51 protein-coding genes and 1 tRNA gene (2 of these 52 cut by a window edge) are annotated in these 56,159 nt (G+C 66.1%); 19 read left to right on the forward strand and 33 right to left on the reverse strand.

The annotated features are described in order from the left end of the window. The 3 genes from coaBC to FIU91_RS15015 all read right to left on the reverse strand — a co-directional run. Nucleotides 1–1,100: the 5' portion of a bifunctional phosphopantothenoylcysteine decarboxylase/phosphopantothenate--cysteine ligase CoaBC gene (gene coaBC / locus FIU91_RS15005; protein WP_152463081.1), read on the reverse strand. It extends 100 nt beyond the left edge of the window; 1,100 of the gene's 1,200 nt are visible here — the first part of the coding sequence; its start codon is at nt 1,098–1,100; its stop codon lies off the left edge, out of view. 64 nt (nt 1,101–1,164) lie between these two features. Next, a complete protein-coding gene (locus FIU91_RS15010; protein ID WP_371418189.1) occupies nt 1,165–1,872 on the reverse strand; it encodes a ChaN family lipoprotein in 708 nt (235 codons plus the stop codon). 74 nt (nt 1,873–1,946) lie between these two features. After that, nucleotides 1,947–2,825 carry an RNA polymerase factor sigma-32 gene (locus FIU91_RS15015; RefSeq protein ID WP_093009646.1) on the reverse strand — a complete coding sequence of 293 codons (879 nt, stop codon included), beginning with the start codon at nt 2,823–2,825 and terminating at the stop codon, nt 1,947–1,949. A 220-nt stretch (nt 2,826–3,045) separates the two neighbouring features. Here FIU91_RS15015 and FIU91_RS15020 point away from each other — a divergent pair, with 220 nt between their 5' ends. Then, nucleotides 3,046–4,560: a YifB family Mg chelatase-like AAA ATPase gene (locus FIU91_RS15020; protein WP_152463083.1), complete on the forward strand. Its 1,515-nt coding sequence runs from the start codon at nt 3,046–3,048 to the stop codon at nt 4,558–4,560. Here the strand turns inward: FIU91_RS15020 and FIU91_RS15025 are convergent. The 4 genes from FIU91_RS15025 to rsmI all read right to left on the reverse strand — a co-directional run bounded on the left by FIU91_RS15025 (nt 4,530) and on the right by rsmI (nt 7,775). Continuing rightward, nucleotides 4,530–5,423, reverse strand: a complete 894-nt coding sequence (locus FIU91_RS15025; protein ID WP_152463084.1) for an alpha/beta hydrolase — start codon at nt 5,421–5,423, stop codon at nt 4,530–4,532. The genes FIU91_RS15020 and FIU91_RS15025 overlap by 31 nt on opposite strands. After that, a complete protein-coding gene (gene gshB / locus FIU91_RS15030) occupies nt 5,420–6,355 on the reverse strand; it encodes a glutathione synthase (protein WP_152463085.1) in 936 nt (311 codons plus the stop codon). Before gshB ends, FIU91_RS15025 begins: the two co-directional genes overlap by 4 nt. 185 nt (nt 6,356–6,540) lie before the next feature. Further along, the gene (locus tag FIU91_RS15035; RefSeq protein ID WP_152463086.1) at nt 6,541–6,912 is read right to left on the reverse strand and encodes a YraN family protein; all 372 of its coding nucleotides are present in this window, start codon (nt 6,910–6,912) and stop codon (nt 6,541–6,543) included. After that, nucleotides 6,909–7,775 (reverse strand): 16S rRNA (cytidine(1402)-2'-O)-methyltransferase, encoded by an 867-nt coding sequence (gene rsmI / locus FIU91_RS15040; RefSeq protein WP_152463087.1) that lies wholly within the window; start codon nt 7,773–7,775, stop codon nt 6,909–6,911. Before rsmI ends, FIU91_RS15035 begins: the two co-directional genes overlap by 4 nt. 103 nt (nt 7,776–7,878) lie before the next feature. On the opposite strand from rsmI, the gene FIU91_RS15045 reads away from it, so the two are divergent. The 3 genes from FIU91_RS15045 (at nt 7,879) to ade (ending at nt 13,637) form a co-directional block, all read left to right on the forward strand. Next, nucleotides 7,879–9,057 (forward strand): penicillin-binding protein activator, encoded by a 1,179-nt coding sequence (locus FIU91_RS15045; protein WP_152463088.1) that lies wholly within the window; start codon nt 7,879–7,881, stop codon nt 9,055–9,057. Then, entirely contained in the window at nt 9,017–11,827 is a 2,811-nt protein-coding gene (locus tag FIU91_RS15050; protein WP_152463089.1) for a [protein-PII] uridylyltransferase, read from the forward strand. The genes FIU91_RS15045 and FIU91_RS15050 overlap by 41 nt, the downstream gene beginning before the upstream one ends. Before the next feature lie 115 nt (nt 11,828–11,942). Then, nucleotides 11,943–13,637: an adenine deaminase gene (gene ade, locus FIU91_RS15055; RefSeq protein WP_152463090.1), complete on the forward strand. Its 1,695-nt coding sequence runs from the start codon at nt 11,943–11,945 to the stop codon at nt 13,635–13,637. A gap of 3 nt (nt 13,638–13,640) precedes the next feature. Here the strand turns inward: ade and FIU91_RS15060 are convergent, their stop codons facing one another. Beyond that, nucleotides 13,641–14,333: a metal-dependent hydrolase gene (locus tag FIU91_RS15060; protein ID WP_152463091.1), complete on the reverse strand. Its 693-nt coding sequence runs from the start codon at nt 14,331–14,333 to the stop codon at nt 13,641–13,643. A gap of 98 nt (nt 14,334–14,431) precedes the next feature. Here FIU91_RS15060 and FIU91_RS15065 point away from each other — a divergent pair, with 98 nt between their 5' ends. From FIU91_RS15065 to FIU91_RS15085, 5 genes are all read left to right on the forward strand, one after another. After that, complete coding sequence (locus FIU91_RS15065; protein WP_152463092.1) at nt 14,432–15,097, forward strand: ceramidase domain-containing protein; 666 nt, start codon at nt 14,432–14,434, stop codon at nt 15,095–15,097. 45 nt (nt 15,098–15,142) lie between these two features. Further along, nucleotides 15,143–15,430: an Asp-tRNA(Asn)/Glu-tRNA(Gln) amidotransferase subunit GatC gene (gene gatC / locus FIU91_RS15070; protein ID WP_152463093.1), complete on the forward strand. Its 288-nt coding sequence runs from the start codon at nt 15,143–15,145 to the stop codon at nt 15,428–15,430. After that, nucleotides 15,427–16,908, forward strand: a complete 1,482-nt coding sequence (gene gatA / locus FIU91_RS15075; protein ID WP_152463094.1) for an Asp-tRNA(Asn)/Glu-tRNA(Gln) amidotransferase subunit GatA — start codon at nt 15,427–15,429, stop codon at nt 16,906–16,908. Before gatC ends, gatA begins: the two co-directional genes overlap by 4 nt. A gap of 36 nt (nt 16,909–16,944) precedes the next feature. Beyond that, nucleotides 16,945–17,658: a hypothetical protein gene (locus tag FIU91_RS15080; protein WP_342741985.1), complete on the forward strand. Its 714-nt coding sequence runs from the start codon at nt 16,945–16,947 to the stop codon at nt 17,656–17,658. Nucleotides 17,659–17,741: 83 nt separating this feature from the next. Then, nucleotides 17,742–18,320, forward strand: a complete 579-nt coding sequence (locus FIU91_RS15085; RefSeq protein WP_254701973.1) for an N-acetylmuramoyl-L-alanine amidase — start codon at nt 17,742–17,744, stop codon at nt 18,318–18,320. Between the two features lie 3 nt (nt 18,321–18,323). Here the strand turns inward: FIU91_RS15085 and rlmB are convergent, their stop codons facing one another. After that, complete coding sequence (rlmB, locus tag FIU91_RS15090) at nt 18,324–19,106, reverse strand: 23S rRNA (guanosine(2251)-2'-O)-methyltransferase RlmB (protein ID WP_152463096.1); 783 nt, start codon at nt 19,104–19,106, stop codon at nt 18,324–18,326. A gap of 128 nt (nt 19,107–19,234) precedes the next feature. On the opposite strand from rlmB, the gene FIU91_RS15095 reads away from it, so the two are divergent. Beyond that, a tRNA-Tyr gene (locus FIU91_RS15095) sits at nt 19,235–19,318 on the forward strand. 25 nt (nt 19,319–19,343) lie between these two features. On the opposite strand, the gene FIU91_RS15100 is transcribed toward FIU91_RS15095, so the two are convergent. From FIU91_RS15100 to FIU91_RS15115, 4 genes are all read right to left on the reverse strand, one after another. Further along, entirely contained in the window at nt 19,344–20,582 is a 1,239-nt protein-coding gene (locus FIU91_RS15100) for an FAD-binding oxidoreductase (protein WP_152463097.1), read from the reverse strand. Nucleotides 20,583–20,585: 3 nt separating this feature from the next. Then, nucleotides 20,586–21,056: a CoA-binding protein gene (locus FIU91_RS15105; RefSeq protein ID WP_152463098.1), complete on the reverse strand. Its 471-nt coding sequence runs from the start codon at nt 21,054–21,056 to the stop codon at nt 20,586–20,588. A 184-nt stretch (nt 21,057–21,240) separates the two neighbouring features. Beyond that, nucleotides 21,241–23,541, reverse strand: a complete 2,301-nt coding sequence (locus tag FIU91_RS15110) for a xanthine dehydrogenase family protein molybdopterin-binding subunit (RefSeq protein WP_152463099.1) — start codon at nt 23,539–23,541, stop codon at nt 21,241–21,243. A 34-nt stretch (nt 23,542–23,575) separates the two neighbouring features. After that, a complete protein-coding gene (locus tag FIU91_RS15115; protein WP_152463100.1) occupies nt 23,576–24,715 on the reverse strand; it encodes a type III PLP-dependent enzyme in 1,140 nt (379 codons plus the stop codon). Nucleotides 24,716–24,825: 110 nt separating this feature from the next. On the opposite strand from FIU91_RS15115, the gene FIU91_RS15120 reads away from it, so the two are divergent. Continuing rightward, entirely contained in the window at nt 24,826–25,254 is a 429-nt protein-coding gene (locus FIU91_RS15120; RefSeq protein WP_093009664.1) for an Lrp/AsnC family transcriptional regulator, read from the forward strand. Here FIU91_RS15120 and FIU91_RS15125 read toward each other — a convergent pair. Both FIU91_RS15125 and FIU91_RS15130 read right to left on the reverse strand, forming a co-directional pair. Then, nucleotides 25,251–25,859 (reverse strand): inner membrane-spanning protein YciB, encoded by a 609-nt coding sequence (locus FIU91_RS15125; protein ID WP_152463101.1) that lies wholly within the window; start codon nt 25,857–25,859, stop codon nt 25,251–25,253. The two genes, FIU91_RS15120 and FIU91_RS15125, sit on opposite strands and share 4 nt — an antisense overlap. Nucleotides 25,860–25,897: 38 nt before the next feature. Continuing rightward, nucleotides 25,898–26,800, reverse strand: a complete 903-nt coding sequence (locus tag FIU91_RS15130; protein WP_152463102.1) for an EamA family transporter — start codon at nt 26,798–26,800, stop codon at nt 25,898–25,900. Nucleotides 26,801–26,911: 111 nt separating this feature from the next. Here FIU91_RS15130 and FIU91_RS15135 point away from each other — a divergent pair, with 111 nt between their 5' ends. After that, nucleotides 26,912–27,406: an MgtC/SapB family protein gene (locus FIU91_RS15135; RefSeq protein ID WP_152463103.1), complete on the forward strand. Its 495-nt coding sequence runs from the start codon at nt 26,912–26,914 to the stop codon at nt 27,404–27,406. 18 nt (nt 27,407–27,424) lie between these two features. On the opposite strand, the gene ftsY is transcribed toward FIU91_RS15135, so the two are convergent. Beyond that, entirely contained in the window at nt 27,425–28,711 is a 1,287-nt protein-coding gene (ftsY, locus tag FIU91_RS15140) for a signal recognition particle-docking protein FtsY (protein WP_152463104.1), read from the reverse strand. Nucleotides 28,712–28,819: 108 nt separating this feature from the next. Between ftsY and FIU91_RS15145 the strand changes: the two genes are divergently transcribed. Further along, nucleotides 28,820–29,716 carry a lytic transglycosylase domain-containing protein gene (locus tag FIU91_RS15145; RefSeq protein ID WP_152463105.1) on the forward strand — a complete coding sequence of 299 codons (897 nt, stop codon included), beginning with the start codon at nt 28,820–28,822 and terminating at the stop codon, nt 29,714–29,716. Between the two features lie 55 nt (nt 29,717–29,771). Here the strand turns inward: FIU91_RS15145 and FIU91_RS15150 are convergent, their stop codons facing one another. Genes FIU91_RS15150 through FIU91_RS15165 form a run of 4 tightly spaced genes read right to left on the reverse strand, consistent with a single transcriptional unit; the run spans nt 29,772 to nt 34,304 of the window. Continuing rightward, complete coding sequence (locus FIU91_RS15150) at nt 29,772–30,473, reverse strand: ABC transporter ATP-binding protein (RefSeq protein ID WP_152463106.1); 702 nt, start codon at nt 30,471–30,473, stop codon at nt 29,772–29,774. Continuing rightward, entirely contained in the window at nt 30,466–31,236 is a 771-nt protein-coding gene (locus FIU91_RS15155; protein WP_152463107.1) for an ABC transporter ATP-binding protein, read from the reverse strand. The genes FIU91_RS15150 and FIU91_RS15155 overlap by 8 nt, the downstream gene beginning before the upstream one ends. Then, complete coding sequence (locus FIU91_RS15160; RefSeq protein ID WP_152463108.1) at nt 31,233–33,071, reverse strand: ABC transporter permease; 1,839 nt, start codon at nt 33,069–33,071, stop codon at nt 31,233–31,235. Before FIU91_RS15160 ends, FIU91_RS15155 begins: the two co-directional genes overlap by 4 nt. Before the next feature lie 27 nt (nt 33,072–33,098). Next, nucleotides 33,099–34,304, reverse strand: coding sequence for an ABC transporter substrate-binding protein (locus FIU91_RS15165; RefSeq protein ID WP_152463109.1), 1,206 nt, complete (start codon nt 34,302–34,304; stop codon nt 33,099–33,101). 120 nt (nt 34,305–34,424) lie between these two features. Between FIU91_RS15165 and FIU91_RS15170 the strand changes: the two genes are divergently transcribed. Further along, nucleotides 34,425–35,111 (forward strand): D-lyxose/D-mannose family sugar isomerase, encoded by a 687-nt coding sequence (locus tag FIU91_RS15170; protein ID WP_152463110.1) that lies wholly within the window; start codon nt 34,425–34,427, stop codon nt 35,109–35,111. After that, nucleotides 35,108–36,034 (forward strand): aldose epimerase family protein, encoded by a 927-nt coding sequence (locus FIU91_RS15175; RefSeq protein WP_152463111.1) that lies wholly within the window; start codon nt 35,108–35,110, stop codon nt 36,032–36,034. The genes FIU91_RS15170 and FIU91_RS15175 overlap by 4 nt, the downstream gene beginning before the upstream one ends. On the opposite strand, the gene FIU91_RS15180 is transcribed toward FIU91_RS15175, so the two are convergent. Continuing rightward, nucleotides 36,031–37,422: an FAD-binding oxidoreductase gene (locus tag FIU91_RS15180; protein ID WP_152463112.1), complete on the reverse strand. Its 1,392-nt coding sequence runs from the start codon at nt 37,420–37,422 to the stop codon at nt 36,031–36,033. The genes FIU91_RS15175 and FIU91_RS15180 overlap by 4 nt on opposite strands. 232 nt (nt 37,423–37,654) lie before the next feature. Between FIU91_RS15180 and FIU91_RS19485 the strand changes: the two genes are divergently transcribed. Further along, the gene (locus FIU91_RS19485) at nt 37,655–40,636 is read left to right on the forward strand and encodes an HlyD family secretion protein (protein ID WP_172975024.1); all 2,982 of its coding nucleotides are present in this window, start codon (nt 37,655–37,657) and stop codon (nt 40,634–40,636) included. A gap of 39 nt (nt 40,637–40,675) precedes the next feature. Here the strand turns inward: FIU91_RS19485 and FIU91_RS15190 are convergent, their stop codons facing one another. The 9 genes from FIU91_RS15190 to FIU91_RS15225 form a co-directional block, all read right to left on the reverse strand. Continuing rightward, nucleotides 40,676–41,527: a PHB depolymerase family esterase gene (locus FIU91_RS15190; protein WP_172975025.1), complete on the reverse strand. Its 852-nt coding sequence runs from the start codon at nt 41,525–41,527 to the stop codon at nt 40,676–40,678. A 55-nt stretch (nt 41,528–41,582) separates the two neighbouring features. Next, entirely contained in the window at nt 41,583–42,806 is a 1,224-nt protein-coding gene (locus tag FIU91_RS19490; protein ID WP_172975026.1) for a sialidase family protein, read from the reverse strand. Between the two features lie 115 nt (nt 42,807–42,921). Continuing rightward, the gene (locus FIU91_RS15195) at nt 42,922–43,215 is read right to left on the reverse strand and encodes an acyl carrier protein (protein ID WP_152463114.1); all 294 of its coding nucleotides are present in this window, start codon (nt 43,213–43,215) and stop codon (nt 42,922–42,924) included. 207 nt (nt 43,216–43,422) lie between these two features. Next, a complete protein-coding gene (locus tag FIU91_RS15200) occupies nt 43,423–44,328 on the reverse strand; it encodes a hypothetical protein (RefSeq protein ID WP_152463115.1) in 906 nt (301 codons plus the stop codon). Beyond that, a complete protein-coding gene (locus tag FIU91_RS15205; protein ID WP_152463116.1) occupies nt 44,309–45,829 on the reverse strand; it encodes a hypothetical protein in 1,521 nt (506 codons plus the stop codon). The genes FIU91_RS15200 and FIU91_RS15205 overlap by 20 nt, the downstream gene beginning before the upstream one ends. Next, the gene (locus FIU91_RS15210) at nt 45,826–46,578 is read right to left on the reverse strand and encodes an SDR family oxidoreductase (RefSeq protein ID WP_152463117.1); all 753 of its coding nucleotides are present in this window, start codon (nt 46,576–46,578) and stop codon (nt 45,826–45,828) included. The genes FIU91_RS15205 and FIU91_RS15210 overlap by 4 nt, the downstream gene beginning before the upstream one ends. A gap of 19 nt (nt 46,579–46,597) precedes the next feature. Beyond that, nucleotides 46,598–47,353: an SDR family oxidoreductase gene (locus FIU91_RS15215; protein WP_152463118.1), complete on the reverse strand. Its 756-nt coding sequence runs from the start codon at nt 47,351–47,353 to the stop codon at nt 46,598–46,600. Further along, nucleotides 47,350–48,354: an alpha/beta fold hydrolase gene (locus tag FIU91_RS15220; protein ID WP_152463119.1), complete on the reverse strand. Its 1,005-nt coding sequence runs from the start codon at nt 48,352–48,354 to the stop codon at nt 47,350–47,352. The genes FIU91_RS15215 and FIU91_RS15220 overlap by 4 nt, the downstream gene beginning before the upstream one ends. A gap of 13 nt (nt 48,355–48,367) precedes the next feature. Then, a complete protein-coding gene (locus FIU91_RS15225; protein ID WP_152463120.1) occupies nt 48,368–49,951 on the reverse strand; it encodes an alkaline phosphatase family protein in 1,584 nt (527 codons plus the stop codon). A gap of 156 nt (nt 49,952–50,107) precedes the next feature. Between FIU91_RS15225 and FIU91_RS15230 the strand changes: the two genes are divergently transcribed. The 3 genes from FIU91_RS15230 to FIU91_RS15240 all read left to right on the forward strand — a co-directional run bounded on the left by FIU91_RS15230 (nt 50,108) and on the right by FIU91_RS15240 (nt 52,744). Next, nucleotides 50,108–50,410, forward strand: a complete 303-nt coding sequence (locus FIU91_RS15230; RefSeq protein WP_152463121.1) for a hypothetical protein — start codon at nt 50,108–50,110, stop codon at nt 50,408–50,410. A gap of 88 nt (nt 50,411–50,498) precedes the next feature. Beyond that, nucleotides 50,499–51,410: a sulfotransferase gene (locus FIU91_RS15235; RefSeq protein WP_172975027.1), complete on the forward strand. Its 912-nt coding sequence runs from the start codon at nt 50,499–50,501 to the stop codon at nt 51,408–51,410. A 5-nt stretch (nt 51,411–51,415) separates the two neighbouring features. Continuing rightward, a complete protein-coding gene (locus FIU91_RS15240) occupies nt 51,416–52,744 on the forward strand; it encodes a hypothetical protein (RefSeq protein WP_152463123.1) in 1,329 nt (442 codons plus the stop codon). Here FIU91_RS15240 and FIU91_RS15245 read toward each other — a convergent pair. From FIU91_RS15245 to FIU91_RS15255, 3 genes are all read right to left on the reverse strand, one after another. After that, nucleotides 52,741–53,598, reverse strand: coding sequence for a hypothetical protein (locus tag FIU91_RS15245; RefSeq protein WP_152463124.1), 858 nt, complete (start codon nt 53,596–53,598; stop codon nt 52,741–52,743). The genes FIU91_RS15240 and FIU91_RS15245 overlap by 4 nt on opposite strands. 5 nt (nt 53,599–53,603) lie before the next feature. After that, complete coding sequence (locus FIU91_RS15250; protein ID WP_152463125.1) at nt 53,604–54,611, reverse strand: PHB depolymerase family esterase; 1,008 nt, start codon at nt 54,609–54,611, stop codon at nt 53,604–53,606. Nucleotides 54,612–54,701: 90 nt separating this feature from the next. Beyond that, nucleotides 54,702–56,159 carry the final stretch of a type I polyketide synthase gene (locus FIU91_RS15255; protein WP_152463126.1) on the reverse strand. Its footprint extends 3,378 nt past the window's final position, so the window shows 1,458 of its 4,836 coding nt (coding positions 3,379–4,836); its start codon lies beyond the right edge, outside the window; it ends in the stop codon at nt 54,702–54,704.

Here is a 56,159-nt window from a genome sequence, read left to right on the forward strand (position 1 = left end):
AGGGTGACCGCGTTCTCGCTTCCGCCCATGATGCCCGTCGCGGGCGAGACATCGTTGGCGAGGATCCAGTCGCAGCCCTTGCGCACACGCTTCGCGGTGGCATGCGCCTCGACATCGTCGGTTTCGGCGGCGAACCCCACGACAAGCGAGGGGCGTCCGTCGCCCATCTGCGAGATCTCCGCGAGAATGTCGGGATTTTCCGAGAACGTCAGGGTCGGCAGCCCGCCCTTCGTCTTCTTGATCTTCGAGGCGCTCTCTTCGGCCACGCGCCAATCGGCAACGGCAGCGGCGGCGATCATCGCATCGGCGGGCAGCGCCGACAGAACGGCCTCGCGCATCTGCCGAGCGGTCTCTACGCGCACCACCTCGACACCTTCGGGCGGCGGGATCGTGGCGGGGCCGGTCACGAAGACGACCTCGGCTCCCTGCCCCGCGAGCGCCCGCGCGATGGCGGCGCCTTGCGCGCCAGAAGAGCGGTTGGCGATGTAGCGCACGGGGTCTATGGGCTCGTGCGTCGGCCCGGAGGTCACGACGATGCGCCGCCCCGCCAGGGGCCCTGCCGCGAGCCGCGCTTCAATGGCGGCGACGATCTCCAGCGGCTCGGCCATCCGTCCCGGCCCGTATTCGCCGCAAGCCATGCCGCCCTCGTTGGGGCCGGTCACGTGCACGCCGTCCGACACGAGTGTCGCGAGGTTGCGCTGCGTTGCGGGGTGATCCCACATCCGCACGTTCATCGCCGGCGCGATCAGCACGGGGGTGTCGGTCGCCAGAAGAAGCGTCGAGGCCAGATCGTCTGCGCGCCCCTGAGCCATTTTCGCCATCAGATCAGCCGTCGCGGGAGCCACGACCACGAGATCCGCGACCCGGCTGAGCTGGATATGACCCATCTCCGCCTCTTGCGTGAGATCGAACAGGTCTTGATGAACATCCGCCCCAGCCAGCGCCGCGACCGATAGAGGCGTGACGAATTCCGCACCAGCGCGCGTCAGAACCGGCGTCACGGCCGCACCGCGCTCGCGCAGGCGGCGGATCAGATCGAGGCTCTTGTAGGCCGCGATGCCCCCGCCGATGACCAGAAGAATTCGTTTTCCCTGAAGCATATCCGCCCCGACAAGCCGTTCTTTTTCAGGTCTAAAGACGCCTGCGCCCCGGCACAAGCGCCGCTCAGCGGAAGGCGGCGCAAGGATCGCCCCGGTCGACCGCAGGCGCGGTTTCGATCCGGTCGAAGCCTTCGGGCAAGGGCGGTGCGCCCTCCTCGGCCTGTCCAAGCGTTGCCATCCGCACATCGGGCGCGGCACGAGCGATGAGCGCGGGCGCCCCCCAATCGGGCCGGGCATGACCGTTCCCGGTGATGACGACGACCGGGCCGCCCTCTGCCTCGAGCGCATCGAGCGCCGCTTCCGCGATCTTCGCATCGCGAAGCCGCTGAATATCAACCATCACCGGCAGCATCTCTTCGGGCAGCGCGTCGCAATGCGCTTCGGCTTGCAGCGCCTGCCGGGCCTCCTGCTCGTCGGCGGGCAGCGGCTCGGGAAGGCCGAAACGGTCAGCGCCCTGACCGAACGCCTCCACCATGCCGATCTCCGACGCCCGTCGCGCATCCTCGCGCGGGACGGCAGCGCCGTAAAACGCAGCCTCGGGCGCGGCGGCGAAGATCGGATAATACATCGTGAAATCCGGCCAGCCGCTTCCGGCCCAATCCAGCGCCTCGCCAAGCGCGGCCTCGTCGGCAACGAGCTCGGGCGTGATGCCGCTCGCTTGGTCCGGCGTGAGCATCTCGAAGACGAGCGCTGTCGGCGCAATCTCCGCCACGAGCTCCGCCTGACGCGCGTGATGTGCCGGATTGTCGTGCTGTTCGCCAAGAAACACCACGTCAGCGGACGCGAAATCGCCCCCGTCGGCAAGTGCGACAGGGGCGAGAGAGATCGCGGCAACCGCCAGTGACGTCAGGCGAGGAATGCTCTGACCTCGCGAGACTGGGTTTCCAGCGTCTTGCGCATCTTCTGGAAGGCGGCGGCTTCAAGCTGGCGGACGCGCTCTTTCGAAAGTCCAAGCTCGTTGCCGAGGCTTTCGAGTGTGCGGGTCTCTTCCTTGAGCTTGCGCTCGCGCACGATAAAGCGCTCCCGGTCGTTGAGCTGCTGCATGGCGATGACGAGCCATTCACGCAGTTGCTCGGTGTCGTGGGTATTTTCGACAAGCTCCGATGCCTGCGTGCTCTCGTCTTCCAGCGCGTCGATCCATTCGCGGCCCTCATCCTCGACGGACTGGGTGGCGTTGAGCGAGTAGTCGGATCCCGAAAGACGCCCTTCCATCATTTCCACGTCGTGCAGCGGAACGCCGATCTCGGTAGAGATCATCTGGCGCAACTGATGGCGGTCGAGGCTCGCGCCGTTGGCCGCCGCTTCACGCTCGATCCGTGCTTGCACACGGCGCATGTTGAAGAAGAGTGACTTCTGCGAGGAGGTCGACCCGGTGCGGACCATCGACCAGTTCCGCATCACGTAATCCTGGATCGAGGCCTTGATCCACCAGACCGCGTAGGTCGAAAAGCGAACACCGCGGTCCGGATCGAACTTGTCGGCGGCCTTCATGAGGCCAAGCCCGGCTTCCTGGATGAGATCGTTCATCGGCGCGCCGTACCGCTTGAATTTGGCTGCCATGGAAATGGCGAGACGCATGTAGGCCGTGATAAGACGGTGAAGCGCCGCTTCATCCCGTTCATCGCGCCACGCATAGGCAAGTTTCAATTCGGTTTCGGCATCCAGCAGCTCGGCCTTCATTGCCCGCCGTGACAAGGTCTGATCGTTGAATGCGTCTAGAGCCATCTTCACTCCCCAGTGAAAAACTACAGGTCATTTTTGAGGGACGTTTAAACCTGCTTACGGGGGCTGAACGCCTCTGGATCGGAATCGGTTTCAAAAAAATTTCGCGCGATACTGGAAATCGGGCAATGATCGCTTAGGCGCACAACGGTATACCTTCTTAATGCTTCGCTAACCTTGTTGGCCGAAGGCTTTCGTTATCGTCAGATGCGGAGCCTCAGGCATGGTCGCCGTCGCCTATACCGTCGCCTTCGAGGGCGTCTCGGCCCGCATGGTCGAGGTGCAATGCGCCGTGTCGCCCGGGATGCCCGCCTTCGCCATCGTGGGCCTGCCCGACAAGGCGGTGTCAGAGGCGCGAGACAGGGTCCGCACGGCGCTCTCGTCCCTGTCGATCGCGCTGCCCTCCAAGCGGATCACGATCAATCTGTCACCCGCGGATCTGCCGAAGGAAGGCTCGCATTTCGACCTGCCGATCGCGATGAGCCTTCTCGCAGCGCTCGATATCGTGCCGCGGGACGCGGTCGCCGGACACGTGGCGCTCGGGGAATTGTCGCTGAACGGAGCACTGGTGCCGGTTGCAGGTGCGCTCCCCGCTGCGCTGGCTGCCGCCGAGGAGGCGCGCGGGCTTGTCTGTCCGGACGGCTGCGGTGCGGAGGCCGCCTGGGTCGATGCATGCCAGGTGATCGGCGCGGAGTCCTTGTTGCAGCTCGTGCAGCATTTCACCGGTCAATCGCCCCTTCCACCTGCAAGACCCGGAGAGGTCACCGCCACGCGCGGCGCGCGGGATCTCAACGAGGTGAAGGGGCAGGAAAAGGCCAAACGCGCGCTCGAAATCGCCGCGGCGGGCCGTCACCATTTGATGCTGATCGGCACTCCGGGATCGGGCAAGTCGATGTTGGCGGCCCGGCTGCCGGGACTCTTGCCGCCGCTCTCGCCGATGGAGGCGCTCGAAACCTCGATGATCCATTCGCTGGCAGGGCTTCTTGATGAAGGCGGCATATCGCGCGAGCGGCCGTTTCGCGCACCGCATCATACCGCCTCGATGCCCGCGCTCGTCGGCGGCGGTCGGCGCGCCCAGCCGGGCGAGATCAGCCTCGCGCATAATGGGGTCTTGTTCATGGACGAATTCCCGGAATTTCCGCGCACCGTGCTCGAAACCTTGCGCCAACCGATCGAAACGGGCGAGGTCATGGTCGCGCGGGCCAATGCCCATGTGACCTATCCGTGCCGGTTCCTGTTGATCGCAGCCGCCAATCCCTGCCGCTGCGGCTACCTGCCCGATGCCGAACGCGCCTGCGCGCGCGCGCCCAATTGCGGGGAAGACTATCTGGGGCGGATATCGGGGCCGCTGATGGACCGGTTCGACCTGCGGATCGAGGTGCCGCCGGTTGCGTTTACCGATCTCGATGCGCCATCCGGCGGCGACAGCTCCTCGGTCGTGGCCGACCGCGTCGCCGCGGCGCGCGCGGTGCAAGCGGCCCGTTTCGGAGAGAAGAGTGCGTGCCGAACCAATGCCGATGCGGAGGGACGCCAACTCGATGAGATCGCGCCGCTCGACAGCGAATGCCGCGGCCTCATCATCTGCGCCGCCGAGCGGTTGAGCCTCTCCGCCCGCGGCTACCACCGGACCTTGCGCGTTGCGCGCACCATCGCGGACCTCGAGGGCAGCGAGGACATCCGCCGCCCGCACCTTGCCGAGGCGCTGAGCTACCGGCTTCTGTCGGCGAAGGAGGCCTGAACGAACTCTGCCGTGCGGACAAGGCTTTCCCGCGCTTCGGGCAGGTAGCCATCGAAGAGCTGCCAGACATGCGGCATCTCAGGGACAACATCCTCGCTCACCACGCCGCCGAAGTCTCGCAGCCGCTCCGCCAGCCGGCGGCTGTCGTCCCGCAGGATCTCGTGCTCGCCATATTGCAGGAAGACCGGCGGGCAGCCGGGATACGTGGCATAAAGCGGAGAGGCGTGCGGATCGCGGGGATCGTGGTCGCCTAGATAAAGCTCGACAACCTCGGCCATCCGCGTCACCGGCAAAACGGGATCGACCTCGGCGTTCAGCTCGAGGCTTTCGCCTGTCAGCGCAAGATCGGTCCAGGGTGAAAAGGCAAAGGCGGCGGCAGGCGGCGTGCCCTCCTCGCACAGCGCCGCAAGCAGCGCCATCGCGAGACCGCCTCCCGCCGAATCGCCCCCGAGAACGATGTCCTGCGGTCTGTAACCGAGATCGGCAAGCCGGTCCCACGCTGCGCGCGCATCCTCGAAGGCAGCGGGAAACCGATGCTCCGGCGCGAGGCGGTAGCTGACGGCGCAGACCTCGACGCCGGTCATCTGCGACAAAAGACCGAGCGGGCCGAGATAGCCCTCGACGCTGCCCGAGATATAGGCGCCGCCGTGAAAATAGAGGATCGCCGCATTCGGCAGGCACGGCCCGGTATTGATCCAGGTCAGCCCGCCTGGGCGGTGCCAGTAACGCAAATAGGGCGGGTGCCGCAGCACGTAAGGCAAAAGGTCGACCTGGGCGGCATGGCGCGGATCGAAGACATGCTTCAGGAACGGCTTCAAGAGGTACCGAAGCGGCCCCGAGATGATCCGCGACTGCCAGCTCATGCGCGGCGGGCTTCGATCGCCTCCCAGATACGGGCGGCGATGTTGACGTTGTCGAAGCGTTCGAGCTCCTGCAGCCCGGTCGGCGAGGTCACGTTGATCTCTGTCAGGTAGTCGCCGATCACGTCGATGCCGACGAAGATCTGGCCCTTCTCGCGCAGGCGCGGGCCAATCGTCGCGCAGATCTCGCGGTCGCGGTCGGTCAGCGCGACCTTTTCGGGCCGGCCGCCTACATGCATGTTCGAGCGCACCTCGCCTTCAGCCGGCACGCGGTTGATCGCGCCCACGGCCTCGCCGTCGACCAGGATGATGCGCTTGTCGCCCTTGGAGACCGCGGGCAGGAATTTCTGCGCGATCAGCGGCTCGCGCGAGAAGCCGGTAAACATCTCGTGCAGCGACGACAGGTTCCGATCCTCGGCACCGAGCTTGAAGATCCCCGCCCCACCATTGCCGTAGAGCGGCTTCAGAATGATGTCGCCATGTCGTTCCCGGAACGCCTTGAGCGTGGCGAGATCCCGCGCGATCGTCGTCGGCGGCGTGAGTTCGGGGAAGTCGAGGACCAGCAGCTTCTCGGGAAAGTTCCGCACCCAGAAGGGATCGTTTACCACGAGCGTCGTCTTCGACAGCCGATCCAGAAGATGCGTCGTGGTGATGTAGTGCATATCGAATGGCGGATCCTGGCGCAGCCAGACCACGTCGAAATCAGCGAGATCCACATGGGTCATCTCGCCAAGGTCGGCATGATTGCCGACGTCGCGCCGCACGGAGAGGGGTCTGCCGCGCCCGGTGATCCGCCCTTCCTCGTAAGCCAGCGCATCGGGCAGGTAGTAGAACAGCGAATGGCCGCGCGCCTGCGCCTCCTCCGCGATGCGAAACGTGGAATCGGCGTTGATGTCGATGGGCCCGATCGGGTCCATCTGGATGGCGACTTTCATGTTGGCACTCCCGGGCGCGGTCGGTCTGTTGCGCCAAGAGATGCGTCAAAGCCGGGGCGGGGGCAATGGCGAGGCTGGATTTCATGCCTCGGGGCGGCGAACCTCCGATCAATACAGGCGAGGCCGCCGTCGCCGCGTAACGGTCGTGGGACGCGTCTGTCTTCGGCCAGACCTTGCGACCCGCCTCAGGCCATCAACGCGTTTTCCAGAATACGAATCTCGCCGAACCCGTTCACCAGCGCGACGTCGACGCGCATCTCGGTCAGAAGACCGTTCGGCTGGCTTCCTGCGAATTCTTCGCCCACGCGGCAGATCCGTGCGGCCTGACGTGGCGAGAGTGCCTCTGCGGCGCGGTCGAAGGAGCGGCTTTTCTTGACCTCGACGAAAACGAGCCCAGCACCATCGGCAAGAACCAGATCTATTTCGCCGCATCTCCCGCGCCAGCGCGTCGCAAGAGGCCGATAGCCGCGAGCGGCATAATCCGCCGCGACCTGCGCCTCGGCCGACAAGCCCGCCTGATAAGCGAGCGCGCCGGTTGCGGGTGATGCAAAGCTCATTCCCTCAGTTCCTTCGCAAGCATCATGGCCTCCTGGTAGACGGGCCGCTTCTTCACACCGAGCATCTGTGCGACATAATCGGCCGCATCGCGCACCGACATCGTCTGCAACGCCTCCTCGAGCGCCCTTGTTACGTCCGATCCGCTAACATTTTCCAAACGCCCGCGGTCGATCAGCACCACGACCTCGCCACGCGCCGCTGAATTTTCGTAAAATTCAGCAAGCTCGCCCAACGACCCGCGCCGCACCTCCTCGAATTTCTTCGTCAGCTCCCGCGCGACCGCCCCCTGCCGCTCCGCCCCGAGCGCCGCTTCGGCATCACGCAGCATCGCCGCCAGGCGCCGGGGCGATTCGTAGAAGACCAAAGTCGCCGGAACCCCGGCGAGCTCTTCGAGCGCGCGCCGCCGTGCGGATTGCTGGTTCGGCAGGAATCCCGCGAAGAGGAACCGGTCCGTCGGCAGCCCCGCCAGCGTCAGCGCCGTCACGACGGCCGCTGCGCCGGGCGCGCTCGTGACAGGATGCCCGGCCTCCGTCGCGGCCCGCGCCAGGTCGAAGCCGGGATCCGAGATCATCGGCGTGCCCGCTTCGGAGGCATAGGCCACCGATTTGCCTTCCGCCATCGCCGCAAGGATCTGCGGACGCATCTTCGCGCCGTTATGCTCGTGATACGCGAGCACCGGACGTCCGCCAAGAGAGATTCCGTGAATTTCCAGAAGCTTGCGTAGCGAGCGCGTGTCCTCAGCCGCGAGCACGTCCGCACTCGACAGCACGTCCAGGGCGCGCAGCGTGATGTCGCGGGCATTGCCTATCGGCGTTGCGACAAGGGTCAGACCCGGCGGAAGGCTGCTCTCATGCTGTTTCATGGTTGGACCCGTTAACCCGCTGTTCTAAGCTCGCGACAAAGCGGCGCAGGCCCGACCGGCGCGCCGACCGAACCACCGATAAGGATCGAGGGAGCCCGATACAATGTTTGCCCTGTTTACCGCCGCTCGCAAGGCGCTTCGCAAAACCGCGCTGGTCGCGGGCCTGACAGCGCTTGCCGCCTGCGACGCCACCTCCATCGGCTCCTTGACGCCTGGCGCTGGCGGCGGACGGATCGACGCATCCGAGCCTGTGCCCGTGGCCCTTTTGCTGCCTCGTTCGGATGCCAATGCCGGGTCGATCCCGCGCGATCTGGAAAACGCGGCCCGCCTCGCCGTCCAGAGCCTCGACGGCGTGTCGGTCGATCTGCGCGTCTACGACACGGCCGGTCAGCCCGCAACCGCCTCCGCCGTTGCACAGCAGGCCGTCGACGAGGGCGCGGTGGTGATTCTCGGCCCGCTCTACGGCGAGGCGGCGAATGCCGCAGCGATCGCGGTCGCCGACGAGGGCGTCAACGTTCTCAGTTTCTCCAACAACCCGACCATCGCGGGCGGCAACCTGTTCATCCTCGGCCAGACATTCCAGAACACCGCGAGCCGGCTTGTCAGCTACGGCGCCCGCCAGGGCCAGACCGACATCGCCGTGCTGTTCCAGGACAACATCGCCGGGCAGATCGGCCGCAACGCGGTGCAATCCGCGGCCTCCGCCAATGGCGCCCGCGTCGTCGCCTCGGAAGGCTACCAGCTCAACACCGAAAGCCTGACCTCCGCGATCGGGCGCATCTCGCCGCTGGTCGATGCCGGGGAGGCCGACACGCTGATGCTGACCGATAGCTGGGAGGGCGGCCTCTCGGTCGTGCTGCAGCTGGCGCCCGAGCAGGGCATCTCGCCCGCCTCTACGCAGTACATGGGACTGACGCGCTGGGATTCGCGTCCCGACGGCTTCCAGCTTCCGGGGATCGAGGGGGCTTGGTTCACCCTGCCCAACCGCTCCGCGCTCTCGGCCTTCGAGGGTCGGTATGCCGCGGCCTATGGGGGCTCTCCGCACCCGCTCGCCCCGCTCGCCTTCGACGGGATCAATGCGATCGGCTCGCTCGTCAGCCGCGGCAGCGGCATCGACCGGGCTGCGCTGACGCAGGGCGCTGGCTTCCAGGGCGCGACGGGTGTATTCCGCTTCCTGGCCAACGGGACCAATGAACGCGGTCTCGCCATTGCCACGGTGCAGAACCAGCAGGTGACGATCATTGACCCCGCCCCCCGCTCCTTCGGCGGTGCCGGTTTCTGAGGAAACCAGCCCGGACACGACCCCCACGCCCGACCTCATCGCGCCTCCGGACGAGATCTTCGACCGGGGGCGCGTTCGCGAGCGGTTGTGGGAAGACCTTGGCGATGCGACCGGCGAGCGCGCCGTACGCGAGATCGTCGTCCGCCATTTGAGCGCGGCGCGGGATGCCGGGCGCGACCGGATCGCCGAGGCTTTCCGGACGTCCCCGTTCAAGTCTCCCGAGGTCACGCGCGCCTATACCTATATCACCGACTGCCTCATCGCGCTGACGTTCGAAGTCGCGACGGAGAAGCTGCACCGGATGCCCAACCCGACCGAGGGCCAGCGCATCGCCGTCATGGCCGTGGGCGGATACGGACGGGGCGAGATGGCCCCCTTCTCGGATGTCGATCTGCTGTTCCTGACGCCCTACAAGATCACCGGCTGGGCCGAGAGCGTCATCGAATCGATGCTCTACGTGCTATGGGATCTGAAGCTCAAGGTCGGTCACGCCTCGCGCACGGTGAAGGATTGCCTGCGCCTCGGCGCCGAGGATTACACGATCCGCACCGCGATGCTCGAATGCCGCTACCTGACGGGCCACCGGGCCCTCGCCCACGAGCTGGAAGAGCGGCTTCGGAGCGATCTCTTCGAAGGCACCGAGGCGGACTTCGTGCAAGCCAAGCTCGAGGAGCGCGAGAGCCGGCACGAAAAGCAAGGCGGCCAGCGCTACGTCGTCGAGCCGAACGTGAAAGAGGGCAAGGGCGGTCTACGGGATCTGCAATCGCTCTACTGGATCCTCAAATACGTCCACCATACCGACAATCCCGAAGAGCTTGTGGCCAAGGGCGTCTTTCGCCCCGAGGAGTACCGCACTTTCCGCGAGGCCCAGGCGTTCCTCTGGGCCGTGCGCTGCCACCTGCATCTTCTTGCGGGCCGCGGGATGGAAAACCTGACCTTCGACATGCAGGTCGAGGTCGCCGAGCGCATGGGCTTTTCCGATCGCGGCGGCCGGCGCGGCGTCGAGATCTTCATGCAGACCTATTTCCGGCACGCGGTGGCGGTGGGCGACCTCACGCGCATCGTCCTGACCTCGCTCGAGGCGGATCAGAAGAAGGAGGCTCCGCTCCTCGTGCGCCTCTTCACCCGCGCGCCCAAGGTCCGCAGCGGATACCAGGTCACGAACGGACGGCTCGCCATCGCCAATGACGCGACCTTCCTGTCGGACAAGATCAACATCCTCAGGATTTACGAGGAGGCGCTCCGCACCGGCCTGTTGATCCACCCCGACGCGATGCGTCTCATCCAGGCCAACCTGCACCTTATCGACGAGGACATGCGTCGTTCGAAGGAGGCGCAACGGATCTTCCTCGACCTGATGCTGAAGCACGGCAACCCCGACCGCGCGCTGAGGCGGATGAACGAGCTCGGCGTCCTGTCGGCGTTCATTCCCGAATTCGAACCCATCGTCGCGATGATGCAATTCAACATGTATCACAGCTACACGGTCGACGAGCATACCATCCAGTGCATCTGGCACCTCTCGGAGATCGAGCAGGAAAACCTTGTCGAGGAGCTGCCTGTCGCCTCCACCATCCTGCGCGAAGGCGTGAACCGCCGGGTCCTCTACGTCGCTCTGCTTCTGCACGATATCGGCAAGGGCCGTGACGAGGATCATTCGGTGCTGGGCGCGAAGATCGCCCGCGTCGTCGCGCCCCGGCTCGGGCTCAACAAGGCCGAATGCGCCACCGTCGAATGGCTGATCCGCCATCATCTTCTGATGTCCGACATGGCGCAGAAGCGCGACATCGCCGATCCGCGCACGGTGCGCGACTTCGCCAAGGCGGTTCAGACGAAAGAGCGGCTCGATCTGCTTTGCGTGCTCACCGTCTGTGACATCCGCGGCGTCGGGCCCAATGTCTGGAACAACTGGAAGGCCGCGCTCCTGCGCGCGCTCTACCGGCAGACGCACCGCGTCCTCGAGGACGGGATGGAAGCGATCACCCGCGAGAATCGCAGCGTCGAGGCCAAGAAGCTCCTGCGCGAGCGGCTGGATCACTGGGACAAGAAAGACCTGCGCGCGGAAACGAGCCGCCACTACGAGACCTATTGGCAGGGCCTGCACGTCACCGCACACGTGGTCTTCGCCGAGCTTCTGAAGGATATCGGCACCGACGAGATCCGAATCGACATCCATCCCGACGAGGATCGCGACGCGACCCGCGTGTGTTTCGCGCTGGTCGACCATCCCGGCATCTTCGCCCGCCTCGCGGGTGCCCTGGCGCTGGTCGGCGCGAACGTGGTGGATGCGCGGACCTATACATCCAAGGACGGGTTCGCGACAGCGGTGTTCTGGGTGCAGGATTCCGAGGGGCATCCCTACGAGGCCGCGCGCCTGCCGCGCCTGCGCTCGATGATCGACAAGACGCTCAAAGGCGAGGTCGTGGCCCGCGAAGCGATCAAGTCGAAGGACAAGATCAAGAAGCGCGAGCGCGCCTTCAAGGTCGCGACCTCAATCACCTTCGACAATGACGGCTCGGAGATCTACACGATCATCGAGGTCGACACCCGCGACCGCCCCGGTCTTCTTTATGACCTCGCGCGCACATTGTCGGAATCGAACATCTACATCGCCAGCGCCGTGATCGCGACATATGGCGAGCAGGTCGTGGACAGCTTCTACGTCAAGGACATGTTCGGGCTGAAATTCTACACGCCGTCCAAGCAGAAGGTGATCGAGCGCCGCTTGCGTCAGGCGATCGAGGACGGTGCCAGGCGGGCTGCCGAATAGGCAAAGTTGACAGACGAAGGCCGTGCCAGCGCGTTGCGACTTGGGCCGCGCGGCGGGCCCGCCTATCCTTGCAGGGCACCCGGCCGCAGACGGCCCCCACGAAAGGATGCCAGCCATGAGCCACACCGAGACCCGGATCGCCGCCGCGCGGGGCGAGCGCCCTGCCGATCTCGTTCTTCGAGGCGGGCGGGTGCTCGACCTGGTGACCGGCGATCTGCTGGAGGGCGATGTCGCCGTTCTCGGCGACCGCATCGTAGGCACCTGCGAGAGCTACGAGGCCGCGCGCGTGATCGACGTCACCGGCCTGACACTGGTGCCCGGCTTCATCGACACGCATCTGCATGTCGAATCCTCGCTCGTCACGCCGTTCGAGTTCGACCGCTGCGTGACGCCGCTGGGCGTGACGACGGCGATCTGCGACCCGCACGAGATCGCAAACGTGATCGGCACGGACGGCATCCGCTACTTCCAGTCGGCCTCTGAGCATCTTCTGATGGACCTGCGCGTGCAGCTTTCGTCCTGCGTGCCCTCGACGGATATGGAGACGTCCGGCGCAACGCTCACCGCCGAGGATCTCGCGCCGCTACGCGGCCATCCTTCGGGGATCGGGCTCGCCGAAGTGATGAACTATCCCGGCGTCATCCATCGCGACCCCGCGATGATGGCCAAGCTCGCGCTCTTCGAGGGTGGGCATATGGACGGGCACTGCCCGCTTCTCTCGGGGCACGATCTCAACGCCTATATCGCCGCGGGCATCAGGACGGAGCATGAGGCGACCTCGGAGAACGAAGCGCGCGAGAAACTGCAGAAGGGGATGCGGGTTCTCATCCGCGAAGGCTCCGTCTCGAAGGATCTGCACGCGCTCGCGCCGCTCCTGACCGAGCGCACCGCGCCGTATATGTGCCTCTGCACCGACGATCGGAATCCGCTCGATATCGGGGAGGAAGGGCATCTCGACCACATGATCCGCACGCTGATCGGGCTCGGTGTGCCGCCGCTTGCGGCTTATCGGGCGGCCTCGCTATCGGCGGCGGAAGCCTTCGGGCTCAAGGATCGCGGGCTGATCGCGCCGGGCTACCGTGCCGATATCGTCGCCCTGCCCGACCTTGCCGAATGCCGAGCGGAGATGGTCATCGCGGGCGGGCGGATCGTGGACGACGCGGCCTTCGCGGCGCGGGGCAGTATCGATCCGGTCGGCCGCAAATCGGTCCATGCGCCGCCGCTGAAGCCGACCTCCTTCCGCTCGCCCGGCAATCGCGCCGAAACGCCCGTGATCGGCATCCGCGAAGGACAGATCCTCACCGATCACCTCACCGAAGAAATCGAGCCTGTGGACGGCGACAAGCGCCCCGACCCGGCCCGTGATCTCGTCCGGATCGCGGTGGTCGAACGGCACGGGCGCAACGGCAATATTTCCACGGGCTTCGTGCGCGGCTTCGGCCTCACGCGCGGGGCCATCGCCTCGACCGTCTGCCACGATCACCACAACATCGCCTGCGTCGGGATCGATTACGAGGACATGGCGCTGGCCGCCTCGCGACTTTCGGAGATCGAGGGGGGATTCGTCGTGGCGGCAGGCGGGGAGATCCTCGCGGAACTCGCGCTGCCCGTCGCAGGCCTCATGTCGCTCGGCACGTTCGAGGAGGTGCGGCGCGATCTCGAAACCTTGCGCCATGCCGCGAAGAGCCTCGGCGTGACGCTGAACGAGCCGTTCCTGCAGCTCGCCTTCCTTGCCCTGCCGGTGATCCCGGCGCTCAAGATCACCGACAGGGGAATGGTGGACGTCACCCGGTTCGAGCTGTTGCCCTGAGGCTCACATTTCGATGGGCGAGAGCACCTCGGCCTCGATCACGTCGACGCCCGACAGTTCCGCCTTCATGACGTCCGCCGATTGCTCGAGCGCGGGGAAGGTCTTGTAATGACACGGGATCACGGTCTTGAAGTCGAAGAACGTCTTGGCCGCGTATGACGCGCGCTTCATGTCCATCGTGAAGTGCCCGCCCGCGCAGAGGATGCCGATATCGGGTTTGTGCAGGTCGTTGAAGATCTTCATGTCGGCCATCACGTCCGTATCGCCCGAGACATAGATCACGTGGCCGTCGCCCTCGATCATGTAGCCGCATTCGGACCCGGCCGATTGCAGGATGTTCTCGCCCGGCATCGTCGAGGAATGGGTCGCGTGGACCATCGTGATCTTCACGCCGTCGAGGTCGACCGTGCCGCCCTTGTTGAAGCCGAGCGTGTCGAGCCCTTCGGTCTCGCCCCAGAAATTCATCAGGTCGAACTGGCCGACGATCTGCACGGAGAGCGACTTGGCCATGTCCACGACCTCCGAGGCATGGTCGAAATGCCCGTGCGTCAGCAGGATATGCGTCGCGCCATCGGTCGCCTCGGCCTTGCGGTCCTCGGGAAAGGACGGGTTCCCGTCGAGCCAGGGGTCGAGCAGGATCACCTTGCCGCCGATTTCGAGGCGGAACGAGGCATGTCCGAGCCATGTGATTTTCATGAGGTCTCTCCTTCGATGCTGTCTTCTTCGGCATAGGCTAGCCTGTCCGGCGCCACTGACGAGGTTATATCTGGCACGCGACGCTTCGGGGGAACGGGATGGACTGGCGAACCTACATCGACGGCTATTGCGAACGGCTGGAACCGGGGCTCTGGGCAGAGCCGATCAACGCGCTCACGAACCTCGCCTTCCTGATCGTCGCGGCGCTTCTCTGGCGACCGAGCCGAGGTGTGCCTATCGCCCGCGCGCTCGTCCTGATCCTCGGTCTGATCGGGATCGGATCGGGGCTCTTCCACACGTTCGCCGAAGCCTGGGCGGGCCTTGCGGACGTTCTGCCCATCGCTGCCTATGTCGCCCTTCACATCTTCGCGGCGAACCGCGACTATCTGGGGTTCGGCACCTGGGCGGCGCTCGGCATCACCGCGCTCGAATTCGCCGCCATCGCGGCGGTCGGCTCAAGCCCGGTCTTTGCCTGGCTCGGCGGATCGGGCGCCTATGCACCGATCCCCTGCCTCATCGCGCTCTACGCTGTGATCCTCGCCCGCAGCGCACCCGCCACCGCGCGGGGCCTTGCCATCGGCGCAGCGCTTCTGGCGCTTTCGATCACGTTCCGCGCGCTCGACGCGCCACTCTGCGGCACGCTGCCTTTCGGCACGCATTTCCTCTGGCATATCCTGAACGCGCTCATGCTCGGGCACATGATCCGGGTCTATCTCGCGCACATCGCAGAGGCCCGGCTTGCGGGCCGCGCGGACGGGCGATAAACGCGACGCGAACGAAAGACGTCAGACCAGAGAGGCCCCGCCCCCATGTCGATTGACGAAAAGACCGCGGCCCATGTCGCCAAGCTCGCCCGGATCCGGGTCCAGGAAGCGCGCCTTCCCGAGCTCGCACAAGAGTTCAACACCATTCTCGGCTTCATCGAGCAGCTCTCGGAAGTCGACGTGGACGGCGTCGAACCCATGGTCTCGGTCACGCCCCAGCGCCTCAAGCGGCGCGAGGATGTCGTGACGGCAGGCGGCGATGCGAAACGCGTCCTGTCGAACGCGCCCGATGCGCGCGAGGGCTTCTTTGCCGTTCCGAAGGTGGTAGAATGAGCGAACTCAGTGCCGTGAAGATCGCCGAGGCCCGCGATGCGCTGGCCAAGGGCGATGTCACAAGCGTAGAGCTTACCGAGGCCTGCCTTGCGGAGATCGAGGGGGCGGATGCGCTCGGCGCCTTCGCGCACAAGACGCCCGAAAAGGCGCTTGAGATGGCCCGCGCGGCGGATGCGCGGATCAAGGCGGGTGATGCGACGGCGATGACGGGCATCCCGCTTGGCATCAAGGATCTCTTCTGCACGCAAGGCGTCGACAGCCAGGCGGCGAGCCGGATTCTCGAAGGCTTCCGCCCCGAATACGAATCCACCGTGACGCGTCAGCTTTTCGAGGCGGGCGCGGTCATGCTGGGCAAGCTCAACATGGACGAGTTCGCGATGGGCTCGTCGAACGAGACCAGCGTCTACGGCAATGCGGTGAACCCCTGGAAGGTCGACGACCGCGCGCTGACGCCCGGCGGCTCCTCGGGCGGTTCGGCAGCGGCGGTCTCGGCCGATCTCTGCCTTGCGGCGACGGGCACGGATACAGGCGGCTCGATCCGCCAGCCCGCGGCCTTCACCGGCATTACCGGCCTCAAGCCCACCTATGGCCGTGTCTCTCGCTGGGGCATCATCGCCTTCGCCTCCTCGCTCGACCAGGCTGGCCCCATGACCAAGGACGTGCGCGACGCGGCGATCATGCTGCAGGCGATGGCCGGGCACGACCCGATGGATTCGACATCGGCCGACCTCGCCGTGCCGGATTTCGAGGCGATGCTGACGGGCGATATCAAGGGCAAGACCATCGGCATTCCGCGCGAATACCGCATGGAGGGCATGCCGCAGGAAATCGAGGATCTCTGGGCCGAGGGGCGCAAGATGCTCGAGGATGCGGGCGCGAAGATCGTCGATATCTCGCTGCCGCACACGAAATACGCGCTGCCCACCTACTACGTGATCGCCCCCGCCGAGGCGTCCTCGAACCTCGCGCGCTATGACGGCGTGCGCTATGGCCGCCGCGCCGAGCTCGGCCAAGGCGACGGCATTGTCGACATGTACGAGAAGACCCGCGCCGAAGGCTTCGGTCCCGAGGTGCAGCGCCGCGTGATGGTCGGCACCTACGTGCTTTCCGCTGGCTTCTACGACGCCTATTACAATCGTGCCCGCAAGGTCCGCACCCTCATCAAGCGGGACTTCGAAGAGGCGTTCGCGCAGGGCGTCGACGCTATCCTGACGCCTGCGACGCCCTCGGCCGCCTTCGGGCTCGGCGAGATGCAGAACGCCGATCCGGTTCAGATGTATCTCAATGATGTGTTCACCGTGACCGTGAACCTCGCGGGCCTTCCGGGTATATCTGTTCCGACCGGCCTCGACAAAAGCGGTCTGCCGCTTGGGCTGCAGCTCATCGGTCGGCCCTGGGAAGAGGGCGATCTGCTGAATACCGCCTATGCGCTCGAGCAGGCGGCAGGCTATGTGGCCAAGCCCGAACGTTGGTGGTAACGCCCGTTCGGCTCAACTGACGTATCGGAGGTGCGCATGATGCGCTTTCACATCCTGACACCTGTCGCGCTTCTTGCGCTGACCGCATGTGCGCCGTCGGTCCCCGACAGTGGCGCGGGCGTCGGTTTCGACAGCTACGATGACAATCGTCGCGCCGCGGTCGACGCGGAGCTTCAGGGCACCGGCACGACCGCCGTGCAGCCGCCTGCCGATGTCTCCTCGCAGCCCTTGGATGGCGCATCCGGCACCGGTGGCGGCGACGATGTTGCCGAGATGGCTGCACGTGCGCTCGACGGTAATTCGGGGCCGGTCGATGCCTCGCCCTCCAACCCGCCGCCGCAATCGGTGACGAATGCCGCCGGCATTTCCGACGAGCAGAATTTCGACTCGGTGTCCGGCGAACGGTCGATCGAGCAGGACGCGGCGCTCATCCAGCAGAACCGGGCTCAGTACCAGGTGATCCAGCCGGGCGCAGTGCCGCAGCGCACCGGCAATGAGGGGCCGAACATCGTGGCCTACGCGCTCCAGACCAACAACCAGGTCGGCCAGCCGCTCTATCGGCGTGGACCCTTCTCCTCAAAGGAGAAGGAAGCTCGGAACTGCCGCAGCTACGCCTCAAGCGATCTGGCGCAGGAGGCGTTTCTCGCCGCGGGCGGGCCCGAGCGCGACCGCGAAGGGCTCGATGCCGATGGCGACGGCTTTGCCTGCAGCTGGGATCCGTCGGTCTTCCGCTCGGTGCGCGGAAGCTGAGGATCGAACGACGCCCCTCGCCCAATTGCGGGCCGCGCCGTGACGGCGCGCGGCCCGACCACGTCATCATCCACTACACCGCCATGCAGACGCCCGAGGCAGCGCTGACACGCCTCTGCACGCCCGAGGCCGAGGTGTCGGCCCATTACCTCATCGCCGAGGATGGCCGGACTTGGCAACTCGTCGACGAGGAGATGCGGGCCTGGCACGCGGGCGCCGGGCAATGGGGCGCGATCACCGACATGAATTCGCGCTCGGTCGGGATCGAGCTTGCCAATGACGGTGCCTCGCCCTTTCCCGAGCCGCAAATGGTGGCTCTCGAAGCGCTCCTGCCGGACATCATGCAGCGCTGGGACATCGCGCCCGAGCGTGTGATCGGGCATTCCGACATGGCCGTCGGGCGCAAGATCGACCCGGGTCCGCGCTTCGATTGGCGGCGCCTGGCGCTGTCGGGGCTCGCGGTCTGGCCGGAAACGGGCAGACCGGGAGAATTCGAGGCCGATGCGCGCCGCGCGGGCTTTGCCTGGGCGGAAGGTCAGGAAGAGGCGCTGCTCAACGCGGTGCGGCTACGGCTGCGGCCCTGGGGCGACGGGCCGCTCTCGGATGCGGATCGCGCGGCGATAGCGGGTCTTGCCGCGCGATATCCAGCGGCGGAGGCTTAGCAGCTACCGCGCCCGCGCCGCGTAAAGCGCCACCGCTGCGGCATTCGACACGTTGAGCGAGCCGAAACCGCCCGCGAAGTCGATCCGCACCAGTGCATCGCAGCTTTCCTTGGTCTTGGGCCGGAGTCCCGGACCCTCCGCCCCCAGAACCAGCGCCACGGCCCGGCTGCCCGCCTCGGCGACAGCCGCCTCGAGAGACCCGTCCGCCTCCCCATCGAGCCCAAGCACCGTGTAGCCCATGTCCTTCAGCGTCTCGATCGTGCGCGACAGGTTGACCTCGCGCAGATAGGGCTGACGCTCGAGTGCGCCTGACGCGGTCTTGGCGAGCGCCCCGGTCTCAGGCGCGGAATGATGTTTCGTGCCGATCACGGCACGCGCGCCGAACACCTCGGCCGAGCGCAGGATCGCACCGACGTTATGCGGATCGGTCACGCGGTCCAGAAGAACGACGCGCGGCGGCCGCTCTCCATCTCCGGCGGCGACGTCGGCAAGCGGGCCCCAATCCAGCGGTTTTACCTCGAGCGCCGCGCCCTGATGCACGGAGCCGGGATCGAGCGGCGCGGAGAACTTCCTCGGATCGTGGATCTCCGCCTCGACGCCCGAAGCCGCCACCGCGTCCTTCAGCTTTTCGCTGGCATTGGGCGTCAGGATCAGCCGAAGCTTCACACGGGCGGGATTCTCCAGAGCATCGCGCACGGCGTGCAGACCAAAGAGCCAGACGGTTTCCGCCGCGCCGGCTTTCTTCGCCTGCTCTTTCTCGACCACCCAACGAGGCTTTTTCGCCATGTCATGCACCTTTGTTCACGGGTCTCCGGCATGTCCGAGAGCGCCCCGTCATGCAAGGGATTTTCCGGTTGACGGGCCATAGGGCCTTCTGTATCCGACGCTCCACGCGAGGGCTGCGAGCCCGCGCAGGGCGACGCGCTGCAAGGTGCGGCAGCGGACTGTAAATCCGCCGGGGAGACCCACGCCTGGTTCGATTCCAGGGTCGCCCACCATTTCCCCCAACGTATCAGAAGACCGTCATCCGTGCCCGAACCGGCGCGCGGCATAAGGCGCGAGATCGACGTTCGGACGCCGCCCCATCAGCGCCTCGGCCAGAAGCCGTCCCGTCTTCGGACCGGCGGTCAGTCCGACATGGTGATGCCCGACAGCGCCCCAGAGGCCGCTCTGCCCGATCTCCCCAAGAAGCGGCAGGGAGTCCGGCAAGGCCGGGCGGTGCCCCATCCATTCGCGGGCTGTCCCGAGCGCGAGGTTCGGGAACGCCTCTGCCGCCTGCCTCCGGAGCAGTCCGAAGGGCGCGCGGGAGGGTCCGGCCTCGGTGCCGCCGAATTCAAGAATTCCGGCAAGCCGCGTGCCGTCCGTCATCGGTGTTGCCACGAATTGCCCGCTGGCGACCATCGTCGGTTGGCGGGGGCCGCCTGCCTTATCGCTGAGCTGCAGATGATACCCGCGCTCCGTCTCGAGCGGCAGATCGAGGCCCGCTTCGGCGAGAAGCGCGCGCGATCCGAGACCTGCGGCCACCACCACACGCTCGTAGGCGCGCGTTTCTCCATCCGCGATCACGCCGTGCACCTGACCGTCCTCGAGGACAAGATGCTGCGCCTTCGCCCGCCAGAGCGTGCCACCTTCGGCTTCGAAGGTCTGTGCCAATGCCGAGACATACGCGCCGGGATCGGCGATGAAACCGTGATCCTTCATCACGGCGAGGCAACCGATGCCGGGACCAAGCGCCGGATCATACTCCTGCACCGCGCGTCCCTCGATCCGCTCATGCGGAAACCCCGCCCGCGCCTTGATCGCGAGCGCCGCCGCATCCGCCGTGTAGGCCCGCATATCCTGGTAGGCATAGACGTAATCGGATCGCCGGAGGAACGCCTCGGCGCGCGTGCCTTTGGCTAGTGCCTCATGCGATTCGACCGCATCGGTCACCAAGGTTTCCAGCGCCGCGCCGATCCGCGCGACCTCGGCTTGCCCGGCATGGCGCGCCGCGCGCAAGAGCCAGGGCAAGACCTTCGGAAGGTAAGCCCAACGCAGGAAAAGCGGCGCATCGCGGTCAAGCAGCATCCCCGGCGCGCGACGGATGGCGGCCGCATCGAGCGAAGGCCGAACCGCCGAGGCGGCAAGCACCCCCGCGTTACCCCAGGACGCGGCCGCGCCCGGATCACCCCTTTCGATCAGCGTCACGTCCGCGCCCAGCCGTCTCAGCCAGATCGCGGACGATACCCCGACGATCCCTGCCCCGATGACCGCGACGCGCATGGCTCAGAGCTTGGACGAGATGACACCCGTCGCGAAGCCGCCCATACGCAGCTCACCGAACAGGCGCTGATATTCGATCTTCGGACAGCGGTTCTGGATCACGTCGACACCGCGCGCCTCGGCTGTCGCCGCCGCCTCCGCGTGTTCGACACCGATCTGCATCCAGACAGTCTTGAGCGTCGGGAAAAGCTCCAGAGCCTCGTCGACGATGGGCGGCACGGCCTCGGAGCGGCGGAAGATGTCGACCATGTCGACCTCGGCGTCGATATCGGCCATCGACCCCACCACCTTGCGCCCGAATAGCACGCTGCCCGCATGTCCGGGATTGACCGGATGCACCTCGAACCCCTTGAGCGACAGATATCGGCCCACATAGTGGCTCGGCCGCACCGGGTTGGGCGACACCCCGATCATGGCGATCACGCGAGTACGTTTCAGAATGTCTCGGATAAGGGCGTCGGAATAGGCTGTCATGCGACCAGACAGCACGAAAAAGGCGCCCGGGCAAGAACCCGAGCGCCAGTCACGGAACGAGGGACAGTGAAGGTCTCGCGAGCGTTCCGAGCCCGCGATCCTGATAAAGAAATGGGCGCGAAAGACACAGTTTAAAGGCCAATCGCAAAAGCGTGAACATTTTCGGTTGCACTTGGGAGTAAAGCTATTCCGCGGCCAGCGGAGATTCGGCGGCGCGTAGCATCTCCCAGACCCGGTGCGGCGTGAAAGGCATGTCGGCTTGCCGCACGCCCCGCTGCCAAAGCGCGTCCTGCACGGCGTTCGAGATAGCGGCGAGCGCGCCAACGGTGCCGGCTTCCCCGCAGCCTTTCATCCCCATCGGGTTCGAGGTGGAGGGCACAGGTTCGGTCTCGAAGCGAAAGAACGGAAGATTGTCGGCGCGCGGCATCGCGTAATCCATCAGGGAGGCGGTCAGAAGCTGACCGGTCTCATCGTAGACGACCCGCTCGAGCAGCGCCTGGCCCGCACCTTGCGCGATCCCGCCGTGAACCTGCCCTTCGACCAGCAAGGGATTGATGAGATTGCCGAAATCGTCAACGATGGCGTAGCGATCGAGGCTCACTTCGCCGGTCTCGGGGTCAACCTCCACCTCCACGACATGACAGCCATTGGGGAAGGACCGAGCGGCGAGCTTTTCATGCGCCTTGAATGACAAAAGCGCGTCCTGCCCTTTCTCGCGCGCCATCTCCGCCACCTCGAGCATGGTCGGCGTCTCGTTCGATCCTTCGATCCGGAACCGCTCGTCGTCGAAGGATACGTCGCCCCGCCCGACGCCGAACTCATCGGCCAGGAAGCCCGAGAACGCGGTCACGATATCGTCCACGGCCTTCAGCGTGACATTGGCCTGCACCGTGACCGACCGCGATCCGCCAGTGCCTCCGCCTTGCGCGATCTTGTCCGAATCGCCCTGAACGACGCGGATCGCCTCCACGGGGATGCCGGTCTGATCGCTGAGAAACTGGGCATAGACCGTCTCGTGCCCCTGCCCGTTTGACTGGGTGCCGACATAGATGGTCGCGCCGCCGTCTTCGAACACGACTTCCACGCCCTCGTCGGGCGCGCCGAGAATGGCCTCGATATAGTAGCAAAGCCCCTGCCCGCGCAGCTTGCCGCGCGCCTCGGTCTCGGCATTGCGCGCGGCAAAGCCTTTCGCGTCGCTTGCGCGTTCGGCATGGGTCAGAACGCGGGCGAATTCGCCGACATCGTAGGTCTCGCCGCCGACGGTGTCGTAGGGAAACCTGTCCGGCGCGATGAAATTGCGACGGCGCAGCTCCCACGGGGTCAAACCCAGCTCGCGCGCCGCACGGTCCATCATCCGCTCCAGAAGGTAGATCGCTTCGGGCCGCCCGGCCCCGCGATAGGCGTCGACCTGGCAGGTATTGGTGAAGAACGCCTCGGATTCGAGATAGGCCGCCTTGATGTCGTAGACGCCTGTCATCACCCGGCTGAAGAGCTGCGTCTGCATGAGCGGGCCGAACTGGCTGGCATAAGCCCCGAGGTTGAAGCGCGTATCGATGCGGTATCCGGTGATCCGGTACTCGGCGTCGAAACCAAGCGTCGCGGTCGACACGAGATCGCGGCCCATATTGTCCGACAGCATCCCCTCGCCGCGCTCGGCTGCCCAGCGGACGGGCCGCCCCAGCATCCGCGCGGCCTGGGCGACGGCGAAATATTCGGGATAGATCATCGTTTTCATGCCGAAGCCGCCGCCGACATCCTGCGTGGTGACATGGACGGCTTCGGGATCGAGGTTGAGAAGCTTCGCGAACTGCGACTTGTGGGTCCAGACGCCTTGGCTCGAAAGGTCGACATGCAGCCGCTCGCCGTCCCAATCGGCGATGCAGACGCGGCCCTCGAGCGAATTGGCGATAACCTTGTTGTCGGACACCGTCATCGTGACCGTGTGCTCTGCCGTCTCCAGCGCCTCGGTCACCTTGTCCTCTTCGCCGATCCCAAAGGTGACGGAGCGGTTGTCCGGGGCCTCGTCGTGCAGCGCCTCGCCGCCCGGCCCGATCTCGAGATGTACCGGGAGATCCTCGATATCGGGCATGATGAGCTCTGCCGCATCCTTGGCCTGATCGAGCGTTTCGGCCACGACCAGCGCCATCGGCTCCCCGACGAAGCGCACCTTGTCCTCGGCGAGGATGGGACGGCGCGGGGCGATGCCGGAGCTGCCGTCGCGGTTCTTGACCATTACGGTAAAGAGCCCGTCGGTCACGCCTTCGGCCCGCAACTCGTCAGCGGTCAGCACCAGATGCACGCCCGGCGCGGCGCGTGCCTCCTCCACGTCCATCCCGGTGATCCGGCCATGCGCGACCGGCGCGCGCAGGAAGACACCGTAGAGCGCGCCATCCGGGGCCACATCGTCGGTATAGCGCCCTTCGCCCTTGAGAAACCTCACGTCCTCGCGGCGGGGAACGGGTTGGCTTTTTCCGAACTTTTCCATGAAAGGTGTCTCCGGCTGAGGGTTTGGCCGGACCTTAAATCTCCGTGACGCGGTGTCCAGTGCCCGAGAGAGTGACGGTCTCCGCCCGGCCGTAACCATTGAAACCGGTAGCGATGGCGCTGCCGTAGGCTCCGAGACCCGGGAAGATCAGGTAATCGCCCTCCGCGATGTCGGCAGGCAACGCCAGCGCCTCCGGCAGCCGGTCGATACTGTCGCAGGTCGGGCCGAAAACGATGCGCGGCTCTGGCTGAGCGTTGCGAGGCCCATCAGGGCCAAGCGTCACGACACCCGCCCCGGCAGCCATGTCGCGCCATTCGGCAAGATGGCCGTAGACCCCGTCATTGAGAAAGATCGCCTCGCCGCTCACCGCCTTGACCTGAAGCGCCAGCGAGAACGCGTCTGCCACAAGCGCGCGGCCCGGCTCGCACAATAGCGCGGGCGGCGTTTCGAAGGCGTCCTGCGCGGCTCGCTCGATGGCCTGGAAGATTGCTCGGAAATTCGGGGACGCGCCGCCGCGCGCCGCGGGAAAGCCGCCGCCGACATTGAGCCGCTCGAGCGTCACCCCGGCGTCGTCCGCGACGCGTGCCGCCGCGTGGATATACGCCACCCACGCCGCCGGTTCGGTGCATTGCGTGCCGGGATGGAAACAGATCGCAGGCCGCGCGCCGCGCGCAGCCGCTGCGGCCAGTAGCGCGGTGGCGGCGGCGGGCTCCGCGCCGAATTTCGCGCCGAAATCGTAGGCCGCGCCAAGGACAGCCAGCTTGAGCCGTACGCTGATCTCCTGGCCTGCCACATCGCCGAGCTTGTCGAGCTCGCTCAACCTGTCGACGGACCATGAGGTAACGCCCGCCTCCCGCGCGAGCGCGATCTCGCCGCGTGCGCGAACCGGGTTGTTGTAGTGCAAGACCGCGCCGGGCAGTACGCGGCGCACCCAGTCGATCTCCTCGGGAGAGGCAACATCGAAAGCGGATATGCCGGAAGCGCTTAGCGCTTCCAGAACATGCCGCGCTGGGTTCGCCTTGACCGCGTATGTCACTTGTCCCGGAAACCCGCGCAGGAAGGTCTCTGCGCGCGCAGCCAGCGCCTCGGGGCGGAAATAGAGAACCGGCGCTTCCGGCATCGCGTGCGCGAGATGCGTCGCCTCGGTCGTGAAAAATCTGTCCTGCCGAACCATGCCTGCCCTCACTGCTCTTGTTTTGAGAAAGTGTGCGGCAGGTTTTCGTCGCTTTCACGCGCCACTTGAGTCAGTCTGAACGAAAATTCCGGCAGATCGCAGGACAAATCATGCAAATCGACGATACCGACCGCCACCTGATCGCACTACTCGCCGAGAACGCCCGCGCGCCGGTCGCCAAGCTGGCGCGCGCGACGGGACTCGCGCGGACCACGGTTCAAGCCCGGCTCGAACGGTTGGAAAGCTCAGGCACCATTGGCGGGTACACGATCCGCAAGGGACCGGGGCTGAAGCCCGTGCTCTCCGCCTCCGTTCTGGTCTCGGTCGAGCCTCGCAGCGAGGCTGCGGTCGTCGCCCGGCTGAAGGCTTTGCCTGGTATCGTCCGCGCGACCACCACCTCGGGGCGCACGGACCTTCTTGTGGAAGTCACGGCGGAGACAACAGAAGCGCTCGACGCGCTCCTGGACAGGATCGGTGAGGCGAAGGGCGTCAGAAGTTCCGAAAGCCTCATTCACCTGACGACGAAGATCGCGCGTTAACCCTGGCTGTCTTCTTCCAGCGCGTAGTCGCGGAAAAGCGCGCCTTGGGCGATGAAGAAGGCAAAGAGCGCTGCCGTCAGACCGAAGGTCTTGAAATAGACCCAGGTTTCGGTCGTCATCGTCCGCCAGACGATCTCGTTGAGCACCGCCAGTGCAAAGAAGAAGGCGCAGAGCCGCTGGGTGAGCTTCATCCAGCCCTCATCCTTGAGCGGCATCAGACCTTCCATCACGAGGCGCAGATAACTTTGCCCGCGCAGGAGCCCGACGCCAAGGACCGCGCCGAAGAGCAGGTAGATCAGCGTTGGCTTCATCTTGAAGAAGCGGTCGTCGTTCAGCCAGACCGACAGACCGCCGAAGACCACGATCAGCACCGCGGTCACGATCTGCATCCGGCTGAGATGCCCGGTGAGGGCCCACAGCGCCGCGGTCGAGGCGAGGATCACCGGAATGAAGCCGGCTGTCACGACGATGAAGCCGTCATATTCCGTCCCGCCGATGGTGAAGACGCGATCCTTGAGCCAGAGATACGCCACGAAAAACAGGATCACCGGACCCAGTTCCAGCCCGCTTTTCACCAGCGGATTGATCTCGCGTTTCTCGCTCATGGTCTCTCCTTCGTTTTGCTCGTGGTGATATGGGGTATTCAGCCGCCCATCTCAACGATGACCGCGCCGGCCGCGATCAGCGTCATCAGCGCGATACGCCGCGGCCCCACCGTTTCCTTGAGCACGAGCCAGCCGATCACCGCTGCGAAGACGGTCGAGGTCTCGCGCAGAACTGCGGCCTCGCCGACCTTGTCGAGCCGCGTTGCCAGCATCACCGACCCGAACGAGAAGAAGGCGACGATGCCGCCCACGATGCCGCGCAGCGCCAGTGGGCCGAGTGTCGGTCGATCCGCCATGCGGCTCCACCGCCAGACCGCATAGGGCGGCATCGCCAGCCCGTCGATGAAGAAGAACCACGCAAGGAAAGTGAAGGGGTTCGCCGTCGCGCGGATTCCATAGGCGTCGTAGGTCGTGTAAAGCGCGACCAGGAGCCCTGTAATGACCGCGAGGATAAGCGCGATCCCGAGCGACTCCCGCTGCGTCTCGAGAAAGATGAAATTGTAGACAGCTAATCCGAAGATCCCCGCGAGCAGCACGCCGACGCCCAGCCATTGCACGCCGGTGAAGACCTCGCCAAAGAGGATCCCCGCTCCGATCACGGTGAAAAGCGGCCCCGTGCCCCGCACCACGGGGTATACGACCGTGTAGGCCCCCTTGGTATAGGCGAGCGCCTGCATGATCTTGTAGCCGGTGTGAATGACGAACGCGCCGGCGAAGATCGGCCACATATGCGGCTCGGGGAACGGCACGAGGAACAGCGCGATCGGCATCGCCATCAGCCCGTAGGAGGCATCTATCGCCCCGCGCGACAGCCACGGATCGTGCCGCCCCTTCTGGAGCGCGCCGAAGACCGCGTGCAGAAAAGCCGCCAGCAGCGCCAGCGCAAGCGCGAGCCGATGCCCCGCCTCGGTCCCTTCGAGCGATATGATCAGGTCGGACATGCGGGCTCCGACAAATAAGATGCATTCTCTGCAAATTTTTTAGCGGCACCCGGAAACATCACACCAAAAGGGGCGTTCGTCACATAAGTGTTACAAACAGGAGCGGCGCACATGCCTTGGCTTGAGCTACTCCGGCAGGAGTTCCTCACCACATTCAGCACCACGCCATTACCGGTCGCGGCGCTGCGGCTGGTCTGCGCGGCGACGCTCGGCGCCGTACTCGGCTGGGAAAGGGAGCGCCGCGACAAGCCTGCGGGCTTACGCACGCACATTCTCATCGCCATCGCGGCTTGCCTCTTCACGCTGATCGCGTTCGACCTGATGGATCTTCCCGAGAACGACCAGGATTCGCTCCGCACAGATCCCATCCGTGTCATCGAGGCGGTCACGCAGGGCGTGGCGTTTCTGGCCGCGGGCTCGATCATCACCCACGGCGCGAAGGTGCAGGGCCTGACCACGGGCGCGGGCATGTGGATGGCCGGCGCGGTGGGGCTCTCCTGCGGCACGGGGAACGTGCCGCTGGCGCTCCTGGCTACCGGCCTCGGCCTTGCTGTCCTCTGGATCATGGCAGCGATCGCCCCTGCCGAACGCGCGAACGACGACTGAGCCGCGCGTCCGCCGATCTCACCGTTCGAGCCCGGTCAGCGCGGCGGCGAATTCCTCGGGATCGAAGGGCGCGAGATCGTCGATCTGCTCGCCGACCCCGATCGCGTGGATCGGCAGGCCGAACCGGTCGGCCAGCGCAACCAGCACCCCGCCTTTCGCGGTTCCGTCCAGCTTGGTCATCACGAGGCCCGAAACGTCGGCGAGCTTCTGAAAGGTCTCGACCTGGTTGAGCGCGTTCTGCCCAGTGGTCGCATCGAGCACGAGCAGCGTATTATGCGGCGCGTCGGGATCTTTCTTGCGGATGACGCGCACGATCTTCTCGAGCTCTGCCATGAGATCGGCGCGGTTCTGGAGCCGCCCCGCCGTGTCGATCATCAGAAGGTCCGCGCCGTCCGACTGCGCCTTGCCCAGCGCATCGAAGGCAAGGCTGGCCGGATCCGAGCCTTCCGGCGCGGTCAGGACCGGCACGCCCGCGCGCTCCCCCCAGACCTGGAGCTGCTCCACGGCGGCGGCGCGGAACGTATCGCCCGCCGCGATCACCACGGACTTCCCGGCGGCACGGAACTGCGATGCGAGCTTGCCGATCGTCGTGGTCTTGCCCGACCCGTTCACGCCGACGACCAGCACGACCTGCGGCTTGGACGGATAAAGCGGCAGCGGCTTGGCGACGGGCTCCATGATCCGCGCGATCTCGGTGGCGAGCAGCTCCTTGATCTCCCGCGTGGAGAGCCTGCGCCCCATCCGCCCCTCGGCCATGTTCGCCGTCACGCGCAACGCCGTCTCGACGCCCATATCGGCGGTGATGAGCAGCTCCTCGAGCTGTTCAAGCATGTCATCGTCAAGCGCGCGCCGCATCTCGGTCGCCTGCCCGCGCTTGCCGAAGAGACGCGAGAAGACGCCGCCGCCCGCTGGTGCCTCCTGCGGTGTCTCGGGCGCAGTCTCCGCAGGCGCCTCGGGGATCTCGATCGGCGTCAACGCCGGGCGCTCGGTCGGCGGCTCGGGCGCGGGATCCTCGGGCATGGGCACGTCCGGCGCGGGCGTCTCCCCCGGCTCAGGCTGCGGATCTTCCGGCTGTGGCGCTTCGCGGGGCGGCTCGGGCGGGGTCTCGGGAACCGGGCGCGGCGCAGGCTCGGGGTCTTGGGGCGGCGTGACGTCCGGTGCCTCGGGCTCGGGTGTCGCGGGGCGCTCGGGCTCCGGCGTCTCGGGCTCGGCGCTGCCGCCCTCCTCGACGATGGCATCGAGCCCCTCCTCGAGCTTCGACGAGGATTTGAAGAGCTTGGATTTGAGCTTGCCGAAAAAGGACATGCCGTGCCTGCCTGGCCTGGAAAAGGATCCCCTTTCACCTATCCCCTCGCCTTCGTGAGGAAAAGGCCCGTTGACCCCGGCGCATGCAGCGGCCTTAGACTTCACCTCATGCTGCGTCTCGCCTTGCTCCTTCTGTGCCTCTTGCCCGCGCCAGCCGCCGTCGCCTTCGAGCCGCGCGCGCCGGGCACGCTATGCTCCTCGGGCAAAACGGCGAATGTGCAATGCATCCGGCCCGCGCACCGCACTCACGACATCTGCCAGGCGATCGGACATTTTGCCGGCGCGAACGGGTTGAACCCGCATTTTTTCGCGCGGCTTCTCTGGCAGGAAAGCCGCTTTGATCCCAACGCGCTCTCGCCCGCCGATGCGCGCGGCATCGCGCAATTCATCGACAGCACGGCGGCGCTCCGTGGCCTGACCGACAGCCTGAACCCGGCGCTCGCCATCGAATATTCCGCCCAATACCTCGCCGAGCTCACGGCCCGTTTTGGCAATGAAGGCCTCGCGGCCGTTGCCTATAACGGTGGCGAGGCGCGCGCCGAGGGGCTGATCGCAAAGACCGGCGGCCTTGCCCGCGAGACCGTCGACTACGTCCAGATCATCACCGGCCTGACCGCCGAGACCTGGCGCGACGATCCACCCGAAGAGCCCGATTTCCGTCTGCAGGGCGATATGCCGTTCGAAGACGCTTGTCTTGAACTCGCGCTCGAAAGCCGTCTCAGCGCCTATCCCGATCCAGAGCCCGCCATCGCCCCCTGGGGCGTGCAGGTCGCCTTCGGCCGCTCCAAAAGCGCCGCGCGCGAGGCATTCACCCGCAAGACACGCGCCTGCCAGAGCGTTGCAAACGCCGCCGACCTCGACCTCGTCTTCGTCAAGAACCGCGTCTCGGGGCGGCAGGGCTTCTACATGGCCCGGCTCGGTGCCGAGAACGGACGCGCGGCGGGTCAGCTATGCGACCGCCTCAGGTCATCGGGCTGCGTCTGCGCGGTCTATCGCAACGACTAGCCGCGCCGCCCCTGCTTTGGCTTGGCAAAAATACCGTATAGATCCCGCTCGCCGCTCAGACCGCCAGATGCCGTTTCGCGATCTCCGGCGCTGCATCGAGCGCGGCAAAATCACCCTCGAAGACGACCCGGCCGTGGTCGATCACAGCCACCCGGTCCGCCACGGCGCGGGCAAAGGGCAAGGCCTGTTCGGACAGGAGCACGCTCAGCCCTTCGCGTTTGAGCCGCAGGATCGCACGGGCCATTTCGGTCACGATCACCGGCGCGATGCCTTCGGATGGCTCGTCGAGCAGAAGGCAGGCCGGGTTGCCCATGAGCGTCCGCGCGATCGACAACATCTGTTGCTCACCGCCCGAAAGCGCCTTGCCCCGCGCCTCGGCGCGTTCGGCAAGGTTCGGGAACAGCTCGAACAAGGCTGCCTCGTCCCATCGCGGCACGCCTTCGCGCGCGGCTTGCCGCCCGGTCTCGAGGTTCTCGCGCACGGTGAGCTGCGTGAAGATGCGCCGGTCCTCGGGCACGTAGCCGAGGCCTGCCCGCGCCACCCGGTAGGGATCGCTTCCCGTGATGTCTTCTCCGCGAAAGCGCACTTGCCCAGCCGCGACAGGCAGCATCTGCATCGCGGCCTTGAGCGTCGTGGTCTTGCCAGCGCCGTTGCGGCCCAGAAGCGCGACAACCTCTCCAGGTCCGACAGATAGCGACAGACCCTGCAGGATCTGCGCCTTGCCGTAGAAGACCTCGAGTCCCTCCAGCTCAAGCATCGGCCAGAGCCTCCGGGTCGAGGCCGCCGCCGAGATAGACCTCCCGCACGCGCGCATCGGCGCGGACCTCTTCGGGCGTGCCTTCCGCGATAAGCGCACCCCGGTCGAGCACCATCACCCGTTCGGCATGGGCGAAGACGACATCCATGTCGTGCTCGGTGAAGAGGATCGTCATGCCGCTCTCGCGGGCGATGCCGGTGACCGTCTCCATCAAGTCGGTGCGTTCCGTCGCGGCCATGCCCGCCGTCGGTTCGTCCATGAGCAGGAGCCGCGGCTCGCCGGCGAGGGCGATGGCAAGCTCGAGCCGCTTGAGATCGCCGTAGGCCAATACCGCCGCGGGCCGGTCCAGCTGGTCGGCAAGACCAACGGTGTCAAGGAGCGCCTCGGCGCGCTCCCGGTGCAGATGCCGTGCGTAGGGTAGAAGCGACAGGGTTCGGCCCTCATGGGCAAGGCAGGCGGTCTGGACGTTCTCCGCGACGCTCATCGAGGCCCAGGTCCCGGTGATCTGGAAGGTCCGTCCGATCCCGCGCCGCACGATCCGCGCAGGGCGCAGGCCGGTGATCCGCGCGCCGCCGAAATAGACCTCACCCGAATTGGGCCGCGTCTCGCCCATCAGCATCTTGAAGAGGGTCGATTTACCCGCGCCGTTCGGTCCGATCAGCGCCCGGATATCCCCTGCCGCAAGCTCAAAGCTCACGCCGTCGACGGCGCGCAGCGCGCCGTAGTGGCGGGAAAGGTCTCGGACGTCCAGAAGCGCGCTCATCGCTGCACCCGCGCCCACAGCGCCCTTGCCGTGCCGACGATGCCTTGCGGCGCGATGGTCACGATGAAGAGCACCACGAGCCCCAGCGTCAGCCGCCAGTATTCGAACCGCGTCAGCCAATCGACACCCGCCTCGAAGACCGCGCCGCCGACCCAACCGCCCGAGAGCGTCTTCACCCCGCCGAGAAAGACCACGATCAGCGCATCGAAACTCCGCGCGATCTCGAGCTCGTTTGGAAAGACCGAGCCCTTGGCGAAGACGAAGAGCCCGCCCGCCAGCCCCGCCATCGCCCCCGCGAAGGTAAACGCCGCCCATTGCAGGCGCCGCACGTCGAGCCCCGAGGCCGCCGCGCGCGGGGCATTGTCCCGCGCGGCGCGCAGCGCGTATCCGAAGGGCGCATGAGCCGCGTGGCGCAACATCAGGATGCCTCCCACGCAGAGCGCGAAGGTCAGAAGATAGAAGATCGCATTGGGATCGGCCCAGCGCGCGGGCCAAATGCCCACAAGCCCGTCAGAGCCGCCGGTGAACGCGCCGCCCTGCCAGACGAGCGACCAGAGAAGCTGCGCGAAGGCGAGCGTCAGCATCGCGAAATATACGCCCGAAGCCCGGAGCGCGACGAACCCGATCCCGAGCGCGAGAAGCCCGGCGCTCAGAGGTGCTAGGAGGAGCGCCAATTCCATCGGCGCGCCGGCATGGCGCACCAGCAGCGCCGCAGCGTAGGCCCCGCCGCCATAGAAGGCCGCATGCCCGAAGCTCACCAGACCGGCTTGCCCCAGAAGAAAATGCAGCGAGGCCGCGAAAAGGCAGAAGATCAGGATATCCGTGGCGAGGATCACCGCGAAGCCCGACCCGTAGAGAGGCAGCGCGGCAAGCACAACGAGCGCCAGCGCGACGCCGACACGGACCGGCCAGCCTGCGGGCCGGATCGGATCTTCGGGCGGGCCGGCCTGCCCCATCTCGCCCGCGACTTCCTCCCGCCCAAATAGGCCGAAAGGCCGCCACATCAGCACCGCGACCATGACGACGAAGGTCAGCGCCAGGGTCGATTGCGGCAGGAAGGTCACTCCGAAAACCCCCACCACCGAGATCAGCACCGAGGCGAGATATGCGCCCGGAAGCGAGCCCATGCCGCCCACCACAACGACAACGAAGACCGATGTGAGGATGGTGAAATCCATGAGCAGGTCCGCCCCGCCCTTGGGTAATTGCAGTGCGCCGCCAAGCCCCGCGAGCGCGCAGCCAAGCGCGAAAGTCCCCGTGAAGAGCCAGCGCTGGTTGACGCCGAGCGCGCCAACCATCTCCCGATCCTGCGTCGCCGCACGCACGAGGATGCCGAACCGCGTGCGGGTGATCAGCGCCCAGAGCGCCAGGGCGACCAGAGGCGTGATCGCTATGAGAGCGAGATCGTATTTCGGCACCGGCTCACCCAAAATACGGACCACCCCGCGCAATCCCGGCGCGCGCGGACCCAGAAGATCCTGCGGCCCCCAGATCATCAGCGCGAGATCCTGTACGATCAGGATGACCCCGAAGGTCGCGACGAGCTGAAAAAGCTCTGGCGCGGCGTAGACCCGGCGCAGGATCACGATCTCGACGAAGGCTCCGATCGCGCCGACGGCGATCCCGGCGAGCAAGATCGCGCCCCAGAAGCCGAAGGATCCCGGCAGAACCTGCATCAGCGTCCAGCCGATATAGGCCCCGAGCATGTAGAAGGAGCCATGCGCGAAGTTCACGATCCGGGTGACGCCGAAGATCAGCGACAGGCCCGAAGCGACCATGAAAAGCGCCCCGGCATTGGCCAGCCCGGTCAGGATCTGCGCGAGGATCGGGCCCATCGGCGGTCCTTTGTCAGCCCTGCGAGATCACTCGGACGGGCGGCGCTCTGACACGGTCTCGTCGTCCGGCAGGTAATCGGCGCCGTCGCGATACGACCAGTCGACCATGACGCCCTGTCCGTCCTCCACCGCGGTCGTGCCGACGAACGCGCCCATCGTCGCCTGGTTGTCGATCTCGCGGTAGATCACCTCGCCCACCGGGCCCGTCACCGACAGCCCCTCGAATGCCGCGCGGATCGCGTCCGGCTCGAGGCTGTCGGCCTCGCGGAGCGCCGCGGCGACCGAGAGGCCCGTCATGTAGCCCACAAGCGAGCCGTTCTTCGGCGTCTCGTCCCAGCGCGTCTCGTAGGCGTTGACGAATTCGGCGTTCGGCCCGTCATCGAAAGCGTACCAGGGATAGCCCGTCACGACCCAGCCTTCGGGCGCCTCGGGCCCGAGCGGCTCGAGATATTCGGGCTCGCCTGACAGGAGGCCGAACACCTCGCGCCCGTCGAAGAGACCCCGGTCGCCGCCCTCGCGCACGAACTTGGCAAGGTCGGGGCCGAAGGTCACGTTGTAGATCGCGTCGGGCTTGGCGCCTTCCAGGGCCTGCACTTCGGCGCCCGCGTCGATCTGGAAGAGCTGCGGCCATTGCTCGACGACGAACTCGACCTCGGGTTTCAGCTCCGTCAGCACCTCCTTGAAGGCCGCGACAGCGTCGTTGCCATAGGCGTAGTTGGGCGCGATCGTCGCGTAGCGGATGGCATCGGTCTTGGCCGCCTCTTCGGCCAGCATCGCGGCCTGCATGTAGGTCGAGGCGCGCAGGCGGAAGGTCCAGGGATTGCCCTCCGACCAGACCAGAGCATCGGCCAAGGGCTCGGAGGCGAGGTAGACCCAGCCCTGGCGATCCGCGAGCGAGGAGATGGCGAGGCCCACATTCGACAGGATCGAGCCGGTGATCATCACCGTGCCCTCGCGGGTCATCAGCTCTTCGGCGATGCGGATCGCCTCGCCCGGCTCGCCCTGATCGTCGCGGAAGATCACCTCGATCGGGCGACCGTCGATGCCACCGGCCGCGTTGACCTCTTCGACAGCCATCTCGTAGCCCTTGCGATATGGCTCGGCGAAGGCGGCCATGCGCTTGAAATGGTTGATCTCGCCGATGCGGATCGCCTCGCCGTCCTGCGCAAAGAGCGGCGCGGCTATGGTCGAGATTGCGGAGACCGTGAGGGCGGCAAAGGTTCTGCGGAGCATGAGGCGCGTGTCCTTTTCGGCGCTGTCGTCAGGGTTGTCGGGGTTGTAAGCACTTGCAGGGCAGGATTGCAAAGCTCAAAACCGGGAAAGCCCGGCAAAAGGCAAGGAGGAGGCCCTGGAATGAAGCGCAGCCGCGTGAACGACATCATGGAGGAGGCGGACGCGACAATGCGCCGCTTCGGCTTCGTCCTGCCGCCCTTCGCCTATTGGACACCCGAGGAATTTCGCACGCGCGCAAGCGACGCCCGGCATGTCATCGACGCCCGCTGCGGCTGGGACATCACCGATTTCGGCGCGGGCCGGTTCGACGAGCTTGGCCTTTTCCTGTTCACGCTCCGAAACGGAAAGCTCTCGGACCTCGAGGCCGGGCGTGGCATGTGTTACGCGGAGAAGCTCCTGATTTCGAAGAAGGATCAGCTGTCGCCCATGCATACCCACTTCCTCAAGGCCGAAGACATCATCAATCGCGGCGGCGCCACGCTCTGCGTCGAGCTTTTCGGTTCAGACGATGCGGGCGGCTTTGCCGAGGATCGCGGCGGCACGGTCATGTGCGACGGCGTCGCGGTGGAATACGGCCCCGGCGAGATCCTGCGCCTTGCGCCCGGAGATAGCGTCACCCTCCGCCCCGGCGACTGGCACGCCTTCTGGGGAGACGGCGGCGATGTCCTGATCGGCGAGGTTTCGACCGTGAACGATGACGAGACCGACAATATCTATCGCGAGCCGCTGGGGCGGTTCTCCGACATCGAGGAGGACGCCGCGCCGCGCCACCTGCTGGTCTCCGATTACGCGCGGTGGCTCGCATGAACGAGCAGTTGCAAATCGTGGAGATCGGCGACGGCCCGCTCCGCGCCCGCCTCGTCAATCGCGGCGCATCGGTCGCGGCACTGACGCATGACGAGATCGAGACGCCGCTCGTCCTCGGCTATGACGATCCCGCCGACTACCTGACCGACGCCGAGTTCATGGGTGCGATCGTCGGCCGTGTCGCGAACCGGATCGAGGGCGCCGAGGTCGAGCTCGATGGCGCGCGGCACCGCCTTGTTCCGAACGAAGGCCCCACCATCCTGCATGGCGGACCGGACGGCACCTGGGCGCAGCTCTGGACGCTGGAGGCGGCAAGCGAGACCGAGGCGCGCTTCACGCTGACCTTGGCCGACGGGCATATGGGATTTCCCGGAGAGTTGCGGATCGAAGCGCTCTATACCTGCTCGGGCGAGACGCTGAGCATGTCGCTCACCGCGACCACCGACAGGGCGACCTTCTGCAACCTTGCGAGCCACATCTATTACGCGCGCAGCTCCGACGCGCGGCTCATGGTCCCGGCCGATACCTATCAGCCCGTCACGAACGGCATACCCGATGGCGACCCTGAAACGGTCGCGGGCACGAGGTTCGACTATCGGACACCGTCGCCCATCGCCTCGCCCATCGACCACAACCTCTGCTTGTCGCGGCACCGCGCGCCATGCCGGGAGATCGCGGTGCTGGATGAGCCGAAATACCGCCTCGCGATCGCCTCGACCGAGGCGGGGCTGCAAATCTATGACGGCGGCCATCTCGACCTGCCGGGCGGTATCGGCGGGCGGCACTACCGTGCCGGTGACGGGCTCGCCCTGGAGCCGCAGGCCTGGGTCGACGCCCCGAGGCGTGCCTGGGCCGATCAGGTCATCCTGCAGCCCGGCGAGACCTACGCACAGGAAACCCGGATCATCGTTACCCCGCGCTAGTCGATCTCGACGACCTTGCCGGGGTTCATCAGGTTCAGCGGATCGAGCGCGCGCTTGATGTCGGCCATCACGTCCACCGCGTCGCCGTGCTCGTCGCGCATATAGGCCATCTTGCCCGAGCCGATACCGTGCTCGCCAGTAACGGTGCCGCCCAGATCGAGCGCCACATGGCTCACCTTCGAAGCCAGCGCCTTGGCTTTGGCGACCTCATCCGCGTCCTCTGGATCGACCAGGATCGAGAGGTGGAAATTCCCGTCGCCCACATGGCCCACGAGCGGTGCGACAAGTCCGGCCTCGGCGATCATCTCCTTGGTGCGCCGGATGGCCTCGGCCAGCGCGGAGATCGGAACGCAGCTGTCGGTGACCACACCCCGCGCGCCGGGCCGCAGCGATTGTGCGGCGTAATAGGCGTTGTGGCGCGCTTCCCAGAGTTTCGTCCGGTCTTCGGTTTTCGTGGCCCAGGCGTAATTGGCCGCGCCGAACTCCTCTGCGATGTCGCGGAAGCTTTGCACCTGTTCCTCGACCCCCGCTTCGGTGCCGTGGAACTCGAGGAAAAGATGCGGCCGCTCGGGCAGGCCCAGATCGGGGTTGTAGAGGTTCATCCCCCGCATCTGTACCTCGTCCAGAAGCTCCACCCGCGCAAGGGGCAGACCCGACTGGATGGCAAGGATCACCGTCTCGACCGCCGCGCCGATATCTGGGAAGTCGCAAGTCGCGGCCGAGATCCGTTCGGGCTGACCAAAGAGCCGCAAAGTGAGCTTGGTGATGACGCCCAGCGTACCCTCGGAGCCCACGAAGAGGTGGGTCAGGTCATATCCGGCGGAAGATTTGCGCGCCCGCGTGCCGGTCTCGATCACCCGGCCATCCGCAAGGACCACCTCGAGAGCGAGCACGTTCTCGCGCATCGTCCCGTAGCGGACCGCGTTGGTGCCCGAGGCCCGCGTCGCGGCCATGCCGCCGAGGGTGGCATTCGCGCCCGGGTCCACGGTGAACATGAGACCCGTCGCGCGCAACTCCTCGTTCAGCGCCTTGCGGGTGACGCCCGGCTGAACGACCGCGTCGAGATCCTGCTCATGGACCTCGAGGATCCTGTTCATCCGGCTCGTATCGATCGAGATCCCGCCCTGAAGCGGCACGACATGCCCTTCCAGCGAAGAGCCGATGCCGAACGGTACCACCGGGCAGCGATGGGCATGGCAGGCGGCCATGATCCGGCTGACTTCCTCGGTGCTTTCAGGAAAAACCACCGCGTCGGGCAGGTGCGGCGCGGCATAGGCTTCGTCGCGCGCGTGCAAATCGCGCACGGATGTGCCGGTCGAGATCCGCTCGCCGAGCCAGTCCGACAACTCGGCGATGAGCGCAGTGTGACCGCTTGCCTGTCCATCCATGAAGATGCCCCCTCTATTCACTCGACACCCTAACAGCCGGCGCTTTCCAGCGCGAGAGGCGGCGCTCAGGCCACGCCTTTACCCTGCGGCATTCCGCGCCGCTTGAGCGGCGGGGATGGGTGGCGTAAAATCGCCGATAACGTAACGTTGGGGCCTCAAAGCCCCGCCCCTTGGGTGCGACCCGCGGATCAGACCGGCCCTGCCCGACCGCCAAAGCACCGGAGCGCGAATCATGTCGAAAGACCGCAATGTCTTCGAAGCGGTGAAGTCCGGAGCAGCCTATGAACGGCCGCGCCTTCGGGACGGGCTCTCCGTGTCCGAGACCAGCGGCAAAAGGGGCGCGGGGAAATCTGCCCCGAAATTCGAGCTGACAGACCCTGCGACCGGCAAGACCTTTTCCCTTTCACCCGAGGAAAAGCACCTCCTCGAGGCTGCGAACGGCGAGCGCCACTTGCGCGAGCTGCATGCAGGGCAGGATGCCGAGACGAAGCTCCCCCCCGAACAGGTGCTCGATTTCTTCCGCCGTTTGCATATCCGCGGCTTCCTAGGCACCGAGGCACCCGCGCCCCAAGCTCCGCGCAAGCCTGCACGGAAGCCCGCAGCCGCCCGATCGCCCGCACGCAGCCGTGCCAGCGCGACGCACATCAATGCTGCATCGCGAACAGCCAAGGCAAAGGATGCGGCGAAGCCCGCAGAGACGGATCCGCGTGACGCCAGCCCGGCATCCGCGACGGACGAAGACGCCGGACCCAAGGCCCCGACGGCACCGGCCCGGAAAAAGCCTGCGCGGATCACGAAGGCGCCGGATGCGGCGGCCCGGACCGCCAAGGTCGAGCCCAAGGCTCGAACCGCGACCGCGACCGCGAGCAAGACGTCCCTGCGCGCGGAACCGGCCAAGTCCGCGCCTCGGCCCGAGACAGATCGCTTCGACGCGGTCACCTCCGATCTCCGGGCAGATACGCCGCGCCCTGCAAAAGCGCGCAAGAGCGAAGACGATGATCTCGCCGCAATGTTCGGCCCGGACGATTTCGACGACGGCATGTTCGGCCCGATCGGTGGCACAGGCGCACGGGGCGGATTTGGCGGAATGGGCGGCGGCGGACTGGGCGCAGGTGGCGGGTTTGCCGGTGGGTTCGGCGGAGGTGGCGGGCGCGGCGGCGGCAACGGCGAACGACTGCGCGCCATTCTGCAGGCGCGCCAAGGCCAAGGCGGCGGCTTTCAGCCTCAGCAAGAAGTGCAAGGTCCGGCGCGGCTGACGCTTTTCAATCCAGGCTTTCTTCTGAAGCTTCTCTACGTCGCGGGCTACCCGCTCAAGTTCCTGTTCTGGGCCATCGTGCCGCTTGTGCTCGTGGCGGGTATGACGGCGGCGCAGAATTGGCCGATCCTGATCGCCGATCTGAACGTCCTCCTCACCCAATTCTCCAAGATCGGGCTTCTGATCACTGGCGCGCTCTCCGTGAACCTGGTCTCGCGCCTCGCGCAGGGTGTCGCGATCCGGGCGCATGGCGGACAGGTCAAGGGGCTCGGCCTGATGCTCGTCTTCGGCGTCGTGCCGCGTTTCTTCGTGGATACCGGAAGCGTGCGTGGACTCGACCGGCGCGGACAGCTTTGGTCCTACGGCGCGCCCCTTCTGGCGCGGCTGTCGGTCTTCTCCCTCGGCATGATCTTCTGGGCGGTGACGCGCGAAAGCGGCACATGGGCGTCCGAGCTCAGCCTGATTTCGGCTCAATTCGGGCTTATCATGTTCCTCGTGACCGCCCTGCCCTTCGTCCCCGCAGAGGGTCAGCGCTGGATGTCCGTCTACATCAACGAGCCGCAGCTTTTGCCGAAGACGCTCGGCGCGCTCCGCCACGTCTTCCTTGGCGGTCCGATGCCGCAGACGCTGACGCGGGCCGATCTCTGGCCGCTCGTCTTCTTCGGCGTCGGCGCGGTGCTGACGACCGCTGCGATCGTGCTCGGCATGGCAGCCTATGCGGCGGTGGCGCTCGAGGCCGAGCTTGGCGGCACGGGCGTGTCGATCTTTTTCTTCCTCGTTCTGGCCTTTGTCCTTTGGCTCCTTTCGATGAAGGCGACGCTCGGCCGGCGCATGGCCGCCGCACGGGCCTTCGCGCCGGGCCTTGGCGGGACAGCAGAGGCAGCGGCGCGGCCCCACCCGATGAGCGCGCGCGCAGAGACCGGGGCAGGCACGTCCTCGGGAACCGCTCGCGTCGTCTGGGCGCTGATCGGCGTCGGCCTTCTTGCCGTCGCCTTCCTGCCCTACACCTACGAGGCGGGCGGCCAGGTGGAGATTCTTCCCAATGCGCGCGCGCAGGCAGTCGCGCGCACGGATGGCGAAGTGCTCGAGGTGATGGTCACCGAAGGTCAGGGCGTGGCGCGCGGCGATGTCGTGGCGCAATTGTCGAACTGGGAACAGGTGCGCGAGATTGGCCTGACGCGGGCGCAGCTCGATGCCGCGCAGGCGACACTGGCCCGGCTCGAGGCCGGCGCGAAACCCGAAGAGATCCGGCTGGCCGAAACGCGGCTCGAAAGCGCGGCTGCCGCCGTCCAGTTCTCGCAGGACGAGCTGACCCGCGCCGAGGAGCTCCTCGCGCGAGAGGCGATCAGCGAAAGCGAGCACAGCCGCGTCTTGTCGCGCTTCCAGGCCGATCAGAGTGAAGTCGCCGAGGCCGAGGCGAACCTCGATCTCGTGCGCAGCGGGGCCACCGCAGAGGAACTCGCCATCGCCCGCGCGGATGTCGAACGGCTGACGCTCGAGCTCGACTTCCGCGAGGCGGAGCTGGCCCGAACCCGCATCGAAGCGCCGATGGATGGACGCGTCGTGACCCCGGATCTCGGCCTGAAGATCGGCAGTTACCTGCGTGTCGGCGAGACGTTCCTCGAGGTCGAGAATACCGGCACCGTCAACGCGACAATCGCTGTGCCGGAATTCGACATCGCGCTCGTGGAGCCGGGCGATCCGGTGCGGATGAAGCTACGCGGCGCCCCCGATGCGCCGATCGAAGGGGTTGTCGCCTCGATCTCGCCGGCCGCAGAGGAAGAAGGCTTCGGCCGGACAGTGCGCGTCGATGCCGTGTTCGACAACCCCGATGCGCGGCTGAGATCAGGAACGTCGGGCTATGCCAAGATCGAGGGTGAAGAGATGCGCGTCTGGCAAGCGTATCTGCGCAGCGTGAAGCGCTTCTTCCAGATCGAATTCTGGTCCTGGATCCCTTGAGGACGTCGGGCCGGGACCGAAACGCCCCGGCCCGCTTGCTTATTGCGCGAAGGATGCGGCGAAGGCGCCGATGGATTGGCCCCGCTCGTTTTGAAGCGCGGCATTCACCGTGCCCACTTCGTGCTCGGCGCCTTCGAGAATGATCACCTGAACGAAAGCGCCTGCGCGCTCCATCTTGGAGATGGTATCCTGCACAGAGGGGAAATCCTCTCCCGAGAGGTTCTCGCCGCGTCCGCCGCCGGCGACAGGCACCAGGCTGTCGCGGCGTCCATGAATATGGGCGACCCGGACGCCGGCCGCATTGGCGCAGCTTCCCAAGAGCAAGGGACCGGACATTGCCACAACGCCCTGCACATCGCCGGGCCGCGAGCAGGCGTAGCGGTAAGCCATCATCGCCCCGTTGGAATGGCCGATGAGGTAGATCCGTCCGCGTTGCGCGATGCCCTGGCTGACCAGCGAGTTGATCGCCTGGGAGATGTAACCCACATCATCGACATTCTGCTCCGCCGCGCTGCCGCAGCAGGAACCCGCATTCCAGGTCGCGCGATCGCTCCGCCGGAACTGCTGCGTGCCTTGCAGGTAAGCCGCGTTGAATCCGCGCGCGGCAAGCTCGTCACCGATCGGCACCTTCGCGCGGAACCTGTCGGCGCTGCTGAGACCGCCATGCAGCACGAGGAATGTCGGCTTCGGCCCGGACCCCGGGGCACGCACGATGTCGATCGGCCGCCCTGCGACAGAGATCGTGTCGGTGCCGCCCGCCGAGGCGCTGACAGAGGTCGCGTTGTTGCTATTCGCGTTGTCCACGGCCTGGGCAAGCCGTCCGTTGCCGCAAGCAGCCAGCAGGCCGACCGCGGCCGTCGCGCCGAGCATAAATTTCACGAAAGGGGTCATGTGAGGTCTCCTTGAAGGATGAAATCTGCTGCGGTGTGACACCGCCCCGCCCGCATCACACGAGCCAATCCGGGGCCTCGAAAGACGCGGATACGCTGCTGCTGCCGTCCGTCGTGTCGAGCGTCCAGGACCACAAGAAAGACAACTGGTCGTTTCCGGGAAAGCGCACCTGTTGGAAGACGATGAGTTCGTCGTCGAAATGCTCGGGCGCTTCCATCCGCACCGGCCCGGTCGCAATCCAGTCAGGCGTGGCGAGCTCGGCGAAATCGGACCAGCTCTGCCCGCCATCGAGGCTCTCCATCACGATGAGCGTATCCGTGTGCGGGTCATCATACGTGACGTAGAGACCGCCATCTGTCTCGACGCTGATCTGCGCTGTCGTCACACCGTGAGGCACTCCCGGAATGTCGGCCGGTCGTGTCCAGCTATCGGACACGCCGTCATACACCATGAAGCTCAGTTCCTGGTTGGAGCCGACCATCACGATGTAAAGGGTGTCTCCGTCCTGCGCTGTCGAGAAGTGGCTCGCATACCGCCCGATCGCACCATCGCGGTCGATCTCGGTGAAGTTCCAGACGCCCTCTCCGATGGAGTAAGTCGCCCAGGTCACGGTCTCTGCGGTGGCATAGATCAACCCGACTCCATCCTCGGTCGCAAGGATGCGGGCAGACCCCGCCTCGGCGTCGAGGGTCGTCACCACGGTCTCGGTCCAATCGCGCCCGGCATTGTCGGACCAGGCGACGGACAGGACGACACCGTCGTCGGTCTCTTCGCTATAGGCGATCCAGAGCCGTCCGGACGCCGCTAAAGTGATCGTCGGATGTGCCGCGTTCGGAGACATCACGTCGTCGACGACCGTCGTGGTATACGCCACGGTCCAGACATCTCGCACGGTGTCGTAATCGAGCTTGGCATAGGCGATCGCGCCATCGCGCGTCGTATAGACCATGATCGCCTCATCCTCGTCGCTGGCGATCCGGATATCGGCGGTCGAGGCGAAGCCTGACGCGTTGAAGGTCATGTTCTGATGCCAGCTCGCACCGTTATCGGTGGATGTGAACAGGACCAGCCCGCCACCGAGACCTAGATTTATGAGCATGTGCAGATCGCCATCGGATGTCTCGACCACATGGTCTTGCATCCTTGAGACGATCATCTTGGGCGAGATCGCGAACGTCCCGGCCACCAAGCCGCTGTCGAGAACATGGCCCGGCGCCATTGCACCCTTGAATACGAAAAACGAATCGCCGCTCTCGAGCGGCTCAAATGAAAAGCTCACGGCACCACCACCCCTAGGGAACCGTAAGGCAGTCTTACCGATCTTGACGTAAAGTCAATTATTTCGAAGTCGCAATGACGCCGGTTTGGTGCCGCGCACGAAATCCGGCGCGGTTTCAGGCAGCCTGAAGCTCTTCCTGCAGAAAGCCGACCACATCCGTCACGGACACGTCGTCGACATAGGCCCCGTCCTGGATGAACAGCTTTTCGAATGGCAGCCCCTTGCGGCCAAGCTTTTGCTCGATCGCCACGCAGAATTGCACGACGTCGATGCTTTCGAATTCGAGGTCTTCGATCAGTGTGGTCCCGGCCCCGATGCCTCCCTCGATTTCGAGATCCCAGTCCTGAACGGTCTCCTCGAGGACGGAAGTCACAACGGACTGAAGGGCTTGTGTCGACGTATCGGTCATCTTGGCGCTCCTGCGTTTCTGGCAGCGTTGGAAACGGCCAATGTCGGATCGTCGCGGCGGTCCCGGCGATTGGCGTGGCACATCTTGCGATGACGTTGGGTTAGCCGCATTGCAGAAACCGAACAAGCGGGGCGGAACGCGCCCCTTGCCGGACGCGGTAGCGATGCAACAGCGGCTTTGCGCTGGACCGGGACTTGTAGGTGGGCGCTATTCGGACGGGCCGTCGCGCTTTTCCGCCGCCTGTCCGCCCATGCTGTCCGAGCTTGACACGTAGGAGGCCACGGTGCGGCCGATGAACGCCTCGAGCGATCCTCGGTTGAGTTTCAATGGGTTGGCGTCGAGCTGGCGATGTCCGGCGCCATCGAGCACGATCCGCCACAGGTCCGCCCCGACTGGCGTTGCCGGCCAGAAGCTGAGCTGAGCCCGCGTCCCTCCGAAGCGGACCCGCTTTTCGCGCGGCGCTCCGGCAACGCGATTGCGCCGCTTCCAGAACGCCAGCGTGTCCTCGGCACCGAGAAGCCGCCCTCCAACGGAGAAACCGGCCACCTGCGGCACTTCGCCGCCTGCCCAGGGAATCACCGGATCCTTGGTCGCCTGCACAAGAAGCATGGCCGCCGGAGGCCCCGATTCGGCGCGCAGGGCCAGCGCTTCGGGCAGCGCCGCCACGACGGCCACGCTCAGCGCCGGCGGCTCGGGCAGTTCCAGCGCGAGGCGCATCGCGAACATGCCGCCGTTTGAGACCCCGATCATCGCCATCGGCATGGGGCCGGGTCCGAGCGCCGCGCGCTGACGAGCGATCAGCGTCTCGATAAAGTCCCGATCCGCGGGCCAGCCCGCCTCGAGCCGCTGCCGCCCATCCGCCCAGTGGGGCACGGCTTGCGGAAAGGCGATGTCGTGGCCCTCGGAATGCATAGCCAAGGCCAGTCCCGAGCGACCCGCGAAGCTGACAGCCGATCCGTGTCCGCCGTGAAAGCCGAGGACCAGGGCGCGGCGCGGCTCTGCCCGCACCGGATGTGCCGGAAGCACGACCTTTCTAGAGCCGTGCGGCGTGGCGACCGACAGCGTTTCGAGCTCGGGCCGGGCGCGTCTGTGCCTAAACCCGAGCCGCGCCATTCCGGCCCAGCCAGACCTCGAGCCCGCCTTCAGGGTTGTCCTCGTAGCGCCACTCTCCGTCTCCCGGCACCGCAACCCGCGGACCGAAGACGTTCGCAGTCCCGGTGAACAGCCCGGCCGGCGTCGAGACGAGGTTGCGGATGCCCCAGTTATAGGCATTGCCGAACCCCGTCCGCGTGACCGGCATCCAGTTCTCGCCATCGGCGGTGCGCCAGAGGTCGGCTCCGCCCTCGGCCGCGATGATCGTTTCGGGGTCAAGCCGGTCCATCAGGCTCTGCACCATGCGCGGCGCCTGATCGTAGCGCGCCCAGCGCAGGGTGACCGACCAGTCGTAGCTGCCGCAATAGAGCCAGCCGTCATGCACACCCATCGCCCACATGTAGCCGTTGAAGAAATGCCCGAATCCCGCCTTCAGCCCCGAGAGCGGCGCGCGCCCGTCATCGTCACGATCGCCGACGATCACGTCGCAGGTATCGTCGGCATTGACGCGCAGCACCTCCGCCGCCGCCGGACCGACGCCGTTCACCCGGTCATTGCCGCCGCCTTGGATGCCAGTGCCGACATACAGCGCGCCGTTGAACGCGGTCATGCAGGCGACCGCCTGATTGAGCGGTCCGCGTCCGGCGCCCTTATCCACCACTTGCCGCCATTTATAGGGAAACGGACCCTGCGCGGGATCGGCGGGCGATCCATCCGTGGCCCAGATCTGCAGTCCTTCGAGGTTGAGCGTGCCTGCGTAAAGCGTGTCGTTCGCCACAGCGAGGCTGAAGATGCCCAGATTGCCTGCGCCGCCGAACCCGGGATCGTTGACCGGTTGCCAATCCCCCGCCTCGGGCGTGTCGGAGGCAAAGATCTGCGGCAGGCCGGTGGAGTTCTGCTGCCCGCCATCGGTGCCGCGCCGGGCGGTGGGCGCGAAATGCATGCGCCCGCGAAACTCGATCAGGCTGCGCGTCACAGAGAAGGGCGGGTCGATGATCCCGTATTTGGTGACCGGCTCGAAGCTTTTGCCATCGCGCGAGCGCAGGATCAGCCCGCCCGGCGCACGGCCTGGCGCCCAGGCGGCGATATAGAGCGCGGGCTCGTCATCACCCGGCCCCTGATAGACCAGCATCGAGCGGTAGCCGATTTCACGCGGGACGGGCTTGCCGTCCGCACCTTCGACGAGCGGCGCGCGGAAGACCATCTCCCAGCTTCCATCGGCGGGATCGAAGGCCCAGATCTGAGAGCGCCGGTCGAGTTGGTAAAGCCCGTCCATCGTATCGGGGCATTCCACCGGCCAGACCTGCAGCGGCATCGTCGCGTAGGAGGATTGCAGGCGCAGCATGCACATGTTGGACCGCGTCGTGCCGAGGTAGAGCTTGCCTTTGAACCACGCCATCGAATGCGCGTAGTTGTTGTGCCCGTCGCCGAGCCCGCCGACGCCGACCCGCGTGAAATCGCGCTCGTGCAGTCCCTTTGTCGGGAACGGATCGGGGCGAGGCGCGGCGCTTTGTGCGGTCATTCGGCCTTCGTCTTTCCGCGTCGCTTGCGCAAGGGAACGGGAGCAATGACCGAATTATAGAGGAACGCATCACGCGGCAACGTCACGAGGTAGTGCACGAACTCGGCAACCTGTCCGGGGGTGAGCATCGCGCGCGGCTTGAGCGCGGCGGTTCCTGACTGGTCCCAGATATTGGTATCGACCGCATCGGGCAGCACCGTCTGCACCCGAACGCCGTCGCGCTGCACCTCTTCGGCGAGGCTTTCGGAAAGCCCGACAATCCCGAATTTAGAACTCGCATAAGGCCCGTCGAAAGCGCGTCCCTGCTTGCCGGTGACGGAGGAGATGTTGACGATATCGCCTTCCTTCTGCGCCAACATCGGCTTCAGCACGGCGCGGTTCGACAGGAAGGTGCCGGTGAGATTCACGTCGATGACCTTCCGCCATTCTTCGAAGGTCGTGTCGGCTACGGGCTTCAGCGTTCCCCCGACGCGCAGGATGCCAGCGGAGGCGACGAGGATGTCGATCCGTCCATCAAGGGCCATCGCGGTGTCGGCCATCCGCGCCATGTCGTCTTCCGAGGTGATGTCGGCGGCGCAGACCGTGGCCGCCGCGCCGATCTCTTCGGCGACGGGCGCGAGGGCCTCTGCGCTGAGGTCCACCAGAACGACGCGCGCGCCCTCCTCCGCGAATTTCAGCGCAGTGGCGCGGCCGATGCCGCCTGCGGCTCCGGTCACGATGGCTGTCTTGCCGCTGAGGCTGTCACTCATTGCGGGATCTCCTCGGTCATCAGGTCTGGGCTGCGCGGGCGCGCGGCATCGGCAGAAGGTGCGGGTCGGGCAGGGCCATCTCGAGACCGAGCTCGATGAGCCCGACGAGCGCGACGGCGAAACTCTCGGGCGACATCGTGCCGCCGAACGGTCCGGCGAGGGCCGTGCCCTCGATGAGGGGCGTCTCGACCGTGCCCGGAAAGATCGTGCGGACGAGGATGCCCTCATCCTCGAGTTCGCGCGCCATCTCGCGGCCGAGCGCGGCAAGAGCGAATTTCGTCGCGCAATAGGCCGGGGCAAGCGCCTGGCCCTTCATCCCGTGCGGTGTGATGGAAGACCCGATATGCACGATGTCACCGAAGCCCGCCTCGCGCATCAGCGGCAGCACGGCATGATCGGCAAGAACGACTCCGTGCAGGTTGACGTCGATGGATTTCTGCCATTCGGCAAGGCTCAGATCATGCGTGCGAGGCGGCAGGCTGTCCGCGCTTTCACGCCCGTAGACGGCGGAGGCAATCAGCAGATCGACTTGACCGATCTCGCGCATGAGCGCCGCAATGCGGTCCATGTCGCCGGGTTTCGATACATCCGCTGCCTGCGTGACATGGCCGAGCCCTTGCCCGGCGCCATCAAGCGCTTCGGCCAGCGCCGCAAGGCGGTCCTGCGCGCGCCCCACACCGACAACCTGCCAGCCGCGCCGCGCAAGCTCCAGCGCCACGGCCCAGCCAATCCCGCTTGTCGCGCCGGTGACGAGGGCGATCTGCCTATCGGTCATTGCGAACGCCTCCGCCGCAGGGCCGCGCGCAGGATAGGTCGCTGATGCGTCCGCGCACGGGTTCGCCGCTCTGCAGCCGCGCCGGGACGGTCGACCCCGGCGATGAAGGCACGCAAGGCCAGCGCGAAGAGGCGCGGTTTGACTATGGGGAAGAAATGCCCCGCACCGGGCACGACGATGCGGCGCGCGCCGGGCACAAGCTCCATCAGCGCCTCCGAGGTCGGCAGGCAATGGCTTTGTGCGCCGTAGACCAGCAGGAGCGGCATCTCGAGGGCAGCGAGCTTTTCGGGCGCGAGCGGCGCCTCGTCGTCCATCTCTTGCCGCGCGCTGGTCCGCTCGAGCAAGCCCCGCCACTTTTCCGCGCCCCGCGCACCCATCTGCCGCGAGCGCAGGTTGATCCCGGCGCGTTTGCGAGGCCGGCCCGCTGCCCGGCCCTCCACGCGCGCCGAGACGCCGCCGGTCGCCAGTGCCGCCTGTCCCAGCGCACCAAGATCCGACAACAATCGAAAGTCGATCTCCGCATCGTCGGGCGGGAAGGTCTCGACCCCCTGCTCTTCGAGCTGTTTGCGCCAGACCGGCCAATGTGCCCAGTCGCAAAGCCGCATGGGTGGCTGGAGCGTTCCGACCTGAGTGTCCGCGACCGTCAGGCTCGCCACGCGATCGGGCGCCATCATCGCGACGACAAGCGCCACCCGCGCGCCGTGACTGTGCCCGACGAGATGCACCCGGCTCAGCCCGGTCTCGTCCATCAGCGCCAGCACATCCCGCGCGAGCGCCTCGAGCCCGTAGCCCGTCTCCGGCGTGGAGCTGCCGCCGTGGCCGCGCAGATCGGGCAGAAGCATCGGCATCTCGCGGCCGAGATGCCGCACCGCACCGAGATACCAGAAGGCAAGGTTCGCGCCGAGGCCGTGGATAAGCACCACCGGCGTCTGCCCGTCCTCGAGAGGCGGGCCGACAAGCTGGTAGTTCAGCGTGACATCGGGGCGGACCAGTTCCGGCATGGCATCCCCCGCGTCAGTCCATGTAGCCGAGCTTTTTCATCTGTCTCAGGAGCGCCTCGCGCTCTTCCTTCGTGGGTTCGGGACGATCTGCGTCGCTCGTGGCGGCGGCGCTTTTCGTCGTTCCCGCCTTGGTCGCCGTGATGCCCGGCACCAGCGCCTCGACCGGCACCCGGCCCTCGAGGTTCTTGGGCACGGGCAGGCCGAGCAGCGTCAGCATCAGCGGCGTGATGTCGAGAAGGTTCAGCGCATCGACCTGCTCGTCCTGCCGGAAGGCGGGGCCGTGACCGATGAAGATGCCCTCGGGCCGGTGCGTGCCATCCGCGAGATCGCGCGGCTTAACCGCCTCGTCCGAAGAGATGATCGACACGAACCCACCATCGCGCAGCTTGAGCGTGATGTCCGGGCACGGCTCCACGAAGGGGCGGCCGCGCATCTTGTTCATGTCGAGCCCGGCGAGCACGGGCTTGCCGTCCTTGTCGGTCCAGGCCAGAAGCTCCTCGCGCAGCTTCAGCGCGACATCCATGTACTGATCCTCGGTCACGCCGGTGCCATCGCCGGGATCGGGCTTGATGAAGATCGCATTCGAGGACGGTGTGGGGCAGAAGGCGCGCGTGCGCTTCCAGTCGATCATCGCCTGATGATCCTTGAGCTTGTCGGCGGCGAGCTTCGCCTCGCCCTCGCCGTAGCCGCCATCGCGCCAGTGCAAGTAGCCCTTATCCGCGAGCCACTGGTTGATATAGACGATCTCGTCAGTCGGCCCGAACCCGTGATCCGAGGTGATGATCACGTTCACATCCTCGCCCGCCGCCTCGACCATGCGGCGGATGTTCTCGTCCATCCGCGCGTAAAAATCTGTGACGAGACGCGTGATCTTGTCGGTCTCTTCGCCGGGCTCGCCCGAATAGACGTCCGGGTCCATGTAGCGGTAGAAGAGGTGCTGCACTTTATCCGGCCCGTCGAGCACGATCGCGGCAAGCTCGGTCGGATCTTCCTTGAGCAGGCGGCACATGACGTCCGTCCAGGCCTTGTCGCGGACGTTCTGCAGCTCGATCCATTCTTCATGCTCGTCGGGGGCGAGGCCCTGCACGACCTTCTTCTCCTCGCCGATATCCATGCCGAGGTCGCGATAGTCGAAATCGTCCGACGCCTTCAGCTCTTCGAAGAAGGCTGGCGGATGGATGCCGCCGCGAAGGTGCTTCCAGGGCACGAAACCCGACGCGATATAGCCGTCGATCTGCGGCGCGGGATAGTAGCCGAAGAAATTGAGCGCGGTGGCCCGCTTGCCGCCGCGATTGGCCATCGAGAAGACAGACTCGGCGTGGTTGTCCCTGCCGTCATTGATCTTGAGGAAGACGTTGCCGTCCTCGAGGAAGGCCGGGCGAAGGAAGTCGTAGATCCCATGCGTTTCAGGGCTGACGCCCGTGGTCATGGACGTCCAGGCCGGCGGCGTCAGCGGGTTCCGCGTCGACATCAGGTGCGCCACGGTCCCGTTCCGGATCAGGCTCGTGAGGAAGGGTAGAACACCCTGCTCGGACAATGGCTTGAGAAGGGTGAAGGTGGCCCCGTCAAGGCCGATCATCAGGACGCGCTGAGACACGGGGGATCGCTCCGGGCTGGAAATTCAAAACATGAAATACTGCAATTGCACAATTAATCGGGTAGCAGAGGCCTACTGCCCTCGCAAGGCAAACCACCGCTTGCACAGTAAGCTGTCGCACTATAGCCCGAACGTGCCTCAGAAATGGAAGACCCGATGTCGGACAAGCCGTCAAAGGACGCCGATCGCGACGTGACCGCCGAATTTTCCGATGTGCTGCGCGCACAGAAGGAAAAGCAGGAAAGGCTGCGTCACGTGCAGGAATTCGTGACGACGCCGACCTTCCTGGATTTCGCGCAGATGTCGGTCGAGGTTTCGGACGATCCCGAACAGCTCGAGGCGCGGCGCCGCGACATCACCTACCGGATAGAGATCCTGCGTTCCGTTCTCGGCTTGCTCGAGGATGAGCTCGAGGCGATGGATCGCGTCTCATCCGTGCAGGAACGCGACAAGGCCTGAGCTTCGAGCAATCCCGCCGTTGCATCTTCGGGCAGGCTGGGTCTTAGTCTTGGTGGAGAACCCTGCGCCATCCGAAGCGACGAGGTCGATGCCCGAACCCCTGTTCATAATCGCGCCGCCGCGGTCCTACACCTCGCTGATCGGCGGGATGATCGGTCAGCATCCGCAGATCTACGGTCTGCCGGAGCTGAACCTGGCCCATACCGAAACTCTGGGCGGCGTGATGGCCACGCTGAAAGGTCCGATCGCACCCTTGATAGCCGGCATCCTCAGGCTTCTGGCCGAGCTGCACGAGGGCGAGCAGACCGAAGACGCCGTGGTGCGCGCCCGCTCCTGGATGATGAAGCGCGCCCATTGGACCGTCGACCGTGTCTTCCAGCACATCCAGGAGCAGGTCGGCGACCGCATCCTTCTGGAGAAAAGCCCGATGACGGTGATGAACGTGGAGCATATGCGCCGCCGTCACCGCATCTTTCCGCGCGCGAGTTACCTGCACCTTACACGGCATCCGGTAACCACCGGCACATCGCTCATGTCCCTCCGCGAGACAATGTTCGCTGGTGGCGCGGTCGGCGGCGGCGAGGCGGCACCCGGTCGGCCCGCGCGAGATCCCGAGAACCAGTGGCGCGCCTGTCACGAGAATATCGAAGCCTTCACCGCCGAACTCGAACCGGGCCAATGCCTGCGCGTGAAGGCGGAACTGCTGCTGAGCGATCCCGAAGGCTACCTCGCGCAGATCTGCGACTGGCTCGGCATCGATAGCAGCCCCGAGGCCATCGAGGCGATGATGCACCCGGAGACCTCGCCCTTCGCCTGCCTCGGCCCGCCCTCGGCGAAGTTCGGCAACGATCCGAACTACCTCAAGAATCCCGCGCTCGACCGTGAGCGGATCAAGAAGGTCAAGGCACCGCCGCTCGACACGCCGATCACCTGGCGCAGCGACGGGTCCCATATCGCGCCTGAGACAATGAAGCTCGCGCGGCAATTCGGCTACGGATGAGCGATATGGCGAAAGATCATCTCAAGGCTCCGGAGGTCCTGGCCAAGAACGGGCTTGGTCATTCGTCGAGCGCCGTCGCGCAAGCCTTCGCCCTGTTCGATGGCGCGGTTTATCTCGGAGCATCTGCTCCGCGCGCGAGCACGGCCGAAGACGCCGCGCGGATCTTCCGACACTTGCCGGACGGCGCCTCTTGGACGCCTTGCTATACCGCAGCGCCACGCCCGCTGGCAGACGCCACCGGCGCTCCAGAGACATTGGCCGAAGCTTTCGGCATCACGTGCTTTGCCCCGTTCGAGGGCAAAGGCGACGGCCGAACACGGCTTTATGCAGGGACGGCGTCGCTGTTTGGTCCGGGGCTCTTGCGATCCGGGCCAGGAGGCGCTTTCGAGGACATTTCCGCGCCGCCCTTTGCTGAAGGCGACATCGCGACGGGCGCGCTTCAGTCTTTTCAAGGACGTATCTACGCCGCGCCTCGGGGAGAGATCACCGCCGAGATCGACGAGGCGGCTGCGCCGCGTACGGCGCGTCTTTACGCATCAGACGATCCAGCCGATCCCGAGAGTTGGCAGCAAGCCTCGCGCCCCGGTTTCGGCACCGACCTGCCCGGCGAGATCGTCGCGCTCCGCGCAGCGCACGGGCATCTCTATGCTGCGACGGCCTGCGCGCGGAAAGGCTTCGCGCTCTGGCGCACGGAAGGCGGCGAGAGCCTGCCGCATGACTGGACGCAAGTACTCGAGGCCGGCGCGTTCCGGTTCGCGCAGAACATGATGGCAGCCTCGCTCTGCGCCTTCGGAGACCATCTTTATATCGGCACCGGCATTCCGGGACTGGGCGCGGCGCGCAATATAGACGTGGCCGAAGCCGCGCCGGAGCTTTTGCGGATCGCGGCGGATGGAACCTGGGACGTCGTGGTCGGCACGACGCGCATCTCGCCCGACGGCCTCAAGGTGCCGCTCTCAGCGCAAGGGCCGGGGTTCGACGATCCGTTCAACGCGGCGATCTCGGCTCTCGTTGAACATGACGGCGCGCTTTATGCCGGCACGCAGAACTGGGCCCCCTACGCGGCGATCCATGCGGGCGAGGGTGTGCCCTTGCAAGGCGGCTTCCAGCTCTGGCGCAGCCTGGATGGCGAAAGCTGGGAACCCGTTCTCGACGAAGGCGCGGGCGAGGTCACGGAGACCGGGATCCGCGCGATGATTTCGACCGAGGCGGGCCTCTGGATCGGGACCGAGCGGCACACGCCCCTCATGCGCCTCATCGACCGTATGGCGGGCGGCGCGCGCACGGAACTCGCTACGGCCTCAACAGGCTTCTCTGTCCTGAAACTGGCCTAAATGTAGCCCACGGCCCGCGCCGCTTTCGGCAAGGCGACCGGTGGCGCGGGTTGCGTCTCCACGATCTCGGAGAAGGGCTGGATGTCGCTCGGCGCATGCGCCCCGTATGGGCCCGGACCCGCAAAGGGCGAGGCTTCGGGCCTCGCCATAGCCGCGCAGGCCGCCGCGTCGGTCGTCAGGCCCAAAGCGCGGGCAAGCCTGCCCATCCCGGTCTCGGGCGCCGCGGCGACATCCTCGATCCGCACCGCGTGGCGCGGCGCATCCGGCAGAAGTTCGGCCAATGCCGCGGTTGCCTCTTCGGCCATCGACCAGAGCTTGACCGGATCGGGGCTCTTCTTCTGACCTTCGATCGCGCCGCCGCTTGCCCCGAGCAGGGTCGCCACCGCCCCGTCACCGCGCGACATGATGAGTTCGCGATAGCTGGCGGGATGCTTGCGCACCGTCACGATCTCCGCATCCGGGTAGAAGGCGGCGATCCGGGCGCGCGACTGCGTATCGAAAAGCCCAGCGCCCAGCGGGATCACCGCGCGGCGCGGCGCGAGCCGGTCCCGGAAGAAATCAGCGGCCATCGAGGTCGGCCAGAAGAGCCGCTCCATGAGCCAGCGGCGGGCCATCTCGACGGAGAGCATGCTCTGCTCGCCCCCAAGCAGAAGGCCGAGCGCGCGCAACAGTCCGTGCAACTGAGCCGCTCGGAAGCCCGTCATCTCGAAGACCGCATCGTAAAGCGTGTCCTCCGTCTCGATATTGAGGAACGGAAGGTCGAAGGCTTCGGGGTTACGGCCCAGCGCCGCCGCGATGGTGCCTATGGACGCGCCGGGCGCGCCGACGACCAGAATGGGTTTCGGCCGGCTCATCCCCGTCACAAACCGTAGCGCTGGAAGAAGGCCACGATCCGCTGGGTCGCGTCGACTTCCTGGCTGACATTACCGGCAAGCCGCGAGCCCGTCGGCGTGGAGCCCGGCCAGTTATGTCCGCCGCCTTCGACGACGTAGAATTCAAGGTCGACAGCACCCGCACAATCGAAGCTTTCCCGCACGACGCGCGTGCCGTCCTGCACCCGGTCGGCAAGAGCCTCCGTGCGGCCGCCGCCACAGCCATTGACCTGCGTCCAGAAGGATTCCGTCTGCGCCTGGGAAACCACGGACCCGCCGGCCCCGACCCCGAGGATCTTGATCGCCGCGACCTCGCCGCCGCCGAAGGGCATGAGCCGGTCATCGGTGCCATTGAAGAAAATCATCGGCTTGCGCGCGGTCGGACGGCATCTGTCGATCAGAGAGGTCGGCATATTCGCGACGACGACGCCGTAGGCGCGAAAGAGATCTGACGCCTCGCAGGCGAGCCGCTGCGTGAACATGCCCCCATTGGAAATGCCGGCCGCGAAGAGCCGCCCGGTATCGACACCGTAGCGCGCGCGCAAATCCGAGGCGACGGCGCGGACAAAGCCGACATCGTCAATATTCGAAGCCGTGGTCGGGCGGCCATCATTCCACTGCTTGTCGGCGGAATTGGGGAACACCACGCCGAACCCGTTCTGCCGGGCATATGCCGCGAACCGGGTTGTCGAGGCGATGCCCGCTCCCTCGCCCGCACCGCCGTGAAACATGAAGACGACCGGCGCACCTTGCCGCATCGTGGCGGGATCGACGTAATAGGTTCGTTGCACGCCCTGGTGAGTGAGGGCGATCTGCTGCAATCCGCTGGCCTGCGGCGCGGCCGGCCGGCGCTCGGCGCGGCGCTCCTCTATCCGGTCCTTGAACCGCTCTCGCAGCGCGTCGCGGATCGGCGTATCCGATTGCGCGAGCGCGGGCACGGCAAGGCTCGTCGCGACAAGGAGGAGGCTCAGGAAAGTCAGGACCGGACGTGGCATCTTTGCTCCAGGCTGCGATCTTCGAAGGGTTAGCAACGCCGCGCATGGCTGTCTATCGACGTTGCCGTCATGGGTACTGGCGAGCTCAACTCAGCCTATGGCAAGTGCCATGATCATGCGGTCCTTGGCGGCGAGACGGATAGAGACTGGCTCTCCTGACGGCGTGACGACTTCCGCCGCGTCGCGCGCCTCGGTTATCCGCGAGAGGACGAAGGAGCGCGGTCGGCCGGTCAATCCCTCGCCGAGCATCTTGGCAACCGCTTCCTTGGCGCACCATCCCGACAGAAGCCGCGCGGCTGCTTCGGGCCCGGCGGGATCGATCACACCGAGACAGCCGAGCTCGTCGCTCGAGAACGCGCCCTCGGCCAAAAGATCGGCGGCGACGCCCTCTGCCGTTTCCATGTCGACGCCGATACGCGCGCCCGTCGGCCCCACTGCCGCCAGCGCCGCGCCGCCCGCATGGGATAGCGTGACCTCCGGCATCTCGCCCGGCACACCAAGCCAGTTGGGTCTTTCGGGCAGGATGTAGGGCCGCCCCTCGGCATCCGAGGCGATCTCGATATCGGCGGGCAGAAGCAATGCGCCATGCGCCGCCACGATCCAGGCGCGCGCCGCTTCCTTGAGCGCGATCCGTCCCATCAGCCAGTCGCGCCGCCGCTTTCCGGTGAGCGTCGCGAAATGGGCGCGTTCGGCATCAGAAAGGATCGTCGCCGCCAGAACCCGCGTCCAGATCCCGCCCGCATCGTCAAGAAACCCGCGCGGAAATGCCGGGACGGACCAGACGCGCACACCCTCCGGCGCGGAGGGGAAGAGTGCGGTCGCATCCTGACCGTACCACGCATCGCGCGGACGGTAGCGCGCCTCGTAGAAGCTGTGGGGCACATCGAAGAACCGGTCGCGCCAGCCCCTGACGGATAGAAGCCGCGTGCCGTCGGCGGCGATACAGTCGAAGTCGCCTTCGAGGAAGCGCGCGGCTTGCGGCTCATGTGTCGGCGCATCGTCCGCGTCGCGAAAGCCGAGCCGCCCGGACATCCGCGCGCCCGCGACCGCCTCACCCCGCGCATCGGGCAGGTCGATCCGCGCGATGCCGGAGGGAAAGGAGCTGAAATCCGTGCCCCATCCCTGCGCGATCCAGAAGGCCGTCACGTGGCCCACCTGGTCGAGCAGCGCGGGATTGATGAGCAGCCCTTCGGGAGCCTCGCCATTGGCGAAGAAGTCCTGCAACGGCATGTCCTTCAGAACGGCATCGAGCCCGCCCGCGTCCCAGGCATCGAGCGTTGCGACACCTTGAAAGAGCGGCCCGTGGAACATGCCGGTCGTGTAAAGCGCCTCGTCGGACCAAACCGGCGGCTGCGGCGCGGCGAGCCCAGGCAATGGGGGCGGCAGGTCGTCCGCATCCATCACCGCCTCGGCCTCGAACAGAAGCGCGCTTTCGCGAAGGAGCCGCACATGGACACGGGAGCCGCGCAGCTCAGCTTCGGTGGTCAGCGTTGCCGGGCCATCGTCGAAGGCGACCCAGTCGCGGGCGCGAACATTTTCAAGCCGTGT

This window comes from Roseivivax sp. THAF30, assembly GCF_009363575.1.
GTDB lineage: Bacteria > Pseudomonadota > Alphaproteobacteria > Rhodobacterales > Rhodobacteraceae > Roseivivax > Roseivivax halotolerans.

Excerpts from the sequence above, each read along its gene's own strand:
- FIU91_RS15065 (WP_152463092.1), top strand. The coding sequence starts at position 14,432 with ATGGACTGGCGAACCTACATCGACGGCTATTGCGAACGGCTGGAACCG.
- FIU91_RS15220 (WP_152463119.1), bottom strand. The coding sequence starts at position 48,354 with ATGCCGGAACTGGTCCGCCCCGATGTCACGCTGAACTACCAGCTTGTC.
- FIU91_RS15130 (WP_152463102.1), bottom strand. The coding sequence starts at position 26,800 with ATGTCCGACCTGATCATATCGCTCGAAGGGACCGAGGCGGGGCATCGG.
- FIU91_RS15240 (WP_152463123.1), top strand. The coding sequence starts at position 51,416 with ATGGCGAAAGATCATCTCAAGGCTCCGGAGGTCCTGGCCAAGAACGGG.
- FIU91_RS15165 (WP_152463109.1), bottom strand. The coding sequence starts at position 34,304 with ATGCTCCGCAGAACCTTTGCCGCCCTCACGGTCTCCGCAATCTCGACC.
- FIU91_RS15080 (WP_342741985.1), top strand. The coding sequence starts at position 16,945 with ATGATGCGCTTTCACATCCTGACACCTGTCGCGCTTCTTGCGCTGACC.
- FIU91_RS15155 (WP_152463107.1), bottom strand. The coding sequence starts at position 31,236 with ATGAGCGCGCTTCTGGACGTCCGAGACCTTTCCCGCCACTACGGCGCG.
- FIU91_RS15025 (WP_152463084.1), bottom strand. The coding sequence starts at position 5,423 with ATGAGCTGGCAGTCGCGGATCATCTCGGGGCCGCTTCGGTACCTCTTG.
- FIU91_RS15120 (WP_093009664.1), top strand. The coding sequence starts at position 24,826 with ATGCAAATCGACGATACCGACCGCCACCTGATCGCACTACTCGCCGAG.
- ade (WP_152463090.1), top strand. The coding sequence starts at position 11,943 with ATGAGCCACACCGAGACCCGGATCGCCGCCGCGCGGGGCGAGCGCCCT.
- FIU91_RS15170 (WP_152463110.1), top strand. The coding sequence starts at position 34,425 with ATGAAGCGCAGCCGCGTGAACGACATCATGGAGGAGGCGGACGCGACA.
- rlmB (WP_152463096.1), bottom strand. The coding sequence starts at position 19,106 with ATGGCGAAAAAGCCTCGTTGGGTGGTCGAGAAAGAGCAGGCGAAGAAA.
- FIU91_RS19485 (WP_172975024.1), top strand. The coding sequence starts at position 37,655 with ATGTCGAAAGACCGCAATGTCTTCGAAGCGGTGAAGTCCGGAGCAGCC.
- FIU91_RS15230 (WP_152463121.1), top strand. The coding sequence starts at position 50,108 with ATGTCGGACAAGCCGTCAAAGGACGCCGATCGCGACGTGACCGCCGAA.
- FIU91_RS15060 (WP_152463091.1), bottom strand. The coding sequence starts at position 14,333 with ATGAAAATCACATGGCTCGGACATGCCTCGTTCCGCCTCGAAATCGGC.
- gatA (WP_152463094.1), top strand. The coding sequence starts at position 15,427 with ATGAGCGAACTCAGTGCCGTGAAGATCGCCGAGGCCCGCGATGCGCTG.
- FIU91_RS15180 (WP_152463112.1), bottom strand. The coding sequence starts at position 37,422 with ATGGATGGACAGGCAAGCGGTCACACTGCGCTCATCGCCGAGTTGTCG.
- rsmI (WP_152463087.1), bottom strand. The coding sequence starts at position 7,775 with ATGAAACAGCATGAGAGCAGCCTTCCGCCGGGTCTGACCCTTGTCGCA.
- FIU91_RS15150 (WP_152463106.1), bottom strand. The coding sequence starts at position 30,473 with ATGCTTGAGCTGGAGGGACTCGAGGTCTTCTACGGCAAGGCGCAGATC.
- ftsY (WP_152463104.1), bottom strand. The coding sequence starts at position 28,711 with ATGTCCTTTTTCGGCAAGCTCAAATCCAAGCTCTTCAAATCCTCGTCG.
- FIU91_RS15200 (WP_152463115.1), bottom strand. The coding sequence starts at position 44,328 with ATGGCGCGGCTCGGGTTTAGGCACAGACGCGCCCGGCCCGAGCTCGAA.
- FIU91_RS15210 (WP_152463117.1), bottom strand. The coding sequence starts at position 46,578 with ATGAGTGACAGCCTCAGCGGCAAGACAGCCATCGTGACCGGAGCCGCA.
- FIU91_RS15250 (WP_152463125.1), bottom strand. The coding sequence starts at position 54,611 with ATGCCACGTCCGGTCCTGACTTTCCTGAGCCTCCTCCTTGTCGCGACG.
- FIU91_RS15160 (WP_152463108.1), bottom strand. The coding sequence starts at position 33,071 with ATGGGCCCGATCCTCGCGCAGATCCTGACCGGGCTGGCCAATGCCGGG.
- FIU91_RS15195 (WP_152463114.1), bottom strand. The coding sequence starts at position 43,215 with ATGACCGATACGTCGACACAAGCCCTTCAGTCCGTTGTGACTTCCGTC.
- FIU91_RS15135 (WP_152463103.1), top strand. The coding sequence starts at position 26,912 with ATGCCTTGGCTTGAGCTACTCCGGCAGGAGTTCCTCACCACATTCAGC.
- FIU91_RS15215 (WP_152463118.1), bottom strand. The coding sequence starts at position 47,353 with ATGACCGATAGGCAGATCGCCCTCGTCACCGGCGCGACAAGCGGGATT.
- FIU91_RS15115 (WP_152463100.1), bottom strand. The coding sequence starts at position 24,715 with ATGGTTCGGCAGGACAGATTTTTCACGACCGAGGCGACGCATCTCGCG.
- gshB (WP_152463085.1), bottom strand. The coding sequence starts at position 6,355 with ATGAAAGTCGCCATCCAGATGGACCCGATCGGGCCCATCGACATCAAC.
- FIU91_RS15100 (WP_152463097.1), bottom strand. The coding sequence starts at position 20,582 with ATGCGCGTCGCGGTCATCGGGGCAGGGATCGTCGGGGTATCGTCCGCG.
- gatC (WP_152463093.1), top strand. The coding sequence starts at position 15,143 with ATGTCGATTGACGAAAAGACCGCGGCCCATGTCGCCAAGCTCGCCCGG.
- FIU91_RS15235 (WP_172975027.1), top strand. The coding sequence starts at position 50,499 with ATGCCCGAACCCCTGTTCATAATCGCGCCGCCGCGGTCCTACACCTCG.
- FIU91_RS15020 (WP_152463083.1), top strand. The coding sequence starts at position 3,046 with ATGGTCGCCGTCGCCTATACCGTCGCCTTCGAGGGCGTCTCGGCCCGC.
- FIU91_RS15190 (WP_172975025.1), bottom strand. The coding sequence starts at position 41,527 with ATGACCCCTTTCGTGAAATTTATGCTCGGCGCGACGGCCGCGGTCGGC.
- FIU91_RS15110 (WP_152463099.1), bottom strand. The coding sequence starts at position 23,541 with ATGGAAAAGTTCGGAAAAAGCCAACCCGTTCCCCGCCGCGAGGACGTG.
- FIU91_RS15125 (WP_152463101.1), bottom strand. The coding sequence starts at position 25,859 with ATGAGCGAGAAACGCGAGATCAATCCGCTGGTGAAAAGCGGGCTGGAA.
- FIU91_RS15145 (WP_152463105.1), top strand. The coding sequence starts at position 28,820 with ATGCTGCGTCTCGCCTTGCTCCTTCTGTGCCTCTTGCCCGCGCCAGCC.
- FIU91_RS15035 (WP_152463086.1), bottom strand. The coding sequence starts at position 6,912 with ATGAGCTTTGCATCACCCGCAACCGGCGCGCTCGCTTATCAGGCGGGC.
- FIU91_RS15205 (WP_152463116.1), bottom strand. The coding sequence starts at position 45,829 with ATGACCGCACAAAGCGCCGCGCCTCGCCCCGATCCGTTCCCGACAAAG.
- FIU91_RS15085 (WP_254701973.1), top strand. The coding sequence starts at position 17,742 with ATGCAGACGCCCGAGGCAGCGCTGACACGCCTCTGCACGCCCGAGGCC.
- FIU91_RS15175 (WP_152463111.1), top strand. The coding sequence starts at position 35,108 with ATGAACGAGCAGTTGCAAATCGTGGAGATCGGCGACGGCCCGCTCCGC.
- FIU91_RS15105 (WP_152463098.1), bottom strand. The coding sequence starts at position 21,056 with ATGACAGCCTATTCCGACGCCCTTATCCGAGACATTCTGAAACGTACT.
- FIU91_RS15015 (WP_093009646.1), bottom strand. The coding sequence starts at position 2,825 with ATGGCTCTAGACGCATTCAACGATCAGACCTTGTCACGGCGGGCAATG.
- FIU91_RS15245 (WP_152463124.1), bottom strand. The coding sequence starts at position 53,598 with ATGAGCCGGCCGAAACCCATTCTGGTCGTCGGCGCGCCCGGCGCGTCC.
- FIU91_RS15045 (WP_152463088.1), top strand. The coding sequence starts at position 7,879 with ATGTTTGCCCTGTTTACCGCCGCTCGCAAGGCGCTTCGCAAAACCGCG.